This is a genomic window from Shewanella saliphila (genome assembly GCF_014648295.1).
Classification (GTDB): domain Bacteria; phylum Pseudomonadota; class Gammaproteobacteria; order Enterobacterales; family Shewanellaceae; genus Shewanella; species Shewanella saliphila.
In genome coordinates this window covers 1-51,417 of record NZ_BMQV01000036.1, presented here as the reverse complement: position 1 = coordinate 51,417, position 51,417 = coordinate 1, and the positions used below count along the sequence as shown (strand labels likewise).

Below are 51,417 nucleotides of genomic sequence, written 5' to 3'. Positions count from 1 at the left end.
TTAGGCCTGCCGCCAGCGTTCAATCTGAGCCATGATCAAACTCTTCAATTAAAGTTTTTTTGTTCGACTACGTCGAACGGCTCAATGAATTCTACTGTCATAATTCGCTTCGCTCAAAGAGCTCACAAATTACTCACTACATTGCTGTAGCTTCATATTACTATGAACATTCTCATCATTGAGTTAAATTTTTTGATTGCCTACATTCCGAAGAACAAGAAGACAATTTCGAATAACTCAATACCTGTGAATGTCCACACAGATTACTTGATAAATTGTTAAAGAGCGGACTCGGTAACGAAGCGTTAGACGCCGTGTTCCGTGTCAGTGGTGCGCATTATAGGGAACTCATTTTTTTGTGCAAGGCCTTTTAATGTTTTTTCTTAAGTTTATTGCTTAATTGCACAGTTTTTAAACTTAACAGCTTATTTTAGGCTGTTTTAGCTGACTTTATGAACAAAATCGGTCTGTTGTTATCTTTTTATGCTGTCTTTAATGTCACTGTAATAGCCCGTGTTATGCATTTGTCTTTATATAAAGTGTCCAATTTATCTCATTAAGCAATAAATGTGGTTCAAACCAAGTTAAAACAATGTTAAGTCAGGATAACAAAGCAATAATATGCCTTTTAACACATACTAGTGATAAATGTAGACAGAAATGCGGTGCGGTGAGATGAGAATGAGAGAATCATAAAGCATGCGCTATAAAAAGGGATTGTTAGCGCATGCCTTATAGGACCATATTTGAATAATTAACGCTGACTTAAAAATTGCGGTACATCAGCAATACTATCAACAACGGTCGTCGCCAGTGCAATACCTGTCTCGTCGACCACTTTACCTGAACGAACCAAGATGGCGGTTTGAATACCTGCGGCATGTGCTGCGCGTATATCATCGGCTTTGTCACCCACCATCACAGATTGACTCAAGTCGATTTTTAAAAATGAAGCCGCTGAGGTCAACATACCAGGTTTAGGTTTACGACAGTCACAATCTTGTTTGTATTCACCAATGCCTTTATCGGGGTGATGTGGGCAATAATAAATACCGTCGAGTTCGACACCTTTATCGGCAAAGTTCCAATCCATCCACTCAGTGAGGTGATGAAAATCATCTTCGCTGTACATGCCGCGAGCAATACCAGATTGATTAGTGACAACAACTAATAAGTAGCCCATGTCTTTTAACGCTTTACAAGCTTCAAATACACCGTCTATATATTCAAAGTCGTCTACGTTATGCACGTAGCCCGTGTCTTTATTAATGACACCATCGCGATCTAGAAATACTGCCTTCTTCAACCTAACACTCCTTAAACTGGATATTGTTGTGATTATCCCATTGACGACTATTTGGTGCCAGATAAACTCACAAATTTTACTTATTTGTTTATTTTAAGTTGCTTTAGATTACATTTATGATGTTTATCCATATTTATGTATAGGTTTCACTTTATAAAGCGCTAGCTAAGCGTTACCCTTGCTCGAATAAATTAGTAGTGATAAAAATGACATGAGCAATATACCTCCTATTATTCACAAAACCCGCACACAACTTGTTGTAGAAGCGCTCAGAGAACAGATCCTTTCGGGTGATATAGAAGGAGGCGAGCCGCTCAGACAGTCAGCGATTGCTGAACAGTTGAACGTAAGCCGTATTCCTGTACGCGAAGCATTAGTGCAATTAGAAGCTGAAGGGCTGATTAACTTTGAGCCGCATAAAGGGGCTACAGCAACTAAATTATCTGTAGAGCAAGTGACTGAGTTATTTGAATTGCGCGCCATGATTGAATCTGATTTATTGGCTAAAGCAATACCCAATTTAACCGAGCAAGATATTGCCGATGCAGAAGCCGTACTCGTACAACTAGAATTAGCTTTTAAGCTCAAAGAATCTGTCGCCAGTTGGAGTGAGCTCAACACACGTTTTCACACGCGTTTGTATAAAGCGGCCAATAGACCACACACGCTAGATGTTGTGCATGGGCTTAATACCAATTGCGATCGTTATATTCGATTACAACTGTTATTTACGGGTGGCATACCCACTGCTGAACGTGAACACAGAATATTACTTGAACTGTGTAAAGCCGGTGATGTCGAAAAAGCAACGGCATTATTGCATGAGCACATTTTGAGTGCAGCCGCTTCAATTACCAAATTAGTTGAACAAAAAATTAAGTCATAACAACAATAAAATTCTTAATCAAACATACAGGTTTGATATTATTAATTGATATTAAAGCTATTTATTTAATTGTTAATACGTATTGAGAGAACGTTTATGCAGTATGCACACATTACCGGTTGGGGAAAGTCTGTTCCACCAGCCACACTGACTAACGATGACTTAGCCACATTCATGGACACCACCGATGAGTGGATCAAGACTCGTACAGGTATCAGTAAGCGCAATATAAGCCACGTTAATACGTCAGAAATGGCCTCTGTCGCGGCCAAACATGCGCTAGCGGCCGCAGGCATTGATGGCAGTGAGCTCGACTTAATCATTTTAGCCACGGCAAGTCCGGATACCCTAATCCCGAATATTGCTTCTACTGTGCAGGCAAATATTGGCGCCACATGCGCAGCATTTGACATTAATGCCGCGTGCAGTGGTTTTTTATATGGCGTGGGCTTAGCAAGCTCAATGATTAAAAGTGGCCAAAATAAAAAGGTGTTGATTATTGGTGCTGAACGTCTATCGTTTTACCTTGATTGGTCACGCCGTGAAACCGCGGTATTGTTTGGTGATGGTGCTGGAGCAATTGTGCTTGAAGCAAGTGAAACTCCGGGCGGCATATTAGGTTATGAGTTAAATAACGATCCTGAAGGTCGTCATATTTTACAGTCTAACTTTGGCACCCAGATGGACCGATTTGATAATGAATCACTGGACTTTTATATCCACATCAACGGCCAGGAAGTGTTTAAGCGTGCGATTCATGGCATGGCGAACTTAAGCGCCAAAGTGCTCGAAAAATGCAATACCAATATTGATGATGTTGATTTTGTTATTCCACATCAAGCCAATGAGCGGATTATTGATACCCTCGTCAGCCGAATGAAGATCCCAAAAGAAAAAGCCTTTGTGAATATTGCTGACTATGGTAACACTTCTGCGGCAACTATCCCTATCGCCATTTGTGATGCATTATCACAGGGTAGAATTGTCGCAGGACAAACCATTTTGTCATGTGCATTTGGTGCGGGGTTAACCTCTGCGGCGTTGTTACTCAAATGGGGTGAGCGTACCACACCGATTCATACCAGTGATGCCGAATTATCGCCTTGTGACAAAACAGCCTTAGAAATGATTAAGCCAGCGGTTGATCATTTTTTAAGTAAAGTAGACAACAGCGAAGCATAATTGCTTATAATCTGTTGTTTGAAAAATAAAAGCCAGTCATCACGACTGGCTTTTTAATTTCAATGGTCATTAATATATATCGATAAGGTTTTTCAGCGACAACTGTTTCATCCCCCCCATGGCAGCAACTTGCGCTAATAACAATTCGCCGCAAGATAAGGCATCAACCAACGCATTATGCGCAGAATAAACTGGTAGATGATAACGCTCTCTACTCGCGCCTAATCGCAAAGAACCTTGCCGTAAAACATCTTGTTGTCTTAAACAGCGTTTTTTTTCTATTGCTAAAGTGTCGATAAACACCAAAGGTATTGAATATCCAAAACAACGCAGTAGCTGTTGCTGAATAAACTGAATATCCAATGGCGCATGATGGGCGACTAAAATGTGCCCTTGGGTTTGGGCTAAAAGCCATTGCATAGCTTGTTCAATTGACAGTGCTTTATGTAATTGATTATCAACAATGCCATGTACTGTGGCACTTTGACCAACACTGCCACTGATCGCAATCATTAAATGTTGCGCTTTATCTAACGGGATAACGCCATTCACAATGGGCACAATACCGATGCTAATCACTTGATCTTGCAGTGGGTCTAGCCCTGTCATTTCCAGATCAATCGCCATTAATGGGGCGTCGATAAAACGTTGACTTAACACAGGTGTGATTGCCGCTAAATAATTTTTTAACGGCAAAGGTAATGATTTTGTTTTACTACGCCACAGTAATGCTTTGATCCACCACAGATTGGCCACTAAAAGCTCCTCAAAAACTTCAGCTTTATACCCGCTTGTGCGTCATGCACCACCTTAAATGCATCGCGCAATTGATGCCGCAATAATGATGATAAATGCTGTGGCTTTAAAAAATTATTTACCGGTAAATTATTGGTTACCTGATATCCTTGATTGGCTAGGCGCATATGTGCAATAAACTCATGCGCATCGGCAAGATTAAGCGCATCTTTACGATTAATAATATTGGCATCCATTAAGGCTCTGATCCTTTTAGCCGTATTCACCTCTTTGATACCCGCACTTAATGCGTAAACCCGAGCGATGTCATTAATCAACGCACTGCCCTTATGCTTTAAATCCATACCTTTGACTTCGCTGCCATCGCGCTCAAGCACAAATTTTCTAAAAAAGCCCAATGGCGGAGACTCTGTGAGTGAATTACCCGCCATTCCGGCAAGGAAGATGTCATTATCTTTTGTCGAGGCTAGTACCTCATCTTGTAACTCACTGAACAAACTTATCGGGCCAAATACTGGGCGCATATCAAAAAAGATACTGGCGTGCATTAATGCTTTAGGCTCGGGCTCAAGCACCCAATGTTTAAATAAGGCTTTCCATTGGTTAAGCGGTAACCGCCATTTAGGGTTTTGCGCCATAATATCGCCTGGGCAATATACATAGCCGCACTGATCAAGCCCCTTACACACCGCTTTAGTTAACGTCTCAAAATATGCGGCAGCGAACTCATCAGGTTCATGGGCTAACAATAAACCATTATCTTGGTCAGAACATGCCACCTGATCTTGGCGACCTTGTGAACCAAAAGCTAGCCAACAAAAAGCCATTGGAGCTTTACCCAGTATTTGTTGGTTTAATTCAATCAAGCGACGCGTTAATGCATCGGTAACCGATGTTAGCACTCGGCCTATTTCTTCCGCTCTGGCGTCTGCGCTAATCAAATTTTGTAACAGTAACGGAATTTGTTTACTCACTTGAATTAAACTGTCGATATTAGCCTGACGGCCGATTTCACCGATGAGCAATAAGGGTTGAGAGCGTTGCGCACGTAAAATATCTGTACTGGTGATCATACCAAGAGCCTCGGTCCCCTCGACCACAGGCAAATGGTGAATATTATGCTCACTCATGGTTAACATGGTTTCAAACACCAGCGCATTGGCATGGGTGGTAATGGGATTTACCGTCATGGCTTGGCTAACCAGTGTGTTGACATCCAACCCTTCAGCAATAACACGATTACGTAAATCACGGTCAGTTAAAATGCCCACCAATTTATGATTATCTATCACCAGCACCGATGAAACTCTGTGCTCACGCATCAATTTAGCAGCATCATTTACGCTAGCATGGGCTTGAATAGTAATGGGTTTAGCGCACATAATTGATGTTATGCGGCTGGTAGTGGTGAGATCTTTTGCTTTAAAGCGACCTTCATTTCGTAAACGCTTGGCAAAAGCTCGGGTAAAAAACTGATCAAAGCTGCGGTGCTCTGCACGTAATTGAGCAAATAATGCCTGAGGTAAGTGATAAACGAGGCCATCTTCTAAAATCGCGACCTTATTAACCACCTTCTCACCCGACAATAACGTCGAAAAACCAAAGCATTCGCCTTCTGCAACACGGTCCACTAATACGCCTTCAGGGTCGCGTACCTCAAATGCACCACTGCGGACGATATACAATTTAGGATTGTCTTTATCGAACTCAACAAAAGCAGAAGCTTTACTGTAATAGCCCACGGTAATGGTTTTAGCGCAACGGCTAATGATCTCTGCAGGTAATGAATCAAATGGAGAATGTGCAGCCAAAAATTGTTCTACGGGTTGTAACTCGCTTGCATCCATTACTCATCTCCCTATTGTTTACCGATATCACTATAGCAAAGCGTTTAAACTCAGAGCTATAGGACTAAAGCCCAACAAAAAGAGCGCCGAAGCGCTCTTTTGTATTAGCTCAATAATTAAACATGATGATTAATGATCGTGTGCCTCACCAGACCCTTTAGGGAAACGGATAGACTCAACCATTTCCACAATTTCATCAGGAATTTTTGTGGTCACTTTACTGACCGCAAATGCCACACCAAAGTTAATAAACATGCCCACCATACCAAAACCTTCAGGTGAAATACCGATGAACCAGTTTTCAGATGAATTAGCTGCTGGATTGATAAACTTAAAGTAAGCAATGTAACTGGCTGTAGATAATAAACCAATCACCATACCGGCAATAGCGCCTTCTTTGTTCATGGTTTTAGAGAAAATACCCATGATAATAGCAGGGAACAATGATGCCGCCGCTAAGCCGAATGCAATCGCTACTACCGCAGCCACAAAGCCTGGCGGATTAATACCAAAGTAACCGGCCATCACCACACCTAATGCCGCCGCAATACGGGCGTACATCAACTCTTTTTGGTCAGAGATGTCAGGCATTAAGTTTTTCTTCAGTAAATCGTGCGATACCGATGTTGAGATAACTAACAATAGACCCGCTGATGTTGATAATGCCGCCGCTAAACCACCCGCTGCAACAAGGGCAATAACCCACGCTGGTAACGATGCAATTTCTGGGGTTGCAAGAACGATAATATCGCGGTCGATGTTCATTTCATTTTGTTCACCATTGGTGTAAAAAATCTTGCCATCGTCGTTTTTATCTTCCCACTTGATTAAACCGGTTTTTTCCCAGTTTTTAATCCACGAAGGTGCAGTTTCATAAGGTACACCGGCTGAATCTGGACCATTAATGGTCTCAATCATATTAACGCGAGAGAATGCAGATAAAGCAGGGACTGTGGTATACATAATGGCAATAAACACTAATGCCCAACCCGCTGATACACGTGCATCTTTCACTTTAGGTACCGTAAAGAAACGCACGATTACGTGTGGTAAACCTGCAGTACCAAACATCAATGCACCTGTAATAAAGAACACGTCAATCATGTCTTTAGAACCTTCAGTGTATTGGGAGAAACCAAGCTCGGCAGATAATCCATCGAGTTTATCGAGTAAGTACACCCCAGTGCCATTACCCGCAGCGTCAACTAACTCAGCGCCAAAACCGATTTGCGGTAAAATATGACCTGTCATCATTACCGAAATAAAGATGGCTGGCACCATAAAAGCAAAAATCAATACGCAATATTGCGCAACCTGAGTATAGGTAATCCCTTTCATGCCGCCTAACACCGCATAAAAGAACACCACCGCCATACCTATGTATACGCCGGTTTCCACCTCAACTTCTAAGAAGCGGGAGAACACCACGCCTACCCCACGCATTTGACCTGCAATGTAGGTAAAACAAATAAAGATGGCACACACTACCGCAACAGTTCGGGCCGTTTGCGAGTAATAGCGGTCACCGATAAAGTCTGGCACGGTAAACTTACCAAACTTACGTAAATAAGGTGCCATACATAAAGCAAGTAATACATAACCGCCAGTCCAGCCCATTAAATAAACCGAACCGTCATACCCCACAAATGACACAATACCTGCTAGTGAAATAAATGATGCCGCAGACATCCAGTCTGCCGCTGTTGCCATGCCGTTCAACACGGGGTGAACACCGCCACCAGCAACATAAAACTCTTTAGTCGAACCTGCGCGAGACCAAATGGCGATCCCGATGTACAGCGCAAAAGTAGCGCCGACAATTAAATAAGTGAGAGTTTGAACATCCATCGTAGTGCCCCTTAGTCTTCCTGAACATTGTATTTTTTGTCTAATGCATTAGCTTTCGCTACATAAACAAAAATCAGCGCCACGAATACATACATTGCACCCTGCTGCGCAAACCAAAACCCCAGTTTGAATCCCATAAATGTGATTTCGTTAAGTACATCAACTAATAAAATGCCGCAGCCAAATGACACTGCAGCCCAAATTGCAAGCAAACTAAGTACTAGACGTAAATTCTCACGCCAATAACCCGCTGCCTTATCGTTATTTTCAAAACTCATTGCGACTCCCCTGTGCTAGTTTTTGTAAAGTCATTGTTAATTTAGCAATTCATACCAGCACCACAATCAAGACCTTAGTCGTACCTTTTTTGATAAAACATGATAAAAACCAATAAAATCAAAATTTATCAGAAGCTTATGTTCATTTTTATTGTGAGATTTAATTAAAGTGATTAAACTTATTTAGACCAAGGTCGAACAAAAAACCGATGAAATTGCATGTTAAATTGGCTTTTATGCTAAAAATAAACACAATTACGCTAAAAGTGAACACAATATAAATTTGGGTTTACATTGAAATCTCATCAGTTTCTTGAGATAAGTATTGAATTGCCGTGATGGTTTTTATAATAAAATCAATAAGGATCTCTTTTTGAAGCTTTCCAGCATTAACAAACAACACCTGCTGTTTTCTATTGTTTTGGGCATTGCAGGTTTACTCATCAACTGTTATCCCATTCAGTTTTTCGCCAATGTGCAATTTGTGCTGGGAAACACAGTGACGGTCATTGCCGCCGTTTTACTTGGGCCTTGGTATGCATTTTTAACGGCCATGTTTGCGTCAACAGGCTTAATGATTAACTGGGATAGTCCTCATGTTTACCTATTTTTCGGGCTTGAAGCGTTATTTTTGGGTTATGCAAGACGATTAGATATCTATGCTTTATATGCTGATGCGGCATATTGGCTCATCATCGGTGCGCCTTTGGTGTACTTATATGTCACCTTTATTATGGAGATCCCTTCGTCGCACTTAGGTTTTATTATCGCTAAACAAGGCGTGAATGGATTGGTGTATACCAGCCTGGCCTCGCTACTCATTTTAGCAATACCTAAGTTGTGGTTTTTTAAAGATAAAGTAAAAGATCGTCATCGGCGTATGCTGAGTGCTCAATTAACGTATTTTTTCACCCTTATGGTGACGCTTACCCTGCTATTTTCGGCGTTAATATTTAATTATTATTTTTTAGAACGCCAACAAGCCATGTTAAAACAAAACATTAACGATGCGGTTTCTCATTTGGCAACCTCGGCTCAAAACTACTTAAGCAGTCACAAAACCGTCATTGATAATGCGGCAAAACAGTTAACCATCGTCGCAAACGATCGCTCTCAATGGCAGAAGATGTTAACTAACCTGCATGAAAGCTACCCAGGTTTTATTAGCATGCTAATAGCTGATCCCAGCGCAGACATTATTAATGCCAGCCCTGTTTCGCGGTTAATTAATATTGATAATGAACAAAACATCAATATTAAAGACCGCGACTATTTTATTGAATCGTTTTACAACCACCGCCTATTTGTTTCATCCGTGTTTTTAGGCCGCGGCTTTGGTAATGATGCCATTATTGCCATGAGTGCCCCCTTCTATACAGACCTTCAACATACAACAACGGCTGGTATTGTTGAGGGATCGTTAGATTTAAGTCACTTCTCTCATATTGACCAAAATAATGAATATACCGAGGATGAATCGGTCGTCATGGTCGATGAGCAAAACCAAATTATTTATTCTTCAGAAAAGCTCGGATTAACCGCGTTGTCAGTGTTTGATTTCACTGTCAATGATGGCGTGTATCGCACTAGCCTTGAATTACTCAATATTGAACACCCAGATTCCATTGTGCCTGAATATATCTATGCCCATAAAACGCTGGATAATGGCTGGACCGTGTACATTTTAAAAGAGTTCTCACCGTTACTTAAATTGGCAGAAGAGCAAATGTTTAGCAGTTTTCTTATGCTACTTATTTCGCTGCTGTGTACTTTTTACATTTCCAGGAAACTCAGCGCACTATTAACGGTGCCGCTCGAGGTGGTCGCAAATCAGTTCAGTACATCAGCAACCGGTGGGACGAAAGTACCAAGTATTGATGAAAACTCCCCTAAAGAAGTGTTTAATTTGTACCAACGATTAGCCGCCAGTAAACAGCAGTTGATTGACAATCAAGTTGAATTAGAAGAAACCGTGGCCAAACGCACTGAAGAATTAGAAAGTGCTAACCGTAAATTAAAAGAGTTAGTCGACAGAGACTCACTCACAGGCTTATTTAACCGCCGCTATGCTGAAGGTAAATTTAATGAAATGCTCGACTTTTGCATGCGCAGCGAACAAGCCCTTACCGTAGTGGTATTAGACTTAGACTTATTTAAAGAAGTAAACGATAACTATGGCCATTTAGCAGGTGACGAATGTTTACGTATTTTTTCTCAGTTATTACAGAAATACTTTAAGCGCGACATTGATATTGTGGCTCGTTATGGTGGCGAAGAATTTTTATTAATATTGCCGCTGAGCAACGCGTTACACATCAAACATCACCTTAATAGCTTTAGAGAGGCCGTGTCTGAACAAAAGTTCACTTCTCCTGAAGATAAGCGTGAATTCAGTGTGACTGTCAGTATTGGGGCAATTACTGCCAATGCTGAGTACGCCAATGATTTAGACAAGTGGATTAAAGTGGCAGATGATAATCTGTATCAAGCCAAGCAAGACGGTCGCAATAGAACCATGATTGATATCATCACGGAGTAATGGCTGATAAAACAGCTTTAATTGCCCAGTAAGCAAAGCTTTCAGCATAATGAGCCCCCATGTGTAAATCATAAACATGCGTGAGCTGAGCCCAAGGCTCAGCTCATGTTAGATTTAGCGAGTTCAGCTAGAGCAAGCCCATGAGCAAAGATAACATTGATGATAAAACTCGATACCGTTCAATCACTCAACCAAGGGGTGGTTTAGCGGTAAACCAACGCATTCAAAGCCATCTACGAGCCAGCGGCGCTGCATACAGTTAAAACAGCTTAGTAATACATCATCAATCATCTCATCTTCATCATCTTCGATAAAATACGGGCAAACTGCAGCAGCCAGCTGAGATTGAATTAAATTTTGATTGTCAAAACGAAACAACCAACGTCCAGGTGCTACACTATTTTGCACTTCTGCTGCTGTAGTGCTTTGGCGCGAAAGGACATAAGTAAACCATGGCGTCATGATTGAGCCATCAAGATCTTGATGTTGACTGTGATTGCATCGCTTCATTTCTGCCCCTATGATCAGTATTTTTTTAGCTGTTGTCTTAACGCATTACACCATTGGATATCACCGGTTTGCGGGTCTGCCACTTGATACACCAATAACAAAAATAAATGACCATGGAACACCGCTTTGACTTTACCACTCAATAAAATCTGCTCGTGGCCGCCAAGCATCTGCCCATTTACATCCATGACGCCGTCAAGGCCACATTGCTCAGTGATGTGATCGACGCTTAGCAATACCGAAGGGGTCTCTGCAGATAATCCCACTGAAACTTGGCCCTTTAACCTGCCATCATTACCCGACAAACGTAAGCCGATACCCGCTAAAGCACCAATCACACCTTGACCCGTACCGCCATGTTCAGATAAATCGACATTGACTGTTTTAGCCAGTTGATAAGCCTCATTTTTAGTTTTAACCATCTGTTTAGCGTCAACACCAAAAGCAATGAGTTGATGACAATCATCAGCCGTTAATGTGTGTTTATCGACAATCGCTAACCCTGGATCAGCTACCGCAGCACTCTCTGCCACTAGATGCGCAATGCATAACTGTTTGATTTGACTCAACGATAAATCAGACTCTAGCTCAAAACACATTGCACTATTGTGGGAGGTGTATGGAATATCTGGATGGACAAATAACTGATGCCTTGTCACCCAAGTAGCACGCTTTATTCCCAGCTTATTGACCGAACTCACAGCAGACTCAGCCACAATAAGTGCCATTATTTCTTCGGCAATTTCACCTGTGCCTTTGGTGCCAATATCATCAGTATCGTCAATACAAATTAACCAGGTTGTTGTCATTTATCTCGCATCCCATTTTTCATCAGTAAATCATGCGCATCTAGACGCTTTAAAATCAGCGGTACCAATAATGCGCCTAATACAGCAAACGCACCGCCGCTAAGACAGTTAATCCCAAATTGAAGTAAGACAATATTCATGTCCATACCCACTAAAAAATCTTGCACACCCGACTTAAGTGCCCATGCAACTGAGCCTATTAACGCCAGTAGAATCAGTCGAACCTTAAGCGAGAATAACGTCCCTATAAACAATAAGCCGATGTCCATTGCAATAGCAGGTAAAGTAAATTTCAATAAAATAAATAAGCCGCCTTTACCAACGCCTAAAATCATCGCTAACATGCCCGATAACAATCCGCATAAGGTAATACTGCCAACTTTATTGGTGGCTCCGTAGCACACTAAATAAAATAAACTCATTAAAAACATGGAATGCCCGGAAAAACCTAGCTTCATCCGCAACATACTTTTTATCACCACCAGTAATGTTGCACAAAAACCAATAAACAAAGAGTGGTGTAAATTAAATCTCGAATTCATTTACGAATACCTTAAAGTCATAACGTTAGTTTAACGGCCAATGTGTGTGGGTTGATGATTTATCGAAATGTCGTTGGTTTGCAGAATGTGCAATGTGTTTTGACAAACTTAACAATTGAATAAGCAAAGGAAATAACACGCACTTAACCAGCTCATACCAATTGATAGGATTCATTAATGCTTTAGGGGTAATACGGGCGCCACGTAAGCATTGAATATGGTAAATGTCTCGTGCTTCTTGGCCAATAAAAGGTAATACTTTAATTGATGTTGTCACGACAAACGCCCATTTTGTCGGCAGTAATAAACTGAGTACCTGGCTTATTTGATGGCTTGATTGCGTACTCGCGAGCCACCAGCTCGGCAACATCACCAGTATGATGCGAGTCACCACAATGACCGCTTCAAATAATCGCTCTTGGCCATAAAGCAAGACATACAAGCCAATAGTCACCAGCGATTGGAATATAAAGAGTTTGATTAACGGGGCGAGTTTAGCTTGGCAAAGCCAGGCGTGAACCAGCAGGCAAGCATTGATGAGCAATAAGTAACCTAAGTGTTGTTGTAACACTAAAAAAGCACTCATTGATAAAACAATACTAAAAGCGATTGCGGCGCTGCATAAAATAAGCTTTTGTTTTGAGCGTAAAATAGCGTTGTTTAATGCACTCTTTTCAGGTGCTAGGTCGGTTAATGTATATTTCTCACGTTTGGCTGATTTTAAATGTATCATCACTAAGATGCTCTTTTTAACACATTGTGTTCAGTAAGCTGTTGCTGCTCAATGAGCCAACACTTACTCAGTAATGAGGACAATATTGGACGATGACTAGAAAAAATAATCGCCCCACCGTTTTCAGAAAAGTGTTTTAACGCATTAATCACCAGTGGAAAATAATGATTATCTAATCCAGCGAAAGGATCATCTAATAATAAGATTTGCGGTTTTATGCACAGCACTGATGCAAATGCCACAAGATGTTGCTGCCCATAAGACAACTTATGCGGAGAATCCGACGCTAAAGGCAATAAATTTAATTGTGTTAATATCTCCGTTGCATTGGCTAATGGTAAACCGAATCGTTTAAGGCTAAATTCAAGCTCTTGCAGTACCGTCATTTCAAAAAGCTGCCTTGACGGTCTTTGCATTAAAAAACCTAAATTTGCCCCAAACAACCCTAGTTTAGGTGTTTTACCTAACAATGAAATCTGCCCTTTGTATTCATCACTCACGCCGACAATTTGATTAAACAAACTGGTTTTGCCGCAACCGTTTTCACCAAATAAGCCCACAATATCACCAGCATGTAGACTCACAGTATCACTGATGTGTAATGTTGCGATTTGATTAGCATACCTAATTGTCACGTCCGACAGAGACAGTAAACAATTGCTTTGCGCGGCAACGTCACCATTTTGGTGCTGCATCATATTGACGGACATTTTATCGTCTAAACACAAGGAAGCAGAATGACGACTGATGTTATCGTCACTTGCTTGGGGGGAGTGAGTCACGCAGAACAGTGCACCTGAAGTTAATTGCCATTGAAAATCAATCATGTCAGTAAATGGAGCTGTATTGTGCTCCACTATCACCACACTGACACCTGCTTCAAGTAAGTCTGTTAATACCTGGCAAAGCTCGGTAATGCCTTGATTATCAAGTTGCGCCCAAGGCTCATCGATTAACATCAAGTTAGGTTCAAATACCAATTGAGCCGCCAGCATCAAACGATACTTTTGCCCTAAAGAGAGATGAGTTACGGGCGTATTGAGCGGTAAGGCTAACCCGACTTTAGCTAATGCCTGTTCAACTAATGGCAACATATCCAAAGCAGGAACAGATAAATTCTCAAGCCCAAATGCAACTTCAGCACCTATGGTTTCCCTCACCAATTGTACATGAGGGTCTTGCATGATCAGGCCAATGATGAGCGCTGGGCTATGGGTTATTTTCCCTTGATAATTAAATTGATTTGGCATTGCCATCAGCTGCAATAAGGTGGTTTTACCACAACCTGTCGCGCCACTAATACAGTGGCACTCTCCAGCATTTATCTGGAGATTAAGGTTCTGATACAAATAAGTTGAATCACTTTGTTGCAGTTCAACCTGATGCAATGCCAGTAAGGTCATGAATTAAAGCTGCCAGTTAATACCAACAAACACTTGTCGTCCGGCTTGCGGCAGAGCTTCACTCTGATAATAATTTTCATCTAATAAGTTAGTCGCTCTGATATAAGCTTCTAAGTTATCGCCCATAATCGGCTGTGAAAGACCTAGATCGATTAAGGTATAATTGTCTACATCATTTTGCACCGACACTGTGGTCCCGCTGATTTCCTCACTGGTATAGAAGACTTGATCTGCAATGTGCTCAATATCGAGATTCACTGTCAGTCCGATATCAAATTGATATTGGCCCTGGAATCGATATTGATGTTTTGGTCGGTACTCAAGCTCTGTCATATCGTCATCATCTGACGCTTCAGAGTCCAAATAGCTATAAGAAACCGTCAACATTAAATTATCGAAGTATTGATTTTTAATTGATAAATCGACACCTTTAAACTTATAGTCACCTAAGTTTTGATAAATACTGTCGTCATCTTTGGCAATATAATCATCTGCTTCAGTATAGAAACCAGTCACATCGAATTCGGTTTGGTAACCTAAGCCCTGTTTAAGGCCTAATTCAAAATGTGCCGACTCTTCAGGCTTCAAGTCTTCATTGCCTGAAGATTGAGAATATAGGTTAGTTAATAAAGGAAAACGTACTTTACGTGCAACACCGGCGTGTACTTTACTGTTATCTGCAACGTTCCAGTAACCCGATAATTGTCCCGAGTAATTATCATCATTGCCTTGGTCTTGCTCATGATTATGAGCCGCTAAACCTAAGGTGATGCCATAAAGATCATCACTCTGATACTGATACTCTGCCGCTAAGGTATGCAACCAGGCTTGCTCATCAAACAGATCACTTGTATCAGAACCCGAAGTGGTACTGGTTGATTCCCAACCTTGCTGTTCGCTAATAAGCGAGGTGGTAAAAATGCCATAATCAAACAAATCTTTAACCAATTGCAGGTTGGCACCTTGAACCGTTGAGGTACTGTCTTCGCTCGATTTAATATCCTCATAATCACTTTTCTTATAGGTGACATCTAACGTATTGCTTTCGTTATGATAAACGTAACCACGAAATACCAGCGATGGTGAAAATTTATGTGCTACACCTAACTGCACGACTAGACTGTCAAAATCATCAATGCGTTCATATTTAACTTTATTTGTGCCCGTTCCATCAGCGCTCGGCTTACCCCATTCTGCTGAATTGTAGCTAATGTTTCCGGTTAACGTTGTCTCATCTGACGCAAAGTAACTGCCTTGTGCGTATACATTATCTAAGGTTTTATCCGCATTTAAACGAGTATCTCCACTTTGATCATCAGTGTCTTCATAATCTGACGACATTGGAAAACCATCCGTTTCTTGATGGTTATAACTCATAAACCCTTGCCAGTTACTACTGCTGCCAGCAAGGTTTAAGCTGCCATTCATGGTGTCATTTTCAGAAAACTCGAGATTACCTGAAACATTGGCTTCCATGTCGCCTTCACGAGTAATGATATTAATAACACCACCCGCCCCGCCTGGGCCATAGAGTACCGACGACGGCCCAACAGACACTTCAATAGACTCGATTAATGCGGTAGGAACCACACTAGGATCAAATTGGCCATCTTCAGCGCTATTCGCTGGTACGCCATTGATTAAATAAATAACATGTCTGGATTTAAAGCCGCGAATATCGACCCTTGGTGTACCTTGGCCACCGACTCGGACATAAATACCAGGAACGGTTTTCAACACTTTATCTAGGCTTTGTGCACCTGAAGCTTCAATGTCGGCTCTTGATAGACTCCAGTGAGTCATTGATGATTCCACTGCAGATGCGCTTTGGCCTTTTACAACAATAACCTCTTGAATGTTTAATAGAGGATCCCGTTCAATATCATCAGCCATAGCGTTAAAGCTAGCGAAGATCGCAATCGATAAAAGGGAAACACGTAAGGGTGTGCACGAAAGGTTAATTTGATTCACGGGGCAACATCTTCCTGTTTTCTGAAGGTCCAATAGTTAGTGTGAGTATTCTTGCCGATGGCCTCAATTAAGCTCAAGCTTGATTAACAAAAACTACAACTGAGGCAACAAAAATCACTTAAAAGGAAACAAAAAAAACAGAAATGGACAATTTGTCCAAAAGTAAAACTAACGCTGTCATCGAATTTACGGTAAAAAATTTACAACTAATCGAGATCCCACTCTTTCATTTTACGGTCTACGGTTTTACGTGACACGCCTAGATGCTCAGCAGCAAGTACTTTATTACCATCATAATGCTCAATCACCCTGAGGATATGCGCCTTCTCAATGCATTTTAAATCCCAGTCGATAGGAAGGTAATGTTGTCCGAGGCTAGAGTGTGGAATATCAACTTGATTAGCGCCGATTAGGTTGGGGGTTGCCGGTAATTGTTGCAAGTATTCCTTAGGCGCAATATTGAGTAAAAAACATTGCTCAATGGTATTTTTTAACTCTTGGATATTTCCCGGCCAATAATAATCAGTTAAGCATTGAAAATCAGAAACGCCCCACTTCGAATAATCATTTAACAATGCTTTACGACAGGTATTGTGCTGCATCAAATAGCGATTAATGAAAAACTTTGTCAACATGACGATGTCTTCAGGGCGTTGCCGCAAAGGAGGTAACGCGACAATAAACTCAGCAAGACGATAATACAGCTCAACTAAAAACTCGCCTCTTTGTACCCGAGAAAACAATCGCGTCGTACTCATACTGACTAGCCTAACATGCTGATAGTTTTTTAATTTTATTGAGTCTAATGTGATAAGCAACTCAACTTGTTTGTTCATGGGCAATTCAGCAATATGATTAAACACTAACCAGGTCGTTTGTGAACAGTTAGCACAATACAAGTCTATTTTTTTCGCATCGAGTTCACTCGGGGCGCGACAATCAATCATCATAAAATGACTAGGAGAGCACAATGATTGCTGTAATTGAGACACGGCCAATTTTTTACCGGTACCCATCTCGCCTTCCAGTAATAGTGCATTACCAGTAGAGCTCATGATGTTTAAGGTTCTCTTTATTTGTTTAATCGCAACACTATCACCAATAAAAAGTGAAAAGGCACTATTGAGACTATTTGTCTGGGTATCAAGTGCTAAGGTATCTACAATAGAAGTACTAGCCACTGATGAGTATTGAATTAACCAGCGAGAAATAACTGCATTCACCTCAGCGGTATCGATTGGTTTTGCAATAAAATCACAAGCGCCTTTACGCATAGCATATAAAATATCTTCAGATTTAAGCGACTGGCTAATGACAATAAATTGCTGAGGAAAGGTTAAATAAGCAGATTCTATCGTGGCGTTAATGGGTGATGAACCATTGGCATCGCTCAATTGAGTGGCTTTAGTCTCTGAGTGAACACTTTGATTTGCATTCGGGAACAAGGATTCAAACTCATCAACAACATCTAATTCAATAATACACAGATTAAAGTTAAACCGTTGAAACAGAGCCGAAGCATGTTCAACATTACGAGCAAGCTCAACGAGGCCAAAATAGTGCTTTAATAGCGAAGATAGTGCCTGCCAATTAGACAGATCGGGTTCTATCACTAATACCGCTTGTTCGGGTTTTACACTGTGTATTTGTTCAACACTCATAGCTTGCTACCTTAGCGTCAGTCATCCCCTTCCCTTAAACGGGTTATATTGAGTGATATGATCGCTAATACCACTTTTAAACACAACGTAAAAAATCAAAATTCGCCCTATTGACTCAGTTTTTTAATAAGATGATTTTCAAAGCGTTAAACTCACCTTACAATAAACACAGATTGGGTTTCATGAACGTCCTAATGAGAATTATATGCCTATTGAACCAAACATCATTTACTTGAACACCAAGCAAGTTGCAGAGTATCTCGATTTAAATGAAAAGAAAGTGTACTCAATGGCAAATCACCACATCCTCCCGGCCACAAAAGTAACGGGTAAATGGTTATTTCCTAAAGTATTGATAGACCGTTGGTTAATGGATTCCTGTCATAGTGGAATGCTCTCTGACAGAATGCATATCACCGGCAGTGATGACCCTTTGTTATCAATGTTGGTTGCGCAATTAATGGCCAAAAGTGAACATCAAAAAATCATCAGTTACAGCGCGACAGGCTCAACATTAGGTTTAGAGTTATTGTCACGCGGTTATGCTGATGTTTGCAGTATTCACTGGGAGAGTATCAATGACGATCGTGACAGTATATTTTCATTATTAACAAGCTTCCCAAACCACCAACAATGGATAATGGTCAGTGGTTATGAGCGTCATCAAGGGTTAATGGTTCGGCAAGAAATGGCCGATTTATTTAACGACAATATCGATGTGCCAAAGCAGCCACTGCGCTGGGTATCCCGTCAACAAGGCGCTGGCAGCCAGCAACATCTGGCCAATTGGTTAGCCTCTAACAATACTAATTTGGATGAATTACTGTTCACCGCTACAGCAAACTCAGAACGAGAACTGGCCGGTTATATTGCCCGCAACAATGCCGATATAGGCTTTGGTTGTGAAGCCGTAGCCAGAGAAAGCGGCTTACACTTTATCCCTAAGCTTACCGAGTCATTCGACTTTGTTATGTCGCAAAGTATCTTTTTTAGACGTCAGCTACAGGCATTATTAACACTATTAAAACAGCCACAAACAGCGCAATTAGCCCAGCTATTATCAGGTTATAATCTCGTTGAAAGCGGCCAAATTATCTGGCGAGGCCAATAATGACTGTGCGAGTATTTATTGAGTGCAAGTCGCTCAATTATCAACATCATTGTGTTGTAAATACATCGATCCGACTCATCATATAAGGGTAAAATGGGTTCCATTTTTGGCGTAACATATCGGCAGCCGTGATGCTATAAATACCCCGTTCGCCTTGATATATTCCCCTGCCAATTTGAATAATATCTTTGTTTTCATTTGCTAATGGTCCATATAATGGATCTTCAATTGGAAACGGTAACGCCACATGTGATAACGAATATACCTCTGCAGGCCACGTTAATGCCAACTCGACAATCTCTTCTGCAGGTAATTTATGGCCGAGCTCCCGTACCCGAACATGTGGCTCATTATGAGGACTGTTTTCAATAAGACTCAACCGGTAGGGTAACGGATTTGTCAGCCAATAAGGTGCAAACTCAGCTAATGGATCTTGAATAAGCAAATAATTGTGACTGCGTATCCGGTTGACATCAAATAACACTAATTCGTGTCCTTGAGACGCTGGCATCAACTGATAAAGCTGTTTTACCACCGCAAGTGATGACACGGTATTATCAACCACTGATTGAAAGGTCAGCATTGGTGGAATTAACGTCACCTGCGCAGGAGACAAATCTTCGATTAATGTTCGATTACGTTGCGTGAGTTGATAAACCACATCACCAGCATTCACCGCAAAAGACAAATATTTAAATGGATCGTACTCGGTCTGAATACTGTTCCAATACAGCTTATCTTGCCCAAGTAGCCCACCTAACTTAGCCTGCCAATAAGCCCCTGCGGCAATGGGCGCTAACCCTACCGCAGGCGATAAAAATATCATCCCAGAAAAAGCGGTGGGTTTGTGTAGACTGATATTTTCTAACTCGTGATTTAACGCTAATGCCGCACCGGTTGAAAACCCCACAACATACACAGGTTTGCCCGCTAAGGTTTGCGATAAATGCTCGGTTGCCAGCGCAACTGCGCCGGCCAAATCGGGCCAGGCAATATCGGTAAGCCCTGACGGTATCGTGCCATGACCCGGTAATCGTAAACCGACAATGTGTGCTTGATGTTGATAGTGCTCAGCAATATGTGACAGTGAATAAAGCGAGTCAGACATACCATGAAGCAATAATAAACCAAACTCGGCATCCGGGTTGGGCCATTCGAAAGACCGATTCCAGTTTTGCTGCCATAATGCAGGATCGGACATACTGTGGCGTTCATAACGGTTTAAAGGTGATGATAAACGAGGCTGATATTGTTGATAAATTTTTCGATCAACCTCAGCAAACAGTTTTTCTTCTAATTTAAGATATTGACTAAAATCGGCTAGGCCTGACTGTTGATGATATTCTGAAGTAAGATGAGTGGTGTGCCACAAAAATAAATTAGGCCGATCATTTAATAGCCATACTGCGGTGATCAAAATAGCCACAACAATCCCGATTGCGGCATAAAAGCTGGCAAACAGCAGGTGTTTTGTAGAACCTATGACAATCGCACGCATTTTTTGCCTTAATCAATGATTATCGTAAACTCATTTTTTTTTAACAATGACTATTTTCAATATAGTCGTACAGGAATGACATGCCATCACAGCCAACCATATTAACCTTAGGGCCCAGTACAGCAGAGGTGATTTTCTACTTACCTACCCCACCAGTATTGCCGCCTCACTGGCATCATAATCAAGCCAATGCCATCACTGATATCATTGCATTAAATGGTAATCATTGGCGTAAAATTGTCACTATTATGGCTAAAATTTGTTGCCGACACTCAGACCTTAGCGCAAACCATGGTGCTGCCTGGAAGCCAATCAGACAGAGTCTGCTTCAAGATGTATCGCCACAATCATTTGCGCACCGATTAAGCTGCCAAATACAGATTATTCCAGACCAATTAAGCCATGCTACGGAGCCGTTATTCAACCCAAAGTGCTGGCACATTGTCTGCGGTAAAGAAACCCAACAACGACTTGGTTTACACACCATTGAACATGCGCAAACAGTTGACCCCAATAATAAAATACAGCGCCAGCAAACATGTTTACTGACGCCGTATTTAGATTATCGACAATATGCCAATGCCCTCATTGAAACAACCAGGCTGCTTATTGCTAGCGAAGATTTATCCCTGAACTAATCGTAAATGGTTGGGATAGGCTGACGCTTATGTTGAGTGCGCTTGTAAATGCCAACCAATTTGTCTTCAACCGTTTGAGGCACGTCTTTGCCTTCTAAAAAGTCATCAATTTGATCATAGGTTAACCCGAGTGCGACCTCATCGGCTAACTGCGGTTTGTTGTCTTCTAAATCAGCGGTTGGCGCTTTATTGACTAATAAATCAGGTGCACCTAAAAAGGCCGCCAGTTTACGTACTTGACGTTTATTTAAACCAAACAATGGCGCTAAATCACACGCACCATCACCAAATTTAGTATAAAAGCCTGTTATGTTTTCTGCGCTGTGATCGGTGCCAACGACTAAGCCACCTAACACACCTGCAATATTATACTGCGCGATCATTCGCATTCTGGCTTTAACGTTACCTTTAACAAAATCGAGTTTGTTTTCATCTGGCAGCTCAATATTGGCTTCAACTAAACCGGCTAAGGTTGCGTGATGAACCCCAAGCACACCGTCGGCAATATTCACGGTAACTTGCCGGGAAGGTTGAATAAACTGACACGACAATTGGGCTTCATCTTCATCTCTTTGTACTTGATATGGCAAACGAACTGCAATAAATTGATACGAGATTTCGCTCTGCTCTTGGTTAAGTCCATCGACAGCTAATTGGCATAAGCGCCCAGCTAATGAAGAGTCAACACCGCCACTAATACCTAACACCACACAACGGCTATGTGATTCTTTTAGTTTCGCTTTAATAAATGCCACACGGCGCTGAATTTCAAACTCAGGCTCAATAGCCTTAAGTACATGCATCTCTCTTAAGATTTGTCCTTTCACGTGACGCTCCTGATGGCTTATAAATTTGGGAGGGCTAATTAGGTTTACCCTGAGCTGAAGCTATTCTATTAAAATCCTACCAAAAAAAAACGATAATGATTCATCATTATCGTTTTTTTTTACATTAGGCTGAATTAACGTTCCCAGTATGACTCTTCTAGGCTGTCTTCACGCTCTGGTAATCCGCGAGATAATCGTGGACTGTGCTGGGCTAGCACCTCATATGCTACGCGGTTTGCATACTTACACACTTGCGAAAACGATGAGTAACATAACCCATCACGTTTATGCTTACTTGAGCCTGGTACATTGGCTTTGTGGAATGTATTGGCTGATAAGTCGTGTAACAATGCCGACAATGCACCATCACCCGCGCCATTGGTGTTGCGAATAAGCTCAGGCCCGCCCATGTACGGTGAGATATGCGCATACACTTTTATTGGTGTCTCACAATCTTCTTTAAGCATAGGTCGCGAAAACTCATAGCGGTTAAACTCAGGAATAGCACCCGGCAATAGCATATGGCTGGTTTCGCGTTTGGCACTGTCTTCTGCATAACCGGCGGTATATAAGCCAATCGCACCGGCGGTAGTTAATACCATGTCACACCATTCAAGTGCCGCTTCACTGGCCAATAGAGGGTCTTTAAAGCCTGTTAACGCCTCTCCTTCATCTTCATTCATGGCCAAAATCGTCACATGGTCATTAATAAAGTTTTGCCACCAGCTTGGATCTTCTTGAATTAAAAAACGCGTCCCTAAGGTTAATACCACTGGCACGTCCGCTTGTTTAGCATACTCAATCGCCGTCATTGCAGCATCGGTAATGCCATCGCCTTCGCTGGCGCGCATTAAATAAGCGGTTAACACCAACGCTGAGCTCCCCTGAATAACGTCTTTGTCGATATATTCTGGGGTCAATTTGTCCATAGAACCTTTGCTAATGGCAAAAGTGCGTTCACCACAATCAGAAATCAAGGTAAAACAGCGACCAATAGGGCCATCAACAGGCTGTAAGTAATTTAAGTCTACTTTTGATGAGGTGTTGCATAAATAACGATATGCGTAGCTGCCAACCATAATATTTTGGCTCATGACACCAAACAATACAGAACGGTCGTCGGCTAAAATAGAATAGTTGTGTACTGTGTTGCCAATGGTCCCACCGGCAAACTCATCGCTAATCATCTGTTTAGATTTAAGCTCATGGTATAAATCATGCGCTTGTTCATCATTAATCAAGGTTGAGTTACCTTTTGGTAACCCATAACGTGCAAACAATTCGTCTTCAACTTTTGCTTCAATGTCCACGAGGGTTTGATCGATACCACACACATAGGTAGAAAATGGTTGCGGTTGCTGTGTCAGTTGGGCCAATAAAGGATCACGGCTGTTTACAGGAAAATAGTGTTTTGACTTACGTTGACCAGGAAACTTCATATTGGGCTCTCATAGCTTAGCATCCTTGCCAGTGTGAAATTAAGTGTGAAATTAATTGCCTTTGGCGACATTCAACGTTGAAAAGTCACCCTCTGCGAAAATGGCGGCAGATTTTATCATAGTTATTTTGGTTTTTCTGTATAAAGGATTGCATACCCAAAATTTTATATAAAAAAACCTGCCGAAGCAGGTTTTTATTCAGTGATTAGCTGCGATTATTTTAATACGCTTGCTAATTGCTCACTGACTTTAGCAACAGATTGGGTACCATCAAATTTATTGTATTGAGTACGACCCTGTTCAGCCACTTTGCCATAGTAATCAACTAATGGCTTAGTTTGCTCATGGTAAATGCCTAAACGCTTACGCACTGTGCTTTCTTCGTCATCTGGACGGATCGCTAAATCTTCGCCCGTCACATCGTCCTTGCCTTCCACTTTAGGTGGATTAAACACAACGTGATAAACACGGCCAGAACCTGAATGAACACGACGACCGCTCATGCGTTTAACGATTTCTTCGTCTGGCACATCAATTTCGATCACGTGATCAATTTCAATGCCATTTTCTGCCATTGCATCAGCTTGAGGAATAGTACGTGGGAAACCATCAAGTAAAAAACCCTTTACACAATCATCTTGTGCAATACGCTCTTTAACCAAACCAATGATCAGATCGTCAGATACTAATTGACCTGCATCCATTACTTTCTTGGCTTCTAAACCTAGTGGCGTACCGGCCTTAACGGCTGCACGCAACATGTCACCGGTTGAGATTTGTGGGATACCGTACTGCTCCATAATAAACTGAGCTTGGGTACCTTTACCGGCACCAGGGGCACCCAATAAAATAATGCGCATCTCAAAAGTCCTCTTTAAGTTTGTGTTCTTTTTAGGGCGGCGATTTTCGCACATATGCCGCCCTTTTAATAGCGCTTTTGTTATGACATTAGACCTAAATCTAATAAGGGTTGTAACAAAAAGGCATCAATTGGTTTAATACAGTAAGGTGTACAATTTACGACGATATTGATTCGCGAGTGCATTGCCTTGACCGATTGCGGTCAATAATTCCATGAACACCTGTTTCACTTTTCCATCAAGTGCGCCCATGTCTTTTTGCAAAATAGCAAACAATAACTCTAAGGCTTCTTCGTTACGTTGTGCTGCATTGAGTGCTTTAGCGAGTGATACAACCAACTCAAGATTGTCTGGTTGCTGCTCAACATCTTGCTGTAACTGCCTAATTTCTGGCGTATCGGCGGCATCTTCGGCTAATGCCAATTTAGCCATTAGGTTTTGGTAATAACTATCTTGATCGGCAAGGCCTATTCCTGAAAGTAAGCTTTTGGCATCAGCGAGTAAACCTTGTTGCAAAGCCACGTCAACCATCACTAAAGCCACTTCAGCAGCTTGTTGTGAGTCGCTATACACGGTTTTAAGCTGTGCGGCTAATTGCACTAACTCATCGGCAGTTAATGCGCCTTCTGCCAGCAGTTGTTTGATTGCTGCAAACTCTTGTACCCACATTGGCGGCAAATGTTTGTCGAGTAACATTTCGACTTGCTCTTGTGTTTGCACGCCAGCAAAGCCGTCAATTGGGCGGCCTTTATCTAACACTAATGTGGTGGGTAAATTTTGAATTTGAAAGTAGTTGGCAATTTCGACTTCGGTTTCGCAATCGACTTTAGCCAAAATAAAACGCCCAGCCTGAGCTTGAGCTAATTGCTCTAGGGTTTGCAACATTTGTACACTTTCAGGTTGCTGCTGTGCCCAAAAAGCCAATACCACCATTTTTTCCATGGAGGTATCGACAACTTGCTGAATGTTTTCTTTCGTTAAATTAATCAGGTAGTCCATAGTGCCCCCGGTAACTGACAAAAACAAAAGCGGACTGAATGTCCGCTTTAACTGTTTAGGTTAGCTTATTTAAAACTGGCCATTAACATCTGGTTGGTGAGCTTAATAAAGGCCGACGGATCGGACAGGCTACCTTTTTCAGACAGTAACGCTTGTTGTAAAAGCAAGTTAGACCAATCAGCAAATAACTCCTCGTCGGCTTCGTTATTTAAACGCTCTACCAATGGATGAGTTGGGTTGATTTCAAATGTTGGCTTTGACTCTGGAACAGGTTGCCCTGCCGCTTGCATCAATTTAATCATTTGCGTCGACATTTCACCTTCGCCAGTGACGACACAGGCTGGAGTGTCGGTTAAGCGACTTGTCACTTTAACGTCAGACACTTTGTCAGCTAATGCTGTTTTAATACGTTCAACGAGGGCTTTTGCTTCTTCAGCCACTTTTTCTTGTGCTTCTTTGTCGGCTTCATCTTCTAATGAACCGAGCTCAAGATCGCCTTTCGTCACTGAGTGAAGTTTTTTATCTTTAAACTCAGTTAAGTGGTTAATTAACCATTCGTCGATACGCTCAGACATTAAGATAACTTCAATGCCTTTTTTACGCAGTAACTCTAAGTGAGGGCTGTTAACTGCTGCGTCATGACTGTCTGCAACAATATAGTAAATTTTATCTTGGCCTTCTTTCATGCGTTCAATGTAAGCGTCTAACGACACTGTGGTCGCCGCTGAATTGTCATGAGTAGAAGCAAAACGTAATAAACCAGCAATGCGTTCTTTGTTAGCGAAATCTTCAGCTGGGCCTTCTTTTAATACTTGGCCAAACTCAGCCCAAAATGATTGATAAGTTTCAGGATCATTTTGAGCGATTTTTTCTAACATACCTAACACACGCTTAGTTAAGGCCTGGCGTAAGTTTTTGGTAATTTGGTTATCTTGTAAAATTTCACGCGACACGTTTAATGGCAGATCTTTTGAGTCAATTAAGCCTTTTACAAAACGTAAATACGTTGGCATAAATTGCTCAGCATCGTCCATTACAAACACACGTTGTACAAACAGTTTTAAGCCGTGTTTGTGGTCACGGTTAAACAGATCCCAAGGCGCTTTAGCAGGAATATACAATAAGCTGGTGTATTCTTGTTTGCCTTCAACACGGTTGTGAGACCATTTAAGCGCATCGGCGTAATCGTGTGAGATATGCTTATAAAACTCTTGGTATTCTTCGTCTGTAATATCAGATTTATTGCGTGTCCAAAGCGCTGTCGCTTTGTTCATTGGTTTCCAAGAACCTTCAGTGGCGGCAATTTTTTCGCCGTCTTCACCTTCTGACTCTGGTTGACCAGCTTCAAACATTTCTACCGGAATAGAGATATGGTCTGAGTACTTTGAAATAATTGAGCGTAAACGGAAGTCATCTGCAAATTCAGTTTCTTCGTCACGTAAATGCAAAGTGATTTCAGTTCCGCGTGTGTTTTTAGTGACGGTTTCAACGTTAAATGAACCTTCACCTTCTGACTCCCACAATACCGCTTCGTTTACGGCATGGCCTGCAGCACGAGTACGTACTACCACTTTTTTAGCCACGATAAAGGCTGAGTAGAAGCCCACACCAAACTGACCAATAAGTTGCGAGTCTTTTGAGGCTTCGCCAGATAAGTTATTAAAGAACTCTTTAGTGCCCGATTTAGCAATAGTACCTAAATGTTCTATAACGCCGTCACGTGTCATACCAATTCCGTTATCAGAAATGGTTACAGTGCCTTTTTCTTTATCGGCACTCACACGCACTCTAAGCTCGCCATCGCCTTCATACAAGGCATCATCGGTTAGCGCTAGATAGCGTAATTTGTCTGCAGCATCGGCAGCATTTGAGACTAATTCACGTAAGAAAATCTCTTTATTTGAATACAAAGAGTGGATCATCAAATGCAGCAGTTGTTTTACTTCGGTTTGAAAGCCATGAGTTTCTTGTTGTGACATGAATAATTTCCCTTGGTGTTACGTTAATACAAAACGAGTCGAATCATCCACTCGTATAAAAATCTTCGTTAACCAAGAAATGGGGGGCTTTAAATTGTTTTCAAGGGCTGAAATAGTTTATTGTCGAATAAATCGCCAGCTACAGCACTTTTTTCGATACAAAGCGTAATTAAGCCAAATAAATGCTTAAAAATAGTGCACTAATGTCGACAATATCAATAAAGGCCTGCCAATTTGCTATTGGCAGGTAATCCTTATGATGAGTGGTTAAAGGGGAATTCGTCCGTTAAAGGATAACGCCAACGTGGTGCTGTCGACATATTCAAGCTCACCGCCAACAGGTACGCCATGTGCAATACGGCTGATAACCACTTTATGACGTCTGGCCATATCAGCAATAAAATGCGCGGTGGCATCACCTTCAACGGTTGGGTTGGTGGCTAAAATCAGTTCATTGACATCATCTGAGGCTAAATGTTTTTCTAGCAACGCCAGCCCTAACTCTTCTGGGCCCACACCATCAAGTGGCGATAAATGCCCAAGTAATACAAAGTAACGCCCGCTAAAGTGACCACCCGCTTCAATCGCTAAGACATCTGCTGGTGTTTCAACCACACAAATCACCCCTGCATTAACCCTACGGTGACTTGAGCAAATAGGACACAGCTCTTGTTCCGTAAAGGTACGGCAACTTTGGCAATGCCCTACTTCTGACATGGCTTTTTGTAATGAATCAGCCAGTTTTAATCCGACTTTACGTTCACGCTCAAGCAGTTGAAATGCCATACGTTGCGCCGATTTAGGTCCTACACCAGGTAAACCACGTAAAGACTGGATTAACTCATCGACCAAAGGACTAAATTTCATATAATTGCCAATACCTTAATAAATAAACACTTGTGTAAACACTTCACCTAAGCCATTTAATGGCTGTCACTATTAATCTAACCCATTTTCGAAGCTGAGAATCGAAGCAAAAAGCCTCAACTGAAAATCACAAAAAATGTCATGGATTATCGTTGTTGGCCAGAGATTGTAAATCGTTATATGTTGCTGGCACAAGACTGTGCCAGACTACTTCTCTGAGCGATAACTAAACACTTGATCAAGCGGCAAATTAAACACTTCTGCAATTTTAAAAGCCACCTCAAGCGTTGGTGAGTATTTATTGGATTCAATCGCCATGATAGTTTGGCGGGTAACACCTATTAGATCGGCCAATTGTTTTTGGGTCATTTCATTACGTAAAAACCGTAACGTACGGATAGAGTTTGAAATCCCAAGTTTATTGTCAGCAGGATCACCCATAAATGTCTCCTGTACGCCCCTTGTACAATTGCACGCCATAGTGCGCTAATTCGGCCAATAAGAATGCGCCCACTAAAATATGCAACGGTAAATGTGGCACACTCGATTGCATAAACTCAAAACCTTGGGCGGCGATATTATATTGAACTAGCGCTAAAATCACCCCTACTTGCAAAATGATGGCACTGTATTTATAACCAACCAAATTAATCTGCTTTTCTCTGACATCCATCGGTTGGTACAGCTCATTATCACTGATTAGCCCCAGCACAATGTAACTGATCACCATTAATACAATTGAATAGATAATAATTTGCAGTAACAAAGTCGATAGCCACGCGATTGACGCTAATTGTTCTGGGGTCGCATTGACTAAGGCACTGACGTACAAGTAACCAATATACCCGGTCACTAAAAAATCGACCGATAACGTCAGCTCTCTAAAGCTGGTTTCCTGTAACCATTGAATCACTTTCTGTTTATTGTCCATGTAAACCTCAGTATACTTGATGTATAAAATCTTTAACTTCACTTATCATAATCCACTACCACCATATGTCAAATATTTTTAACCTGGAGTCAAAAATCAGATACTTTAGGTTGAATTTTTTAAGCTTGATCTTTGACCACTAATGTCGACTAAAAAGACTTAAACCTGTGACACAATTAATATAATCAATTAGCATAATAATTGGTCAGATTAACCACATGCTCGCTAACTAAAACCATCGACGGCGTAATAAATACCACTAAGAGCATGATTTAATATGGATTATTATTTGGCATAAGGATTGCTTACTAGTTTTATACCCAGTGATAGTGCAACATACTAAATTGAACAGTAAACGCTCACTGAATAACTCATGGAATCATTAATAATATTAAGGATGTATTATGAAAAAGCTGATTATTATCATTGTCGCAGTGGCGCTTGGCTATCTAATTAATCTCAAGTTTGTCGACATTGCGTATGCAATGGGATTTGCAGAATTAAAGAAAGAAGCAATATTGATAAACGATCAAAAAATGAAAGTAAAATGTGACTCGTATGCCTTTGGTTTTTTTGATGAAATCAAACTCGAAAACAAATTTCAGCAATGTATTAATGATTATCAAGCCCAAGGTTATGTGGTATTAGACGCTGTACCAACTGACTCAGACGCATAACAAAAAAGCTCAAGCATGATGCTTGAGCTTTTTTGCGTGTTGTACCAAACAACGATTAAAACGGCATTTTCATTCCTGGTGGTAATTGCATACCGCCAGTCACTTCGGCCATTTTAGTCTTTTGATTTTCTTCTAAACGACGCGCTGCATCGTTACATGCTGCAGCAATTAAGTCTTCTAGCATTTCTTTGTCATCTTCCATTAAGCTTGGGTCGATTTCAACTTTGCGGACATTGTGGCTGCCAGTCATTGTGACTTTAACGAGGCCAGCACCAGCTTCACCGGTCATTTCGGTGCGTGCAATTTCTTCCTGCACTTTTGCCATTTTGTCTTGCATCATTTGGGCTTGTTTCATTAAATTGCCCATTCCGCCTTTTCCACCAAACATAGTCGTCTCTCTCTAATTGAGGTTGTTAGCAAGTCGCCATAGTGGCGCTAATCTTACTGAAAAAAATGTGATTGGCAATCTAGGCTGAGCATTTTTGAGATGAAGATATGTTCATTTCAACCTAAATTACGTTTTACTGAACATTATTGAACCGTTATTTGAGCAATATCTTGGGCTATTTGCGCCAATTGCTCTGGCGGGTATTCAATACTGTCACTGTCTAGTTGCGCCGATAAACGCTGGATCATCCACTGGGTATTATCATCTTGTAGTATTGACTGCTCGGCCTGAGCAATTAATTCACGATGAAAGCGTTTACGTAATTCTAACGGTGTTTCACGGTTTGCAACAACACCAATTTGGATTTGCACCTCTATTGGCTGCTGCAAATATTCTGTTAGTGCGACTTGTAATTGATCAATCGCTATCGGCGCTGACAAATGCTTTTGATCAGGCTTTAGCACTAACACGATTGGATTGGAGTGCGCTTGAAAAACCGAGTTAACCCCGAGTTGACGAACGCGTCCACCGACTGATACATGGGTCATCACTTTATACCAATGTAAATCAAGCTCATTTCCTTCAATACTGTGGGGCGTAAAAGGCACTAACTCTGTCGTTTGTTCCCTTGCTGACGCTTGCGCTGTATTCGTTAACGGTTGGGCATCAATATGCTGATTGACTGCAACAGATGCATTAACTTGAACATCAACTTTGGCGCTCTGAGGCTCGGAGTCAGGCTTTCCTGCAACGTCGGCAAAGGCGGTAATCTCTTCACCTGGCTCTGGTTTTACCCAAGGTGCTCTATCTTGCAATACTGTGGGCTGTGATTGCGTATTACTCTGCTCACTCAGCTCAACTGTTGCCGATATTGCTGGTGTTGGGCTATTTGACTCAGGCTTTACTGGCGCGAGGTTTTCAATCTCAGCAGGCGATTGTTGTGGCGTAACTTGAGGGGAAACGTGAGACTCAGAGGTTTTGGCTTTGGGGCCAAAAGATGTCTTAGTGGCGCTAGATGCTTTACTGGCGCTTTGCTCTTTTTGTTGCAACGCATCGACATCGGCAAGCAGCGAATCACGGCTGGCTAAAACCATATCTAAAAAGTCTAGGGTATCGGATTGCAGATCTTCAAAGTCATTTTTCGCTGCAGTTTTCTCTGCATTAGGCTCATCTTCAGCGCTAGTGGATGGTGTCGTTTGTTGCTCTGGAGCAATTGCATCAAATGTGCCCGTATCATTTTGCGCCGAATACGCTAAATAATCATCATGATCAGAGGGTTGATAATCAGCGTCTTGGTCGAAATCGTTAAATGAATAGCCATCGAATGGGTCCGCGTTTGAGGCCGGCTCAATAACGGCATCAGTATTCAGTTGAACACTGACTTCAATAGGTTCTGATTCAGGCTCAGTATGAACAACTGGCTTTTCAAGCGCGTTATTGTCCTCTTGAGCTTCGCTCGTGAGTGGTTCTGACTTAAACGTATCAGCCTCTACAGCAACTGTCGTAGACGCCTGTTGCGCGTCATTCACCGCGGGGACAAGTTCAGCTTGCGACTGATAGCCCAAACTTTCGGCCTGACTCACTAATAAGCTTTGCTCAGCACTTAAGGCTGGGTCGGTTGATTCAAGCTCATCATCTTCTGCACTAATAGGCTCGGGCGGTTGAATCATTGCCGCTTGAGCATTGTCATCCGAATGTGTATCCGCAATCGGGCTTGGTGACTCAATGACCTTGGCACTCGTCTCATCTGATTGAATATCCGCAGATACAGATTGGCTAAGTGCTGCGGTGTTCTCAGGCTTTGGGCCTGTATCTGCGACCTCTTGCGTTGCTGATAAATCAATCGCGGCAGGAGATGTAGTAACCCAACGTTTCACTTGTTTTTCTGGGGTAAATGCAACAGCCCGCAATAAGGCCATTTCAAGACCCGACTTAGGATCTGGCGCAAAGGCCAAATCTTTACGGCCATTGAGTAACATTTGATAATAAAGCTGCACTTGTTCAGGTGCTAATTGTTGAGCAAAGGCTAAAATTTGCTCGGCAAAGAGTGACTGTTGAGCGGCCGCTGGGGCAAATTGAGTCAAGGTAATTTGGTGCAGTAACTCTAACAAACTACGCAGAACTTCTTCAGCGTCTGCGCCAAACGCGAGCACTTTGGCGACCATTTGCATTAACGGGCCTACATCGGCGTCGCACAAGGCTTTTAATAACGCAATAACATGCTGTTCATCAATACTGCCCAACATGGTTTGCACTTGCTCAAGCATCACCTGACCGCTACCAAACGCTATGGCCTGGTCGGTTAAACTCAGTGCATCACGCATACTGCCGTTGGCGGCTTTAGCTAACAAGGTTAAGGCTTGTTGTTCAAAGGGCAATTGCTCTTGAGTGATAACAAATTCAAGCTGTTGGCTGATTTCTTGTTGCGATAAACTTTTCAGATTAAATTGCAAACAACGCGACAATACCGTGACCGGTAATTTATGCGGATCTGTGGTGGCCAATAAAAATTTTACGTGCTCTGGTGGTTCTTCTAAGGTTTTTAATAAGGCATTAAAACTGCTGCGCGATAACATGTGCACTTCATCGATGAGGTACACTTTATAGCGGCCACGAGATGGGCGGTATTGCACGTTGTCGAGCAACTCGCGGGTATCATCCACTTTGGTACGCGACGCTGCATCGACCTCAATTAAATCGACAAAACGGCCTTGAGCAATTTCAATACAACTTGAACATTCACCACATGGATTGGCGGTGACGCCGGTTTCACAATTAAGCCCTTTGGCAAACAGGCGCGCCAAACTGGTTTTACCGACCCCGCGGGTTCCGGTAAACAAATAAGCATGATGAAGACGTTGCTGACTTAAGGCATTAGTGAGTGCCATGAGTACATGGGACTGACCAACCATTTGTTCAAATTTAGCTGGACGCCATTTGCGGGCGAGCACTTGATAAGACATGAAAATCCCCACAGAGAGCCATCGGGAGTCAATCCCATTAAAGGGGATAACAATAACATGCCAAGGGCTGGCATGCTATTGTTGAGCGTGATTTTGATACGCTTTAAAGCAGTTAACTGCCTAATTAATTAGCAGTTATTTAATCTTGCTATTCGCCATCAAACTCACACAAGCTTAATACTTCAATCCCTAAATCTTGTAGACGCTTTTCGCCGCCAATTTCAGGTAATGAAATAACAAAGGCAGCATGCCCTACTTCACCGCCAAGCTCACGGATCAGTTTTACAGTGGCTTCGATGGTGCCGCCAGTCGCTAATAAATCGTCAATAACTAACACTTTGTCGTTGGCATTAATCGCGTCGGTATGAATTTCTAGGGTATCTTTACCGTATTCTAATTCATAGGTCTGGCTAATGGTTTCACGCGGTAATTTACCTGGTTTACGCACAGGAACAAAACCAACACCGAGCTCTAATGCTAATGGAGCACCAAACAAGAAGCCACGCGCTTCTGTGCCAACCACTTTAGTAAAACCTTTAGATTGATAGTGAGCGACTAAAATGGCAATAGTGGCTTTATACGCTTCAGCGCTTTCTAACAAACTTGTGACATCACGGAACATAATGCCTGGTTTTGGATAATCAGGAATGGTTTGAATACTGTTCTTGATAAGCGCTAAACTGTGTTGGTTCATCATAATAAGTTAACTCTGTTTAAAAGTGATTACGCAATAAAAAAGTCCACGTTATGGGTGGACTCTGGTAAAAATTCTGCTTTGATCTTATGCCCGTTTCAATTCAGTTGCAACTGTCATGCATTAACTGCTGATTTATTATTCTAACTCTGGGATCTGCCACAAAAAAAATAATAAAACGAGCATCATGCAAAGCAGCATAATTTTAACCCACACCAGCGGCACAATAATGATACTAATACAAAAGCTAAGAGCACTCATTATCATGGCTTTTTTCTTCAGTGGTCGACTCAACGCGCGTTTGGATTGCCATTGATGAATGCCCTCAGCAAACCAGGGGTGAGTCACTAACCAATTGTGCAAGCGGTCATTTGAGCGCGCAAAGCAAAAAGCAGACAATAAAATAAATGGCACTGTAGGTAATAACGGCAATGCAATACCGATTAAACCTAATACCAAGCTGCATAAGCCAATAATAAGAAAAAAACCACGTCTTAACGCCATTGGTGTCCTCGCCTAAAACAAAAAACCACTCTATCAGAGTGGTTTAATAAGGCAATATCATTACAAATTAACCTGAAGTGAGCGTTAAATTAGACCTGTTACTTTCAACCATGAAAGCGTCGCTGGCAACGTTGGAATCAATAAAACCAAAATAAAACCAATGAAATAAAAGATGTTAAACGGGTCTTTAAACGGCTGACTCATGATAATTCCTAAATGTAAGGTGATATTGTGACGGTAATGGCTCGGTAAATGTATTGCGTTAACCACATTATTTAATAGGAAGACACAAGCTTTTTACGTGAGGTATATCACAAAAAGTGGCTTATTTTAGACACATATTAATAAAATAAAAACCTTAAATTTTATAAGCCTATTACGCTGGGTTAGCGGCAACAATAATGCCTTTTTGTGCTAACTGTTGTAATAGCGGTATACAACCAGATAACAGTGATTCCGCCGACATTTGCGGATAATGTTCTGCCAGCCACTCAACAATGATATCTATGTTAACCCGTTGAACTTGTGATATTTGTTCTATATACGCTAACACTTGTGCACTTAATGGCGTTAATTGTAAAAAGGCCACTTCGTCATGAACATCACGATATACGCAAAAAAAGTTGGCCTGTTCTGTTGGCTCTATTGGTTGATAGTCAACACTAATATGTTGCACATCAAAGGCATATTGAGCCACCTTTGCACTCGGCGCTAAGCATAAGTCATGCTGTTGAACATCGTCACCATAGAGCTGTTGTGACGGAGCAATATCAGGTGCAACAGCAGCGCATAATTCTAACCATTCATAATGTGCAAGCTGCAACATAAACACAGGGTCATCTTCTGTTAATTGATATTCATGTTGTAAAAATGCCAAAAACTCTCCCGCTATTTCGACAAATATTGGGGTTTTGCAGTCATGTGTGGCAAAAAATTGCTGTACGAGAGCCTGCCATTTATCATCGTGATACAAGCTTTTTAATACCGGAAAGGCACTGGCAACAAATCCTGAGATATTATTAAAAAATAAATCTCGATACACCTTCATCCGCCGCGGTTCAATCCCCTCCGGCATAGGTAAACTGGGGTCGCGAATGTAATCCATAAACTGCTGCTGTACTTCAGTAAATCCCATAATGTGTCCTTAAATTACTGATTAAGTGTCAATGAAGCTCAACGCTTACTTAGTCCCGCTAAGTGCAGCGTGTTGATATTGATGAATTTGATTGATTTCGTTTAATAACACTTCAGTTTTAGGAATATTAAAATCTCGCTCTAACAAAGTCGGATGCACGCCATGTAGTTGATAACATTGTTGCAATAGCGCCCACACAGGATCAATCACATCAGCACCATGGGTATCAACCATTAAGTCAGCCGCTTCTTCGTAATGGCCAGCAATATGTAAATAGGCAATACGTTCGCTCGGCATCGCCGCCAAAAATGCACTGGCATCATATTGATGATTTATCGCATTAACGTAAATATTGTTCACATCGAGTAGCAGTTTGCAGTCAGCTTCTTGCAGCACAGCATTCACAAAGGCTTGCTCGCTCATTTGCGCACCGGGAGCGGCATAAAAAGACACGTTTTCAAGAATAAACGGACGCTCGAGGATGTCTTCGACTTGGTTAATCCGCCTAGCGGTATGGGTTACGGCTTCATCTGTAAAAGGAATGGGCATCAAGTCGTACATATGCCCTGCACCCGAACAATAACTTAAATGTTCTGAATACACTTCTATATTATGGCTGTCTAAAAATTGCTTAACCTGTTTAATAAATTGAGTATCTAGCGCTTCAGGGCTTCCAATTGATAACGACAACCCATGGCAAAAAAATCGATGCTGCTCAGTTAACTGCCTAAACTGACGTGCAAACTTGCCACCTAAAGTCATCCAATTTTCTGGTGCAACCTCAAAAAAGTTAATCGCCGGCGGCACATGCTGGCAAAACTCATCAAGCATTTCACGGCGCAGGCCTAAACCAACACTGGCTTGATTAAGTGGGGGGTGTTGCACATTTGACATAATGCGTCCTTAAACCATAAAACTGAGATAAAATTAAGGCCTGAAACTCAGGCCTTAATTGTGTCAGATAAGCATGAGCATTATCAAATGCTTATGATCAACTTATAATGGGTTACTTCTGACCACCACATTTACCTTCACCACACTTACCTTCTTTGGCTTTTTCAGCAGACTTTTTCATGTCGCCACCGCATTTGCCTTCACCACATTTTCCTTCTACTGCTTTCTCAGCAGACTTTTTCATGTCGCCGCCGCATTTGCCTTCACCGCATTTACCTTCTACTGCTTTTTCAGCAGACTTTTTCATGTCGCCACCACATTTGCCTTCGCCGCATTTACCTTCTTTGGCTTTTTCAGCAGACTTTTTCATGTCGCCACCGCATTTACCTTCACCGCACTTACCTTCGCCACCATCTAATTGATAGCCAGCGGTTAATTGTTCGAATCCAAATGGGTTAGCTTGTACTTCAGCAGAAAAGCCAGCAGTCATCACAACAGCACCTAACGCAACAGCTACAGTAGTTTGTTTGATAGAGTTCATAATTATTGTCTTCCTCGTGTTTTGATTATGTATTGGTGACCAACATCATTGCCGGCTTGGTTAAAAAGACCTGCAGTATGTAAAATTAATTTCAAAAGAAATGAAAAAATGTGAAAAAAATCACTCTTATTGTAAGCAATCCTTGCTAGGAACGCGTAAAATTAACACAAAAAAGACTACAGACATACCAGTAACACACTATTAACAAACCTGATCACCATGATTAATTAATCTATTAATCAATAATATAATTGAAATTAAACACCTAACCCTTTTTAATCATGTTAACGATGCTGCTATCGCGAATTAAACACGGTAAAATAGCGCACTTTTTTATTCAGTAAGGTGTATTGTGCGCGTAATTTTAGCTCCGATGGAAGGTGTGGTTGATGACCATATGCGTGATATTTTATCTGCCATTAACCCGTTTGACTTAGTAGTCACAGAGTTTGTGCGGGTGGTTAATCAGTTATTACCCGAAAAAGTCTTTTATAAATTATGCCCAGAGTTGCTTAATGACGGACTGACTCCAGCTGGCACGCCTGTAAGGGTGCAATTACTCGGACAAGAACCTGATTGGATGGCGCAAAATGCAATAAGAGCCATTGAACTGGGCTCTAATGGCGTTGACGCTAACTTTGGTTGCCCGGCTAAAACGGTTAACAAGAGTAAAGGTGGCGCGGTATTACTGCAGTATCCTGAAAATATTCATAACATCGTTAAAGCCATGCGCGACGCAGTGCCAAGCGAGCAACCGGTCACCGCTAAGATACGCTTAGGCTACGAAGATAAATCTCTGTTTATGGAAAACGCCTTAGCCGTATATGAGGCCGGCGCTACAGAACTGGCCATTCATGCCCGCAGCAAAACTGACGGCTATAAACCACCTGCTTATTGGGAATACATCACCGAAGTGCGTAAACGTTTGCCTATCCCGGTTATTGCTAATGGCGAAATTTGGAATGCCGCTGACGCACAGCGGTGCATGGATGTGACGGGTTGTGACAGTGTGATGATTGGCCGCGGGGCAATTTCGTTACCCAATTTAGGTGACACCATCAAAACCGGCGCCGCCCCCTATACCTGGCTCGAAACGCTCACATTATTAATGAATTACACTGAAAAAGAGCTTATTGGACGTAAGTCTGATTATTATCCTTCACGGATAAAGCAGTGGTTTAGTTATTTGAATCGTCAATACCCTGAAGCCGATGCTCTATTTCGTGAATTACGGGTATTTAAAACCACTGAAGAAATCGTCAAGGTACTGCAGCACGCACATCAAACCTTACGCTAATGGTGCTTTCACTCAGGCTACTAGGCTTATTAGGGCCTGAATTGAAAAATCTTCCATAGAATTGATCTTAGTCATAACCTGCAGATTTTTTGTGCTTAGAATATAATTTCTAGTGACATTATCAGTAAAGGTTACCTCCGTTGCACAACCACCAGGACATACAGCAAAAATTACAACAGCTTGAGCTCAAGCTTCGTCGTGAACTATTGCTTATTATCAAAGATGTCTCTCCTGACTCTGCAGAGCTTGTAAAAACAGCAATTCTTGGAGATATTATTGATTTTATGCCGAAAGTTAAGCTTGCGAATACGGAATTGTTTACTCAGCTAATGAAACTCGATGCTGCCTTATGCCAATTAGAATTAGGCTTGTACGGGTTATGCTCAGATTGTGAAATGGAAATCGAAATGAGTCGATTAATTAATGAACCAACAGAGCAGCGCTGTGCAAGTTGTCAGCGTAAATATATGAATGAGCATCGCCTTGAATTACGCTTAAGTCATTAGGTCTGATATTACAGCCAAATAAAAAGCCTGCAGCGATGCAGGCTTTTTGTCTTTCAGTGGCCGATGGGCACTATTTAGGTATTAATTAAAACTTAACGCTGACACCACCGTAATATTGGCGACCCACAGTGTCATACACTTCTGGTACCGTACCACCATCGCTACCATTTGAAACACTTGATGGCTCTTCGTCAGTAATGTTTTTCACACCTGCACTTAAGGTAATCATTTCAGACACATGGTAAGTACCGGCAATGTTGTGATAAAGCACTGCATCAACATCGTCGCCCGTACTTAGGTCTTCCATTTCACCGATATAACGGTTCGAATACATGACGTTCCAATCATCCTGACCGGCTTGGATATTGAAGTTGTTACGCACTTCAGCATAAGCACCAAAGTTACCGTCAATCATATTGGTGTAATCAATGCCTTCTTGCTCAAAGTTCAGCAAGTAGGTGGTATCGTTGTTGATTTTCCAATCTAACGTTAATGCACTGAAGCTGTATGCTAAATTAAAGTCGATACCACTGGTGTCTTGGCTACCCACGTTGGTTAGCGAGCTAGTCAGATTGCTTAAATCACCATTTGAACCAATATTAAAGGTTTCGCACGATGAAGATGAGGCATCCGCATAACAAGCATCTAGACCCGCTTGCACATCTAAACGAGTAATCGCATTAGTGACTTTGAAGCGCCAGTAATCAACTGTTAACGATAAACCTTCAACGTAACTTGGTGAGTAAACTAAACCCGCTGTATAAGAGTCTGACTCTTCTGCTTGTAAGTCTTCATCTGAAGTATAACGAACCAAGATTTGTGAATCTTCTTCATTACCCCATGGGTCTTCCAAATAATCGTATGAACCCGTGTCTCCACCATATAGCTCGCTGATACTAGGCGCACGGAAACCTGTTGCAGCAACACCACGAAGCATTAAATCATCGGTAGCTTCATAGGTTAGGCCGACTTTCCACGTTGATGCTTTACCAAATGTAGAGTAATCGTCATAACGTAATGCAAATTCACCGGTTAGCTTATCAGTGAACGGAACGCTCACTTCCTGGAAAACCGAGATTACATCGTAATTGCCGTCTGTTGCATCTTGCTGTGCAGCCGTGCTATCACCGGCAACAGTAACTGGATCTGGGTTGTAATAACCACTTTCATAACGGTATTCAGCACCAATCGCAAACGCAACTGTACCCGCGCTCACATCAAATAAATCGCCGTTTAGACCCGCAGAGAATACATGTTGTTCATTACCACCATCTGCATTGTCGGTATAGCTGATGTCATCAACAATCTCCGTTGTTAATGCATCGCCGCTGAACCAGGCATCTTGATTTGCATAAACTGACTCAGACAAGTTTGTCGCATTGATTGAGTTTGCAACACTAGATTCTGCTTTGTTCTTACCGTAGGTGTATGCGACATCCCAGTTCATACCATTATTAATATCAAGCTCACCAGCAAGACCGGCTGAAATACGGAAGGTATCGGTATCTTGTGAATAAATACGTGGGCCAGCGTCGGTGATACGACGACGGTATTCAACACGGCCAGTTTCATCAGCTGAAATACCGGCTTCTGTCATCTCATCGGTCAATGTGACACATGAGCTATCTGAATCACTATCGCACACGTCTAGCATGACTGATGCAGGTTGCGGTGCTAACTGTTGATCAGATTTACGTTTGGTATAAAGCGCATCAGCGGTTAACACTATGTCGTTGTCGAACTCTTGAACCATATTGGCAAACAAGCTGTAACGCTCATTTGGTGTTTGGTAGTAGCTGCTCGTGGTGTAATCATAACCGGTTGAGCGTTCTTCCCAACCACCGGCACCGTCTTGCACCATGCCATCGAGTGAGCCCGTTGGAAGATAAGAACTGTAACCTGGGTCTGTCCAATCACGGTCAGATTGTATTACACCTTCACGCTTTGAATAAGCCGCACCAAATGTGTAGTTACCGCTATCGGTATTAAATCCATATAAGCCACTTATTTCAGCAGTTTCACCATCGCTTTCGCTAGTGGTACTGCCGTTAAGGTCTAATTGGAATCCTTCGAAATCTTTTTTGGTGATGATGTTAACCACACCTGCAATAGCATCTGAACCATAAACAGCAGAAGCACCATCTTTTAAAATCTCAACGCGTGCAATCATTGCCACGGGTATTGAGTTCAAATCCACAGAGCTGTCAGCACCAGATCCTGAGTTCACCATACGGCGTCCATTTAACAACACTAACGTACGTTGAGAACCCATACCACGTAAGTCGACTTGAGCAACACCATCTGAACCATTGTTTGAGCTAGAACCTAAAGCGGCACCGGCCATTGACGTTTGAGCCTGAAGCAGCTCATCGACAGAAGTAAAACCTTCTGCACGGATCGCTTCGGCAGAGATAACGGTTACAGGTGATGCCGTTTCCATATCTTGACGCTGAATACGTGAACCAGTGACTTCGATGCGTTCAACTTTCTCGTCATCTGCCGCGATAACAGCAGAAGAAAATAAACCTGTTGTTGCGACACTTGTTGCTGCTACAGCTAATAAACTGCGACGTATTGCCTTAGCAGTTAATGTTACTGAACTCATGAAAACTCCCTATTCTTGGAATTAAATAAAACAAGTTGTTATATTTTTAATTATTAATAATCGGCCTAGCCAATTACCAAATACATTATTAATGAAGAAAAAACCTTTCGTCAACAACGCTAACACGTAAACAAAATGATAATAAAAACGAAAAGTGACAATTGATTTGACTAATTTATTAACGATAAAAATCAGATAGATAACTAAAAATAGCCACTATTGTTATTGTTGTGTTATTTTTATCAATTAAAAACAATACAAATAAAAAACCATAAAAATACAAATTCAAGATCGACAAAAAACAAAATATTTACACTTACAACAATACAAGCCTAATTGATTACAAAATATATCTATGACGGCTTACGTAAATTTAATTAAATTATTAATTATTTGAACTAAAAAACAGCAATTTTGTCTGCATGCGCCACTGATTATTTATTCACAAATAAACTTAAACGTATTCTACACGCTGATTTTTATTCAAATTATGTTAATAAATAGTTCAAAACACTTATTAACATGCTCCGATATGCCTAAAAAACAGTGTAATAATGCATCCGTTTTTCGCCTGACATTCACAAGTCACTTGCCAAATAGCTCATTTGTCATTCCAAAAATAACACTTCATATACAACAAAATGGTAACATTTTATTGTTAGAAAAATTTTTGATTTACTGATTAACTCAAGGTGAGTAAAGCGACTCATTAAGTGCTCACTGTACAGTTGACCAAACTATTCTATTAATACCCCTTCCCCGTTTAATCTTTGTCAGATAACTGCAGCTTTGTTAGCGTGAAGCACGATATCAATTAACAGGAAAAACAAAACCGATTGTAAAGCGCTATCGAAATACCGTTATGCCGTAGTAAATGTTGATTGAGTATTGAACGTTGGGGATAGTGTGCAGGGTCGTGAGTGTTGGAGACTGGTCTTAGTGTTGGGTGTTGGGTGTTGGGTGTTGAGTATTGGGTATCGAATGTGAGCGCTACAATTGAATTCTACTTGGCAGATTTATTGGCTGAGTGACGGATGCTATATGTTCATTGTTGCCGTTTAATACAACCACTGAGGCGACAACTGTCATGAAAAACGCTATTAGATAAAAGCCCTAAACAAATGTCTAGGGCTTTGTCTGCGGTCCGAAACTCCGACTAGCGGTTTTTTTTAGTACCTAAACTATATTTAGAATTTTTGGTTAACACGTACATAGAACGTACGACCTAATACGTCATATAAGTCAGTATTGACGTCACGGTAACCAGAGAAGTCGTACCAAGTTGGTGCTTCTTCATCAAAGACGTTATTTATACCCACTGTGATAGTACCGTTCCAATCATGGGTATAACCAAACTGGATGTTGTGTTTAAAGTAATCCGGTGTATCAGTAATATAATCGTAACCTAGGTCACGCCAATATTCACCAGACTGACTACCAATGTACACAGTTGTCCAAGCAGCGTTAAAGTCGCTGTAGTACCAAGATGCAGCTAAGTTACCACGCCATTGCGGATAATCTTGCAAACCTGCGTAATCGATTGCTACAGAATCAGAATCAGTTTGCTCTACAAATTCTAATACATGTGTCATATCAACTTTGAAGTTGAAGTCACCGAAACTCGTTTCTAAATTATACGATGTCGCAAAATCTAAGCCACTGGTTTCGACTGAAGACAAATTAATGTAGCCACTTTCTATGTATTCAATTTTACCATCCGATCCACGAGTCACCGAGTCTGAACTGCCATTAAGTACTTCGTCACGAATAACATCTGTTGCACTGACAGCTTCAATCTTGTTGTCGTAAGTAATGTCGTAGTAAGAAAGTTCAACACTCCATGCATCAGTGACATTCCAAACTGCACCTAATGTTAGCGAGTTACCTTCTTCAGCTTCTAGGTCTGGGTTACCACCAAACCATGTTTTATGCTGGTTACCGGTCGCACAGTAGTTAGCATCTGAATCGTTGTTCGCTTCACACCATACTGAGTCATATGCAGTTTCAAAGCTTAACGATTGAGATGAAAACATCTCGCCCATGTTAGGCGCACGGAATGAATCACCATAACTTGCACGAACTAATAAGCTGTCAACAGGACGCCAGCTCACACCAATTTTAGGGACAACAGCATCAAATGTTGAAGAGTTAGTCACAACACCTGTCGCACCAGTTAGCGAACCTTCTTGTTCATAACGCTCATAACGAAGGGCTAACGAAACATCGACATTTGCAGGTAAGCCCATTTGGATTTCGGTGTATGCAGCAGTACGGTCACGTTCAGCATTGACATCATCACCACCTGAACCACCAGAGATAATACCTGCTGCTGATTCTGGGTCTGAAGTTTGCTTAAAGTTGATCATTTCGTACTCAGCACCGACTAGCATAGCAAGTGTGAAGTTGTCATTATCAATCAGTGTCGTAGAAGCTAAACCATCAAGCTGAGTACTATCGAATTTACCTTGGTAAACACCGGTATGAGCAGCTGCACTGTACAGCTCAGTCATCGATTGATCCCACTCATCGTAACTCATACCACTGGTGTTGAAGATATCGTAGTTACCAGTATCAATTTCACTTTGAATAATGTCGTCATTAATCAAGTTATAGTTAAATGAGTTAGTTGTTGAGCCTGAATATTGAGCATTGATTTCCCAATCGATACCGTTACCGATATCAGTGAATCCAACTAAACCACCTAACATATCGTAGCTATTGGTTTCAGTTAACGTATCACGCTCACCAAGTTGCACAGAACGCATATAAATCGTCATGTCTTCGCCAGTTGGGTTATAGGCATTATCAGCAGACATAACTGGGTAGTTAGTTGAAACAGGTGTACCAGCATAACGTGTATTGGTTTCACTTAATGATGCAGAACCGCGACCACGGAATTGAATGTCATCAGTAATGTCATAACTAAAGTTAGTCATAAACGAGTTACGTGTCATATCACCGAAAAGTTTAGTCACTTCACCATAGCTATAGTAACAACGGCCATTGTTATCGCCATCAGTTCCATTTACGACGTTTTCTGTATCATCACACATTTCAGAGTTTGAGTAGAAACCATAAACATCATCACCATCTGCATCTACTTCACCGGTATTGTAATAACCATTTGGTACTGAACTGAATGAGCTATAATCACCATAAGAATCGCTATCCATATCCCAAATGTCACTATCCATTACAGCTTCGGTATCATAGTATTCGTAGGTGAAAGTGATGTTACCTCTATCAGTGTTGTAACCTGTTGCAATAGAGAAACGAGTCGCCTCACCACCTTCAACATCAGGTATTTCAGTGCTGTAATCTAATTGAACACCTTCAAATTCTTTTTTAGTGATGATGTTAATAACGCCTGCAACTGCATCTGAACCATACACAGCTGATGCACCATCACGTAGAATTTCAATACGTTCTACAATAGCAATCGGAATTTGCGAAGTATCAGCAGTTGAACCAGAGCTCGAACTCGTACCAGGCATACGACGACCATCAAGTAAAACTAACGTAGCCTGAGAACCGAGACCACGCATGTTAATTGAGCTCGTTGCACTTGCGCCTGAACCATAGCCAGACGTACCACGCCATGAACCGAATGCGTTAATAGATGAGTTGTTAAGTACATCTGCAACTGTTTTTTCACCTGTAAGTGCAATATCTGCGGCACTTAATACGGTAACAGGTGAAGACGTTTCCATATCCACTTGCTTAATACGTGAACCTGTAACCTCGATACGCTCTACTTTTTCAACTTCTTCTGCAAATACTAAGCCTGAAAAAGCAACCGACGCTGCTGTCGCAGCTAGAATACTACGGCGAACCGCCTTAGCTGTTAACGTTAATGAACTCATGGATAATCTCCCTTTAACCTATATAAAGCACATATAAGTAACCTATAAGTAATTTATAAGTAATTTATAAGTGATAATAAGTAATTATAATTTTTATGTCGTATATAGATAATTGATATAACTAATTATCTGGCCACATTATTAATGAATAAAAAACATTTAGTCAACAAAGGCAACATGTAAATAGATTGATAATGAAATGATGACAAAAATTAAAGGCGACAATTAAATGCAATAAACATTAAGATTAAAAATCAACACGTTAATAAAATATTAAGCATTATTGTTATGTTTATGTTATTTTACATTAATTAAAATAACACAAATAAAAAACAATAAAAAAACAACAAGAAAACAAGTAAAAGATCTTAAGGGAACATTAAAAAAACACAAAATAAACACTCGTAACAATAAAAAAACAATTGCTCACAAAATATATCTATGCCTACTTTTGTAAATTTAATTAAATTATTATTAATTTGAACTAAAAAGCAGTAATTTTGCCCACATGAGCCACTGACTATTTATTCACAAATAAACTTAAACCTATTCTATACACTTATTTTTATTCAGATTATGTCAATAAATACTGCAAACTGTTTGTTTGAGTAGTCAAAAACACCCAAAAAACTGTCTGTTAATGCATCAATTAAACCCGTAACACTCATCTAATCGTTCGTTTATCACTCAAAAATTGACAAGCCAACCATAACAAATGGATAACATTTTGTTGTAGATACAACCCAGTTAAGACTGATTGGATCAAGATGAGTCAAGTTGTTAATTGAGAAACTCAACGGCGTAATTAATCAAGACACTGATGAAATAACCTACTCAGTTAACCCTGTCAGCGGTTTAGTCAATGCGAACCATAGATATCTATTAAGTGAAAAGACAACTCCACTGTAATAAGCGTCGAAATACTGGTATTCGTCCGTGAGCATTGAATGATGAGTGTTAGATATTGAGTGGTAAGTGTTGAATACTGGCGTTAGATACTTGATGCTGGTATTAGATGTTGAATAATAAGTATTTGGTATTAGATGTGAGTGCGGCTTGTAGAGATGTTGATGGCAAAAGGGGCGAATGCTAATACTCATTTATTAAATACAAAAAAGGAGCCATGAGGCTCCTTTTATCATCTTACAAGCGAAGATTAACGAGTGCGTGGGCACACTTCTTCAGCGCTGAAGAAGTAAGCAATTTCACGTGCTGCTGATTCAACTGCATCAGAACCGTGAACTGCGTTTTCGTCGATGCTTGCAGCGTAGTCAGCACGCAAAGTGCCACGAGCAGCTTCAGCTGGGTTAGTTGCACCCATGATTTCGCGGTTAGCTAGTACTGCATTTTCGCCTTCTAACACTTGAACCATTACTGGACCCGAAGTCATGAAAGACACTAAAGCACCAAAGAAAGGACGTGCGCTGTGTTCAGCATAGAAGCCTTCAGCTTGTTCTTTCGAAAGGTGAACCATTTTAGAAGCAATGATCGTAAGACCAGCTGATTCAAAACGGTTATAGATAGCACCGATGTGGTTTTTTGCAACTGCATCTGGCTTGATAATAGAAAATGTGCGTTCGATCGCCATAACTAGCTTCCTTAATGTGAGCAAGTTTAAAAAATTCGCGCGGATTATACGTAATTTAACTGAAAATGCATAGTCTTATCAGCATCGACAATCACATTTCAGCATTTGTTGACGTTATTTAACCTGAGCTCAGGTTATTTAGATTAACAAACGCCCATTTGTGCGCTCTGTTTATTGGCATTTTTTTCAATAAAACAAATGATGGCATCTGCCACATCTTTATCGGTTGCCGCTTCAATACCTTCAAGTCCTGGTGACGAGTTTACTTCCATCACTACAGGCCCATGATTTGAACGTAATAAATCTACCCCAGCCACATTTAACCCCATAGTGCGCGCTGCACGTAAGGCCACTGAACGCTCTTGTGGTGAAAGCTTAACCAAAGTGGCACTGCCACCTCGATGTAAGTTTGAGCGAAACTCACCAGGCTTGGCTTGACGCTTCATGGCGGCAATCACCTTATCTCCGAGAACAAAACAGCGAATATCAGCTCCTTGGGCTTCAGCAATGTATTCTTGCACCATAATGTTAGCTTTAAGCCCCATAAAGGCCTCTAGTACACTTTCAGCGGCTTTACGGGTTTCAGCAAGCACCACACCAATACCCTGAGTGCCTTCAAGTAATTTAACCACTAATGGCGCACCGCCCACCATGTCGATTAAATCAGGAATATCACTCGGTTTATTGGCAAAACCGGTAATAGGTAGACCAATTCCCTTGCGCGACAATAATTGCATCGAACGTAATTTATCACGCGAGCGAGCAATGCCAATTGAGCTATTTACAGAATAAACACCCATCATTTCTAATTGGCGTAATACCGCAGAACCGTAGAAAGTGACAGACGCGCCAATGCGCGGGATCACCGCATCAAAATGACCTAAATCTTTACCTGCCATATGAATGCTAGGCTTAGTCATATTGATGTTCATATAACACTTTAATGGGTTGATGACTTTAACTTCATGTCCGCGGGCGACAGCAGCTTCGACTAAGCGACGAGTAGAATATAATTGCGGGCCTTGAGACAGTATTGCGATGCGCACAGAGTGCTCCAAAATAGGAATTTTTGCGCATCATACGCTGAGTTTATTTAAAATCAATCACTGCTGACACAAATAATTAACCGCCTCAAATATTGGGTTGAAATCATTGCCAAGCGCTCAAAAAAGGCACTTAAATACCTGAGGTTATGGCAAATAAATATCCATGTCTCAGGTTAACAAAACTGAGGTAAACAGCATTATCTTGCTTACCTCAATTTGTTCGCACATCTAATTAATGCATACCGACAACTTGCTTTGTTGCATTAATCAGTGCGGCAGTGTCATAGCCTATGCCTTGCTTAAACACATATTGCATCTGCTGTATTGCGCTGGCGTCTTGGCTTAAATCACCATCAATTAGCACTAAGTCAGCACGTTTACCCACCTCGATTGAACCAATTGATTTGTCTCTGCCCAAATAGGCTGCTCCGTTTAAACTCGATATTTTAATCGCTTGTTCGATGCTAAAGCCTGTCTCAACCAGTAACTCCACCATACGTTGATTAGAAAACCCAGCAATCACGCCGCCAAACCCGGTTGGATCGGTACCCGCCATAAGCAAACCGCCGGCTTCAACAAAGCGCTTTTCTAGAATGCGCATTTTTTCAAACACAATAGGCCAAGTCGCATCTTGTTGCTGAGCAATTTTTTGCCAATTCTCTTCATAATGGGTTTTGAGTTGGGGAATTAATGCCTCTAATGCTAATGGATACGCTTTAGGTCGACCTTTAGTGTAAGTTTCAAACACCGTGAGTGTAGAGGTTAATGCCACCTTTTTCTCTACTAGGTGATGTATTAAACTCGCCACCTCAGGAGAATCAATATCCAAATCGACCAGCGATTGATGAGCCGATTTTGGACATTCGTTAGCGACTTTATCTTTAACAAAATCTGTTGCGGCAAAAAAGCCATGTTCTAAATTATCAATGCCTAAATCGGCGGCTTGACGATAGGTAATTGAACATAAATGTGCGGTGACTTTTTGGTTACGTAAATGCGCCTGGTCAATCACGGTGCTAAGTTCAGACTCGCTAATTTGCATGTAGGCTTTATAAGATGTGACGCCTTCATAACTCCAATAATCAATCATCTTTTTGGCATTTTCAGCATCACGTAATGATTTGAGTTTTAAAATCGGTAAACCTGGGCCATTTAAGTACGGCGCTGTTACATCAATGTCAGGACCAAATGTCGTCCCTTGCGCAATAGCATCACGTACATTTAAATCACCATAAGGGGCCGTAGTACCTGCCGTTCTGACCGTAGTGGCTCCGCCTGCTAAATACAATTTAGGAAAGCTATACAGCATTTCAGTGTACTGAGCCTTACCGGTAGGATAAAACATGTGTTCGTGCATCATCACAAGACCTGGGATGACGCTTTTACCGGTAGCTTCAATAATCGTGGTACCTGCGGCGATATCTGCATTATTCGCATCGCCAACATAAGTGATTTGGCCTTGCTCCATTATCACGGTTTGATTGGTTTTAGCTTTAGCGCCAGAGCCATCAATAAGTTTGACCCCCACTAAAGCGATTGTCGGTTGATCATAGGCAATAAACGGACTTTTTTGAGGCGTTATCACTGTTTGAGCAGATACTGCCACGCTAAATAGACTTAAGCTGCCAAGCATTGCTGCAGTGATGTTCTTTTGACTGAAAGATGACATAGACATAACGCATTCCTATTCAATAAAAAAATGAGGCTACTAATCCTTGTAGCCAAAAAAGACAAAGTGGTGAATTAAACTCATTTAGCAGCAATACATTCAATTTCTATTTGTGCGTTTAGCGCTAATCCACTGACAGCAAAAGTACTTCTGGCTGGATAAGGAGAACTAAAAAACTGTTGATAAATTTGATTAAATTTGCCGAAATCATTGATATCCGCCAACATCACCGTGCACTTAACCACATCGTTAAGTTGATACCCTGTTTGATTCAATGTGCGCTTAATATTGTTAAGGGTCGCTTTTGTTTCAGCCTCAACGCCACCAGTAACTAATTGTTTAGTTTGGTTATCAAAGCCAATCTGACCAGAGAGATACAAGGTATTATTGACCTGCACCGCCTCTGAAAAGGGCAATGCGTTAGCGTTATTGTGATTGATAAACTGTACAGATTGTTCAGCAGTTTGTGCAGCCACAGTTTGCGTCACACTGCTAAGCAAGATGACTGTAGCGACATTTAACAACGTCATGTTCAATGAAGCTTGTTTCATTTTTGCCTCTTGGAGGTGAGTCAGTCTCGTTAGCTAACAGTAATCGACTGATGCAATCCTGGTTATGCGGCTCGGCTTATACAAACCTATTGATGCGAAACCACTTACGCTCCCATTTATGCGAACTTAAGTTCACATAATCTACGTGAGACACATAAATAATGCAAATAGGCATTGTTGATCGAGTTAGTGATTAGCTGACGATTAACTCAACATGGGCAAGTTTGGTGAGTAAAGCTTAAACCGATCTTAGGTAGGCGAGTAACACTTTAGGTAATTCGGCGGCAAAAGCATTGCAAGATAATTGGCTGGCTAATGCTGGTGTTAGGGTGGGATATAACACTTTATCTAATAAAGTAGAAATCATAATAAATACAGCTAAATCAGCGGATTGTGATTTATTATTTGCGGTTATTTCAACTTGATGGCGTTGTATTAACGCTGATATACGCTGGTAAATCACCTCACGGTTGACCAACTTATCCGATGCTAAAATGTCTGAGTGCAGGCGCGAGTTGAGATGTAAAGTTCGGAATACACTTTGCCGTTCACATAAAAACTGGTAAGTCTGTTGGCAAATAAGAGTTAAGGCTTGCGTTAAGTCTGTAGACGTTTGTTGCTCAAGCTGGCTCACCCACATATCGAGATCGTGGCCAAAATCTTGATATAGCAATGGCAGTAAAGATTCTTTATCTTTAAAACGACGATAAAAGGTTCCTACTGAAACACCCGCGTGTTCTGCCAACTCTTTAATGCTGATATGTTCAAAAAATTTATCTTTTAAGCAGTGATGTAACGCATCAATCAACTTTTGCTGAGTATCTTGACTGCGTTTTTGTTTCGGTTTAAAAATCGTAGTTTCAGGCATAATAAACAGTACTGACAGCAACATGAAGCACAGATAATGCGAAATTTAGCGTTAAACAGCAACCGTTAACTGCCGATAAGATCATCGAGTAGGGTGAGGCGTCACCGCCCCATCCCTCTCACAGAACCGTACGTACGGACCTCGTATACGGCTCATGCATACTTCCATTCAGCATAGTTGCTGAACACATACCCTGTCCTATCATGCG

43 protein-coding genes are annotated in these 51,417 nt (G+C 41.4%); 8 read left to right on the top strand and 35 right to left on the bottom strand.

Annotation, left to right across the window (positions count from 1 at the left end):
- Positions 1–754: 754 nt before the first annotated feature.
- Positions 755–1,306 carry a D-glycero-beta-D-manno-heptose 1,7-bisphosphate 7-phosphatase gene (gene gmhB / locus IEY48_RS15280; RefSeq protein WP_188921835.1) on the bottom strand — a complete coding sequence of 184 codons (552 nt, stop codon included), beginning with the start codon at positions 1,304–1,306 and terminating at the stop codon, positions 755–757.
- A gap of 211 nt (positions 1,307–1,517) precedes the next feature.
- Between gmhB and IEY48_RS15275 the strand changes: the two genes are divergently transcribed.
- Both IEY48_RS15275 and IEY48_RS15270 read left to right on the top strand, forming a co-directional pair.
- Complete coding sequence (locus tag IEY48_RS15275; RefSeq protein ID WP_188921833.1) at positions 1,518–2,192, top strand: GntR family transcriptional regulator; 675 nt, start codon at positions 1,518–1,520, stop codon at positions 2,190–2,192.
- Positions 2,193–2,288: 96 nt separating this feature from the next.
- Positions 2,289–3,374: a ketoacyl-ACP synthase III gene (locus IEY48_RS15270; RefSeq protein WP_188921831.1), complete on the top strand. Its 1,086-nt coding sequence runs from the start codon at positions 2,289–2,291 to the stop codon at positions 3,372–3,374.
- A gap of 69 nt (positions 3,375–3,443) precedes the next feature.
- On the opposite strand, the gene IEY48_RS15265 is transcribed toward IEY48_RS15270, so the two are convergent.
- The 4 genes from IEY48_RS15265 to IEY48_RS15250 all read right to left on the bottom strand — a co-directional run bounded on the left by IEY48_RS15265 (position 3,444) and on the right by IEY48_RS15250 (position 8,103).
- Positions 3,444–4,121: an exonuclease domain-containing protein gene (locus tag IEY48_RS15265; RefSeq protein ID WP_229786509.1), complete on the bottom strand. Its 678-nt coding sequence runs from the start codon at positions 4,119–4,121 to the stop codon at positions 3,444–3,446.
- Positions 4,122–4,129: 8 nt separating this feature from the next.
- On the bottom strand, positions 4,130–5,977 hold the full coding sequence (locus tag IEY48_RS15260) for a DUF294 nucleotidyltransferase-like domain-containing protein (RefSeq protein WP_188921829.1): 1,848 nt from the start codon (positions 5,975–5,977) through the stop codon (positions 4,130–4,132).
- 129 nt (positions 5,978–6,106) lie between these two features.
- On the bottom strand, positions 6,107–7,825 hold the full coding sequence (locus IEY48_RS15255) for a sodium:solute symporter family protein (RefSeq protein WP_188921827.1): 1,719 nt from the start codon (positions 7,823–7,825) through the stop codon (positions 6,107–6,109).
- Between the two features lie 11 nt (positions 7,826–7,836).
- A complete protein-coding gene (locus IEY48_RS15250; RefSeq protein WP_188921825.1) occupies positions 7,837–8,103 on the bottom strand; it encodes a DUF4212 domain-containing protein in 267 nt (88 codons plus the stop codon).
- Positions 8,104–8,476: 373 nt separating this feature from the next.
- Here IEY48_RS15250 and IEY48_RS15245 point away from each other — a divergent pair, with 373 nt between their 5' ends.
- Complete coding sequence (locus tag IEY48_RS15245; protein ID WP_229786507.1) at positions 8,477–10,642, top strand: diguanylate cyclase; 2,166 nt, start codon at positions 8,477–8,479, stop codon at positions 10,640–10,642.
- A 183-nt stretch (positions 10,643–10,825) separates the two neighbouring features.
- Here the strand turns inward: IEY48_RS15245 and IEY48_RS15240 are convergent, their stop codons facing one another.
- The 7 genes from IEY48_RS15240 to IEY48_RS15210 all read right to left on the bottom strand — a co-directional run bounded on the left by IEY48_RS15240 (position 10,826) and on the right by IEY48_RS15210 (position 18,271).
- Positions 10,826–11,152, bottom strand: coding sequence for a hypothetical protein (locus IEY48_RS15240; RefSeq protein ID WP_229786506.1), 327 nt, complete (start codon positions 11,150–11,152; stop codon positions 10,826–10,828).
- Positions 11,153–11,166: 14 nt separating this feature from the next.
- Positions 11,167–11,961, bottom strand: a complete 795-nt coding sequence (locus tag IEY48_RS15235; protein ID WP_188921822.1) for a DNA-binding protein — start codon at positions 11,959–11,961, stop codon at positions 11,167–11,169.
- Positions 11,958–12,503, bottom strand: a complete 546-nt coding sequence (locus tag IEY48_RS15230) for a core component of ECF transporter (protein ID WP_188921821.1) — start codon at positions 12,501–12,503, stop codon at positions 11,958–11,960. The genes IEY48_RS15235 and IEY48_RS15230 overlap by 4 nt, the downstream gene beginning before the upstream one ends.
- A gap of 25 nt (positions 12,504–12,528) precedes the next feature.
- Positions 12,529–13,236, bottom strand: coding sequence for an energy-coupling factor transporter transmembrane component T (locus IEY48_RS15225; protein ID WP_188921819.1), 708 nt, complete (start codon positions 13,234–13,236; stop codon positions 12,529–12,531).
- 2 nt (positions 13,237–13,238) lie between these two features.
- On the bottom strand, positions 13,239–14,639 hold the full coding sequence (locus IEY48_RS15220; protein WP_188921817.1) for an ATP-binding cassette domain-containing protein: 1,401 nt from the start codon (positions 14,637–14,639) through the stop codon (positions 13,239–13,241).
- 3 nt (positions 14,640–14,642) lie between these two features.
- Complete coding sequence (locus IEY48_RS15215; protein WP_188921816.1) at positions 14,643–16,532, bottom strand: TonB-dependent receptor plug domain-containing protein; 1,890 nt, start codon at positions 16,530–16,532, stop codon at positions 14,643–14,645.
- A gap of 284 nt (positions 16,533–16,816) precedes the next feature.
- The gene (locus IEY48_RS15210) at positions 16,817–18,271 is read right to left on the bottom strand and encodes a sigma-54-dependent transcriptional regulator (RefSeq protein WP_188921814.1); all 1,455 of its coding nucleotides are present in this window, start codon (positions 18,269–18,271) and stop codon (positions 16,817–16,819) included.
- 205 nt (positions 18,272–18,476) lie between these two features.
- Between IEY48_RS15210 and IEY48_RS15205 the strand changes: the two genes are divergently transcribed.
- The gene (locus IEY48_RS15205) at positions 18,477–19,382 is read left to right on the top strand and encodes a substrate-binding domain-containing protein (protein ID WP_188921812.1); all 906 of its coding nucleotides are present in this window, start codon (positions 18,477–18,479) and stop codon (positions 19,380–19,382) included.
- Positions 19,383–19,428: 46 nt separating this feature from the next.
- Here the strand turns inward: IEY48_RS15205 and IEY48_RS15200 are convergent, their stop codons facing one another.
- Positions 19,429–20,880: an alpha/beta hydrolase gene (locus IEY48_RS15200; protein ID WP_188921810.1), complete on the bottom strand. Its 1,452-nt coding sequence runs from the start codon at positions 20,878–20,880 to the stop codon at positions 19,429–19,431.
- Between the two features lie 80 nt (positions 20,881–20,960).
- Between IEY48_RS15200 and IEY48_RS15195 the strand changes: the two genes are divergently transcribed.
- Complete coding sequence (locus IEY48_RS15195) at positions 20,961–21,518, top strand: DUF6942 family protein (protein WP_188921808.1); 558 nt, start codon at positions 20,961–20,963, stop codon at positions 21,516–21,518.
- Here IEY48_RS15195 and nadE read toward each other — a convergent pair.
- The 8 genes from nadE to IEY48_RS15155 all read right to left on the bottom strand — a co-directional run bounded on the left by nadE (position 21,515) and on the right by IEY48_RS15155 (position 29,420).
- A complete protein-coding gene (gene nadE, locus IEY48_RS15190) occupies positions 21,515–22,345 on the bottom strand; it encodes an NAD(+) synthase (protein ID WP_188921806.1) in 831 nt (276 codons plus the stop codon). The two genes, IEY48_RS15195 and nadE, sit on opposite strands and share 4 nt — an antisense overlap.
- A 134-nt stretch (positions 22,346–22,479) precedes the next feature.
- Positions 22,480–23,784, bottom strand: a complete 1,305-nt coding sequence (locus tag IEY48_RS15185) for an inosine/guanosine kinase (protein WP_188921804.1) — start codon at positions 23,782–23,784, stop codon at positions 22,480–22,482.
- Positions 23,785–23,999: 215 nt separating this feature from the next.
- Complete coding sequence (gene adk / locus IEY48_RS15180; RefSeq protein WP_188921802.1) at positions 24,000–24,644, bottom strand: adenylate kinase; 645 nt, start codon at positions 24,642–24,644, stop codon at positions 24,000–24,002.
- Positions 24,645–24,779: 135 nt separating this feature from the next.
- Positions 24,780–25,643 (bottom strand): tetratricopeptide repeat protein, encoded by an 864-nt coding sequence (locus IEY48_RS15175; RefSeq protein WP_188921800.1) that lies wholly within the window; start codon positions 25,641–25,643, stop codon positions 24,780–24,782.
- A 65-nt stretch (positions 25,644–25,708) separates the two neighbouring features.
- Positions 25,709–27,622 carry a molecular chaperone HtpG gene (gene htpG / locus IEY48_RS15170; protein WP_188921798.1) on the bottom strand — a complete coding sequence of 638 codons (1,914 nt, stop codon included), beginning with the start codon at positions 27,620–27,622 and terminating at the stop codon, positions 25,709–25,711.
- Between the two features lie 267 nt (positions 27,623–27,889).
- The gene (gene recR, locus IEY48_RS15165; RefSeq protein ID WP_188921796.1) at positions 27,890–28,489 is read right to left on the bottom strand and encodes a recombination mediator RecR; all 600 of its coding nucleotides are present in this window, start codon (positions 28,487–28,489) and stop codon (positions 27,890–27,892) included.
- Positions 28,490–28,696: 207 nt separating this feature from the next.
- Complete coding sequence (locus tag IEY48_RS15160; protein WP_188921794.1) at positions 28,697–28,930, bottom strand: helix-turn-helix transcriptional regulator; 234 nt, start codon at positions 28,928–28,930, stop codon at positions 28,697–28,699.
- On the bottom strand, positions 28,923–29,420 hold the full coding sequence (locus tag IEY48_RS15155) for a hypothetical protein (protein ID WP_188921792.1): 498 nt from the start codon (positions 29,418–29,420) through the stop codon (positions 28,923–28,925). Before IEY48_RS15155 ends, IEY48_RS15160 begins: the two co-directional genes overlap by 8 nt.
- Positions 29,421–29,824: 404 nt before the next feature.
- Here IEY48_RS15155 and IEY48_RS15150 point away from each other — a divergent pair, with 404 nt between their 5' ends.
- Positions 29,825–30,097 (top strand): hypothetical protein, encoded by a 273-nt coding sequence (locus IEY48_RS15150; RefSeq protein ID WP_188921790.1) that lies wholly within the window; start codon positions 29,825–29,827, stop codon positions 30,095–30,097.
- Positions 30,098–30,152: 55 nt separating this feature from the next.
- Here IEY48_RS15150 and IEY48_RS15145 read toward each other — a convergent pair whose 3' ends face one another.
- The 7 genes from IEY48_RS15145 to IEY48_RS15115 all read right to left on the bottom strand — a co-directional run bounded on the left by IEY48_RS15145 (position 30,153) and on the right by IEY48_RS15115 (position 37,216).
- Positions 30,153–30,485: a YbaB/EbfC family nucleoid-associated protein gene (locus IEY48_RS15145; protein ID WP_188921788.1), complete on the bottom strand. Its 333-nt coding sequence runs from the start codon at positions 30,483–30,485 to the stop codon at positions 30,153–30,155.
- Between the two features lie 143 nt (positions 30,486–30,628).
- The gene (gene dnaX / locus IEY48_RS15140) at positions 30,629–33,448 is read right to left on the bottom strand and encodes a DNA polymerase III subunit gamma/tau (RefSeq protein ID WP_188921786.1); all 2,820 of its coding nucleotides are present in this window, start codon (positions 33,446–33,448) and stop codon (positions 30,629–30,631) included.
- 148 nt (positions 33,449–33,596) lie between these two features.
- Positions 33,597–34,148 carry an adenine phosphoribosyltransferase gene (gene apt / locus IEY48_RS15135; protein WP_188921842.1) on the bottom strand — a complete coding sequence of 184 codons (552 nt, stop codon included), beginning with the start codon at positions 34,146–34,148 and terminating at the stop codon, positions 33,597–33,599.
- A 132-nt stretch (positions 34,149–34,280) separates the two neighbouring features.
- The gene (locus IEY48_RS15130) at positions 34,281–34,646 is read right to left on the bottom strand and encodes a YbaN family protein (RefSeq protein WP_188921784.1); all 366 of its coding nucleotides are present in this window, start codon (positions 34,644–34,646) and stop codon (positions 34,281–34,283) included.
- A 376-nt stretch (positions 34,647–35,022) separates the two neighbouring features.
- Complete coding sequence (locus IEY48_RS15125; protein ID WP_188921782.1) at positions 35,023–35,781, bottom strand: HvfC family RiPP maturation protein; 759 nt, start codon at positions 35,779–35,781, stop codon at positions 35,023–35,025.
- Between the two features lie 45 nt (positions 35,782–35,826).
- Entirely contained in the window at positions 35,827–36,675 is an 849-nt protein-coding gene (locus tag IEY48_RS15120) for an HvfB family MNIO-type RiPP peptide maturase (RefSeq protein WP_188921780.1), read from the bottom strand.
- Between the two features lie 112 nt (positions 36,676–36,787).
- Positions 36,788–37,216, bottom strand: coding sequence for an HvfA family oxazolone/thioamide-modified RiPP metallophore (locus IEY48_RS15115; protein ID WP_188921778.1), 429 nt, complete (start codon positions 37,214–37,216; stop codon positions 36,788–36,790).
- 352 nt (positions 37,217–37,568) lie between these two features.
- Between IEY48_RS15115 and dusC the strand changes: the two genes are divergently transcribed.
- Both dusC and IEY48_RS15105 read left to right on the top strand, forming a co-directional pair.
- On the top strand, positions 37,569–38,513 hold the full coding sequence (gene dusC, locus IEY48_RS15110; RefSeq protein WP_188921776.1) for a tRNA dihydrouridine(16) synthase DusC: 945 nt from the start codon (positions 37,569–37,571) through the stop codon (positions 38,511–38,513).
- Between the two features lie 140 nt (positions 38,514–38,653).
- On the top strand, positions 38,654–39,019 hold the full coding sequence (locus IEY48_RS15105; protein ID WP_229786505.1) for a TraR/DksA family transcriptional regulator: 366 nt from the start codon (positions 38,654–38,656) through the stop codon (positions 39,017–39,019).
- 85 nt (positions 39,020–39,104) lie between these two features.
- Here the strand turns inward: IEY48_RS15105 and IEY48_RS15100 are convergent, their stop codons facing one another.
- From IEY48_RS15100 to IEY48_RS15070, 7 genes are all read right to left on the bottom strand, one after another.
- Positions 39,105–41,624, bottom strand: a complete 2,520-nt coding sequence (locus IEY48_RS15100) for a TonB-dependent receptor (protein WP_188921774.1) — start codon at positions 41,622–41,624, stop codon at positions 39,105–39,107.
- A gap of 1,187 nt (positions 41,625–42,811) precedes the next feature.
- Entirely contained in the window at positions 42,812–45,487 is a 2,676-nt protein-coding gene (locus IEY48_RS15095; RefSeq protein ID WP_188921772.1) for a TonB-dependent receptor, read from the bottom strand.
- 1,156 nt (positions 45,488–46,643) lie between these two features.
- Entirely contained in the window at positions 46,644–47,075 is a 432-nt protein-coding gene (ndk, locus tag IEY48_RS15090) for a nucleoside-diphosphate kinase (RefSeq protein WP_188921770.1), read from the bottom strand.
- Positions 47,076–47,218: 143 nt separating this feature from the next.
- Positions 47,219–48,121, bottom strand: a complete 903-nt coding sequence (gene rimK, locus IEY48_RS15085) for a 30S ribosomal protein S6--L-glutamate ligase (protein WP_188921768.1) — start codon at positions 48,119–48,121, stop codon at positions 47,219–47,221.
- 232 nt (positions 48,122–48,353) lie between these two features.
- Entirely contained in the window at positions 48,354–49,796 is a 1,443-nt protein-coding gene (locus IEY48_RS15080; RefSeq protein ID WP_229786504.1) for an amidohydrolase family protein, read from the bottom strand.
- Between the two features lie 74 nt (positions 49,797–49,870).
- Positions 49,871–50,341, bottom strand: coding sequence for a RidA family protein (locus IEY48_RS15075; RefSeq protein ID WP_229786503.1), 471 nt, complete (start codon positions 50,339–50,341; stop codon positions 49,871–49,873).
- Between the two features lie 238 nt (positions 50,342–50,579).
- Positions 50,580–51,209, bottom strand: a complete 630-nt coding sequence (locus tag IEY48_RS15070) for a TetR/AcrR family transcriptional regulator (protein WP_188921766.1) — start codon at positions 51,207–51,209, stop codon at positions 50,580–50,582.
- Between the last annotated feature and the right edge of the window lie 208 nt (positions 51,210–51,417).

Bases quoted from the DNA above. Each gene is read 5' to 3' on its own strand.
- IEY48_RS15275 (WP_188921833.1), top strand. From the start codon at position 1,518: ATGAGCAATATACCTCCTATTATTCACAAAACCCGCACACAACTTGTT.
- IEY48_RS15270 (WP_188921831.1), top strand. From the start codon at position 2,289: ATGCAGTATGCACACATTACCGGTTGGGGAAAGTCTGTTCCACCAGCC.
- IEY48_RS15260 (WP_188921829.1), bottom strand. From the start codon at position 5,977: ATGGATGCAAGCGAGTTACAACCCGTAGAACAATTTTTGGCTGCACAT.
- IEY48_RS15255 (WP_188921827.1), bottom strand. From the start codon at position 7,825: ATGGATGTTCAAACTCTCACTTATTTAATTGTCGGCGCTACTTTTGCG.
- IEY48_RS15250 (WP_188921825.1), bottom strand. From the start codon at position 8,103: ATGAGTTTTGAAAATAACGATAAGGCAGCGGGTTATTGGCGTGAGAAT.
- IEY48_RS15240 (WP_229786506.1), bottom strand. From the start codon at position 11,152: ATGAAGCGATGCAATCACAGTCAACATCAAGATCTTGATGGCTCAATC.
- IEY48_RS15235 (WP_188921822.1), bottom strand. From the start codon at position 11,961: ATGACAACAACCTGGTTAATTTGTATTGACGATACTGATGATATTGGC.
- IEY48_RS15230 (WP_188921821.1), bottom strand. From the start codon at position 12,503: ATGAATTCGAGATTTAATTTACACCACTCTTTGTTTATTGGTTTTTGT.
- IEY48_RS15225 (WP_188921819.1), bottom strand. From the start codon at position 13,236: ATGATACATTTAAAATCAGCCAAACGTGAGAAATATACATTAACCGAC.
- IEY48_RS15220 (WP_188921817.1), bottom strand. From the start codon at position 14,639: ATGACCTTACTGGCATTGCATCAGGTTGAACTGCAACAAAGTGATTCA.
- IEY48_RS15215 (WP_188921816.1), bottom strand. From the start codon at position 16,532: ATGGCTGATGATATTGAACGGGATCCTCTATTAAACATTCAAGAGGTT.
- IEY48_RS15210 (WP_188921814.1), bottom strand. From the start codon at position 18,271: ATGAGTGTTGAACAAATACACAGTGTAAAACCCGAACAAGCGGTATTA.
- IEY48_RS15205 (WP_188921812.1), top strand. From the start codon at position 18,477: ATGCCTATTGAACCAAACATCATTTACTTGAACACCAAGCAAGTTGCA.
- IEY48_RS15200 (WP_188921810.1), bottom strand. From the start codon at position 20,880: ATGCGTGCGATTGTCATAGGTTCTACAAAACACCTGCTGTTTGCCAGC.
- IEY48_RS15195 (WP_188921808.1), top strand. From the start codon at position 20,961: ATGCCATCACAGCCAACCATATTAACCTTAGGGCCCAGTACAGCAGAG.
- IEY48_RS15185 (WP_188921804.1), bottom strand. From the start codon at position 23,784: ATGAAGTTTCCTGGTCAACGTAAGTCAAAACACTATTTTCCTGTAAAC.
- adk (WP_188921802.1), bottom strand. From the start codon at position 24,644: ATGCGCATTATTTTATTGGGTGCCCCTGGTGCCGGTAAAGGTACCCAA.
- IEY48_RS15175 (WP_188921800.1), bottom strand. From the start codon at position 25,643: ATGGACTACCTGATTAATTTAACGAAAGAAAACATTCAGCAAGTTGTC.
- htpG (WP_188921798.1), bottom strand. From the start codon at position 27,622: ATGTCACAACAAGAAACTCATGGCTTTCAAACCGAAGTAAAACAACTG.
- recR (WP_188921796.1), bottom strand. From the start codon at position 28,489: ATGAAATTTAGTCCTTTGGTCGATGAGTTAATCCAGTCTTTACGTGGT.
- IEY48_RS15160 (WP_188921794.1), bottom strand. From the start codon at position 28,930: ATGGGTGATCCTGCTGACAATAAACTTGGGATTTCAAACTCTATCCGT.
- IEY48_RS15155 (WP_188921792.1), bottom strand. From the start codon at position 29,420: ATGGACAATAAACAGAAAGTGATTCAATGGTTACAGGAAACCAGCTTT.
- IEY48_RS15150 (WP_188921790.1), top strand. From the start codon at position 29,825: ATGAAAAAGCTGATTATTATCATTGTCGCAGTGGCGCTTGGCTATCTA.
- IEY48_RS15145 (WP_188921788.1), bottom strand. From the start codon at position 30,485: ATGTTTGGTGGAAAAGGCGGAATGGGCAATTTAATGAAACAAGCCCAA.
- dnaX (WP_188921786.1), bottom strand. From the start codon at position 33,448: ATGTCTTATCAAGTGCTCGCCCGCAAATGGCGTCCAGCTAAATTTGAA.
- IEY48_RS15130 (WP_188921784.1), bottom strand. From the start codon at position 34,646: ATGGCGTTAAGACGTGGTTTTTTTCTTATTATTGGCTTATGCAGCTTG.
- IEY48_RS15125 (WP_188921782.1), bottom strand. From the start codon at position 35,781: ATGGGATTTACTGAAGTACAGCAGCAGTTTATGGATTACATTCGCGAC.
- IEY48_RS15120 (WP_188921780.1), bottom strand. From the start codon at position 36,675: ATGTCAAATGTGCAACACCCCCCACTTAATCAAGCCAGTGTTGGTTTA.
- IEY48_RS15115 (WP_188921778.1), bottom strand. From the start codon at position 37,216: ATGAACTCTATCAAACAAACTACTGTAGCTGTTGCGTTAGGTGCTGTT.
- IEY48_RS15100 (WP_188921774.1), bottom strand. From the start codon at position 41,624: ATGAGTTCAGTAACATTAACTGCTAAGGCAATACGTCGCAGTTTATTA.
- IEY48_RS15095 (WP_188921772.1), bottom strand. From the start codon at position 45,487: ATGAGTTCATTAACGTTAACAGCTAAGGCGGTTCGCCGTAGTATTCTA.
- ndk (WP_188921770.1), bottom strand. From the start codon at position 47,075: ATGGCGATCGAACGCACATTTTCTATTATCAAGCCAGATGCAGTTGCA.
- IEY48_RS15080 (WP_229786504.1), bottom strand. From the start codon at position 49,796: ATGTCTATGTCATCTTTCAGTCAAAAGAACATCACTGCAGCAATGCTT.
- IEY48_RS15075 (WP_229786503.1), bottom strand. From the start codon at position 50,341: ATGAAACAAGCTTCATTGAACATGACGTTGTTAAATGTCGCTACAGTC.
- IEY48_RS15070 (WP_188921766.1), bottom strand. From the start codon at position 51,209: ATGCCTGAAACTACGATTTTTAAACCGAAACAAAAACGCAGTCAAGAT.